Here is a 56,520-nt window from a genome sequence, read left to right as displayed (position 1 = left end):
GCGGTGGCGGTCTGCAGGTTCATCACGTCGACCTCATAGTCCTTGACGTGCTGTTCCAGCGCCGCGGCCAGCTTCGGACCCTCGGTGTGGGAGACCGAGATGAAGTTCTCGATCGCCATGGTGTCGAGCACCTGACCGCCGAACCGCTCGGCCGCCACGCCGGTGCGGATGCCCTTGCGGGCGGCGTAGATGGCGGCAGCGGCACCGGCGGGGCCGCCGCCGATCACCAGCACCTCGAACGGGGCCTTGGTCTTGATCTTCTCGGCGGCGCGGGCGACGGCGCCGGTGTCCAGCTTGGCGACGATCTGCGCCACGTCCATCCGGCCCTGGGCGAAGGGCTCGCCGTTCAGGAAGACGGTGGGGACGGCCATCACCTGACGCTGCTCGACCTCCTGCTGGAACAGCGCGCCGTCGATGGCGACATGCTTGATCCGCGGGTTCAGCGCGCTCATCAGGTTCAGGGCCTGGACCACGTCCGGGCAGTTCTGGCAGGTCAGCGAGAAATAGGTCTCGAAGCGGAAATCGCCGTCGAGATTGCGGATCTGCTCCAGCAGCTCCTCCGACTCCTTCGACGGGTGGCCGCCGACTTGGAGCAGGGCCAGCACCAGCGAGTTGAACTCGTGCCCCATCGGCAGGCCGGCGAAGGTGACGCCGATGTCGCTGCCGTCGCGCTTGATGGCGAAGGAGGGCCGGCGGGCGTCGGCGCCGCTGCGGTCCAGCGTGATCTTGCCGGACAGCGAGGCGATGTCCTCCAGCAGGCCCAGCATCTCCTGCGACTTCGCCCCGTCGTCCAGCGACGCCACCAGCGTGATCGGGTGGGTGATGCGCTCCAGATAGGCCTTCAACTGCGTCTTCAGATTGGCGTCCAGCATGGCTTTCGTTCCCAACGTCTCGTGTCCGGGGCGGATCGCCTGCGTCGAGTCGCGGCGGTCCGGGCGGAGGAAATTGTGGCCCGAGCAGGAAGAGCCGGTCGGGCGGGCGGTCTGGTTTTGAAACAGCGGAGGGTTTGAAACGTCATCGTCCTCCCCGCGCAGGCGGGGATCCAGGCTTGCAAAAGGCTGCGACAAAAAGCGCCTGGGTGCCCGCCTTCGCGGGGATGGGGAAACCGATGACGGAACCCGAACCGGGGGGCTTTTGAAAGCCGGCCCGTAAAAACCTGTCTTGCGGCCGGCCCCCTTGTTTCATGGGGGCCGATCAAGGGTACTCGTTTTCAAAACCCACGGGAGCGGGGGTGGGGACCGGCCGGAGCCGGCCCCCGATCCGTGGTTTCCCTTTAAGGGGAAACCTTAGATCTTGCCGACGAGGTCGAGCGACGGGGCGAGGGTCTTCTCGCCTTCCTGCCACTTGGCCGGGCAGACCTCGCCCGGGTGGGCGGCGACGTACTGCACGGCCTTGATCTTGCGCAGCAGTTCCTTAGCGTCGCGGCCGACGCCGCCGGCGGTGATCTCAACGATCTGGATCTTGCCGTCCGGGTCGACGACGAAGGTGCCGCGGTCGGCCAAGCCGACTTCCTCGATCAGAACCTCGAAGTTGCGGCTGATCGCCAGCGTCGGGTCGCCGATCATGGTGTAGTTGATCTTGCCGATGGCCGGCGAGGTGTCGTGCCAGGCCTTGTGGCAGAAGTGGGTGTCGGTCGAGACGCTGTAGACCTCGACGCCCAGCTTCTGGAATTCGGCGTAGTTGTCGGCCAGGTCTTCGAGCTCCGTCGGGCAGACGAAGGTGAAGTCGGCCGGGTAGAAGAACACGACCGACCACTTGCCCTTCAGGTCGGCGTCGGTCACGTCGATGAACTTGCCGTTCTTGTACGCGGTCGCCTTGAAGGGCTTAATTTCGCTGTTGATCAAGGACATTTGTGTTCTCCGATGAATGCGATGATTTGGTTGTCGCCTCAATCCCTGGCCGCTGGCCCCGGCCGGTGGCCGTGCCATGCCCGACTTAGTGCGGCGCACCGGGTCGAACAAGGGGGCCTGCCGTGTGGCCAGGGTGCGGGGCGATGTTCCCGTGTCCCGTTGACCCGTGGAGGAATACGGGAAATCTGTGATTAAGAGAAGTAGAAAATACCAATTGAATTGATCGATAAATCCGATTACATAACCGGGCATGAAACCGCTCCCCACCCTGCGCCAGCTCCGCTACCTCGTCGCCGTCGTCGACCGCTGCCATTTCGGACAGGCGGCCGAGGCCTGCCTCGTCAGCCAGTCGACGCTGAGCGCCGGCTTGCAGGAGCTGGAGGATCTGCTGGGCGCCACGCTGGTGGAGCGCACGCGCCGCTCCGTGCTGCCGACGCCGCTCGGCCGCGAGATCGCCGAGCGGGCGCGCCAGCTTCTGAAGGGGGCGGAGGAACTGGTGGACATCACCCGGTCCGCCGCCGACCCGATGTCGGGCGCCCTGCATCTGGGGGTGATCCCGACCATCGGTCCCTTCCTGATCCCCCGCGTGATGCCGGCCCTGCGCGAGAGCTTCCCGCGGCTGCGGCTCTATCTGCGCGAGGACCAGACGGCGCGGCTGCTGGAGCAGCTGAACGCCGGCAAGCTGGACGCGGCGCTGCTGGCCTTGCCCTATCCGATGGGCGATCTGGAGACGGAGGACATCGCCGAGGACCGCTTCTCCTTCGTCTGCCCCACCGGCCACCGGCTGAGCGGCGACGATCCGGCGCAGCCGGTGACGGTCCCGTCGGAAGACCTGCTTCTGCTGGAGGACGGGCATTGCCTGCGCGACCACGCCATGGCGGCCTGCGCGCTGGACGCCACGCCGCACAACACCGCCTTCCAGGGCACCAGCCTGCACACGCTGGTGCAGATGGTGGCGAACGGGCTGGGGGTGACGCTGCTGCCCCAGATGGCGGTCGATTCCGGCATCCTGCGCGGGCTGGATCTGGCGGTGCGCCCGCTGGCCGGCGACCGGCCGGGTCGGCGGATCGCGCTGGCCTGGCGCCGCACCTCGGGACGGAAGGAAACCTTCCAGCGGCTGGCCGAAGCGCTCAGGGCGGAGATGACGGCGAAGGACGGCTGACGGAGCGGTGGCGAAAGATTCGCTTGGTCCCGCGGGTGCGAGGTGGTTTAAACGGGACGGTTTTTCGCCCGTTCACTCCGCTTTCGGGACACCCAGCGTCATGTCCACCGCCACCACCGCTTCCGCACCCCTGTTCGACCGCGTCGCCATCGTCGGCATCGGTCTGATCGGCTCCTCGCTGGCGCGGGCGCTGGCGGAGTATGGGATCGCACGGCAGGTGGTCTGCACCGACCGCAGCGATGCGGCGTGCGCCAAAGCGCTGGAACTGGGCATCGTGGCGGAGGCCTCCACCGATCCGGCCGCCGCGCTGGCCGGCGCCGATCTGGTGGTGCTGTCGACCCCGGTCGGCAGCTATGCCGCGGTGGCCGAGGCCATCGGGCCGCTTTTGAAGCGCGGGACCATCGTCACCGACGTCGGCTCGGTCAAGCAGGCGACCCTGCGCGACGTCGGGCCGCATCTGCCCGACGGCGTCCATCTGATCCCCGGCCATCCGGTGGCGGGCACCGAGCATTCGGGGCCGGAGGCCGGTTTCGCCACGCTGTTCCAGGGCCGCTGGTGCATCCTGACCCCGCCGTCCGGCACCGACCGCCACGCGTTGGAGCAGGTGACGGAGCTGTGGCGCCGCGTCGGCTCCACCGTCGAGATCATGGAGGCCAGCCATCACGACCGCGTGCTGGCCATCACCTCGCACCTGCCGCACCTGATCGCCTACACCATCGTCGGCACCGCGTCGGACCTGGAAGAGGACACCAAGTCCGAGGTCATCAAATTCTCGGCCGGCGGCTTCCGCGACTTCACCCGCATCGCCGCCAGCGATCCCGTCATGTGGCGCGACGTGTTCCTGAACAACCGCGAGGCGGTGCTGGAAATCCTCCAGCGCTTCACCGAGGATCTGACGGCCTTGCAGCGCGCCATCCGCTGGGGCGAGGGGGAGCAGTTGCAGGACCACTTCACCAAGACCCGCGCCGTGCGCCGGGGAATCATCGACGCCAAGCAGGCGTAAGGGGAAAGGGGCTTCTTACGACGCCCGCAACGCCCCCAGGAAGCCGTCGACCTCCTGGCGCATCCGCCCGGCGTCGTCCTGCACCGTGTCCACCGAGCGCACCATCACGCCGCTGGCCCGTTCGGCGGACGCGGCGGCGGAGGTGACGGCGGCGATGTTGTCGGAGACGGTGCGGGTGCCGTCGGCGGCGTCCTGGATGTTGGTGGCGATCTCGCCCACCGCGGCGGTCTGCTGTTCGACCGCGGCGGCGACCTCGCTGGAGATCTCGTTCAGGCGGGCGATGGTGCGGGTCACGGCACCGATGGTGTCGACGGCGGTGCCCGACGCGCTCTGGATTTCGGCGATGCGCGCCTGGATCTCGGCGGTCGCCTTGGCCGTCTGGCCGGCGAGCTGCTTCACCTCGCTCGCCACGACGGCGAAGCCTTTCCCGGCCTCGCCGGCGCGGGCGGCCTCGATGGTGGCGTTCAGCGCCAGCAGGTTGGTCTGGCCGGCGATGCCGGAAATCATGTCCACCACCTTGCCGATCTCCTCCGCCGCCTCGGCGAGGCTGCCCATCACCGTGGTGCTGCGTTCGGCGTCGCGGGTGGCGTCGGCGGCGATGCCGGCGGAATCGGCGACCAGCCGGGCGATGCCGGCGAAGCTGGCCGACAGTTCGGCGGTGGCGGCGGCGACGCTGTCGACATTGGCCGAGGCGCGGCCGGCGGCCGACGACACCGCGTCGGAATGGCGCGCCGTCTCGGCGGCGCCCTCGGCCATCGCGGAGGATGCGGCGGCCATCTCGGCGGTGGAAGCCGACAGCGCTTCGACCAGCCGCTTCACCGTCGCCTCGAAGCCGTCGGCCAGCTTGCGCAGCTCGCGCCGGCGCTCCTCGGCGGCGGCGGTCTTCAGCCGCTCCTGCTCCTGCTGGAGGCGTTCGGTGTCGAGCATGGTGTCGCGGAAGACGCGGGCGGCGGTCGCCATGCGGCCGATCTCGTCGCGGCGGCCTTCTTGGAAGGTGGCGGTGAAGTCGCGGGCGGCCAGCCGCTCCAGCGAACCGGCGACATCGAGGATCGGGCGGGAAATGCCACGCACCAGCACGGCGCCGAAGCCCAGCGCCAGCAGGGTGCAGAGAGTGACGCCGCCCAGCACCATGCCGTGGGCGCTGCTGTAGACTGCCGCCCCCTGGTCGGCGACGGCGCCGGCATCGGCCATCGTGCTGTCCACCAGCGCGTCGAGCGCCTCCTGCACGCGGGCGAAGGCGACGGCGCTGGGACGCTTGAAGACGCTGACGGCGGACTGGGCGTTGCCGTCGCGGGCCTGGGCGCGCACACGGTCGGCCGCGGCGGCATAGGCGGTCCAGGCCTCGTCGAAGGCGGCCAGTCTTGCGGCGCCGTCGCCGCCGGTGAAGCGGGTACCGGCGGCTTGACGGCGCGCCGCAACCTCGGTCACCGCGTCGGTCCAGCCTTTTTCCGCCTGATTCACCTGCATCTCGTTGGTGGCGAGGGCATAGGCGGCTTCGGCGATGCGGTGACTCTGGGCGGCGGAGGTCAATTGACCGGCCAACTGGGTCGCCGGCAGCGAACGGCTGCGCATGGTTTCGGCAGCATTGTTTAGGATTTCAAGCCGGCTGAGCGTGAAAATCCCGAAGGCGCCGGCCATCACCACAGTGCCCAGCACCGCGACGATGATCTTGGCACGAATGGTCAACTGTCCGAATGCTCGAATTTTAGCCATTTTGCCCGCACCCCCGCCAAACCCTCGGCAAGAACCCTGTCCATCCGAAGGTATTATTCGACCCTCAATCTTACTAATCCGAATGTTTAAAATTATCAACGCGGAAGGTGAGTGAATTCGTCGGAAATCCAGGGTGCCGGGCAATGGTCACAGGGCGTGACTTGAATGGGGAGTAAAGGGAGCCCGAAAACGAAACGGCCGCCGCACCCGGGTGGTGCGGCGGCCGTTTCGGGACCGTCTGAGGATGGAGATCAGGCGGCCTTGCGAACGGAACCCAGCTCGGTGAACAGCTTCACCACGGCTTCGACGAACTCGTTCAGCTGGTCCTGGCCCAGCGCCGAGACCGTGATGTCGTCGACGACCAGAGCTTCGTCGCTGATCTTGCCGCCGGCGGCGGTCAGGTCGGCACGGTAGGCTTCCGGGGCGGCCAGCAGGCGCCCGCGCAGCTTGCCGGGGATCGCCAGCAGCTGGATGCCCTGGTCGATGGCGGCGATCGGCTTGCCGGCATCCAGGAAGTGGCCGACGATGCGGCGGGTGTGGGCCGACTGCTGCAGCTTCGCCACGCTGCGCTCACCGCCCGGCAGCAGCAGCATGTCGAAGTCGGCGCCGAGCGCCTCGCTCAGATGCTTGTCCACCGGGAAGTAATGGCCCCAGGACTTGCCGTGCCAGCCGTTGACCAGACCCGTCTCGGTCGAGATGGTACGCAGCGTGGCGCCGGTCTTGATAAGAGCGCGTTGCGGCTCGGTCATCTCCGCTTCTTCGAAGCCGTTGGAGACGAGGATGGCGATGGACTTTCCTGCGAGCGATTGATCCATACTGTCTTGTCCTTTCATCGTTTCACCAATAGAACGCCGGAGCATCTCCGATGGCATGTCGACCAGGGGAGAACCCGCCGGGGGCCGGCCGAAGCAGGGGAGGCGGTCGGGAAACGGTCATCGCCGCGCATGGGGATGCGCGGCGGCCAGTTCCGCCCGCCGGGACCCCGAGGTCGGGTGCCGGCGTGTGGGACCTTTACGTCCCGGATCGGTTTGTTTTCAGCATAGGGACTTAATTGGTCCCGATGAGGTCTCAAGTCAACAAGGGATTCCGCGGCGCACCCAAGGATGCCGCGCCCCGGATTTCGCCGGAGTCGGTGGATGCCACCGCATTTTCCAGCCCACTTCAAGACTTTCGGGCCAACCCGCCCGTACCACCGGTTGATGCGGTGCAGGGCTGCCATACCATGGGGACGTGGCTTCGCCGAAGGATTATATCGGTTGAACCGGATGCCTGCGGCGATGAAGCAAAAAAAAGCGGCCGGGGGGAAGGCCCCCGGCCGTCGGCAAGTCAAAGCATCAGCCGTTCGAAAAGATCCAGCTCGCACACTGGATCACGGACCACTCCCAATGATCGGAACCTGCGATCAATGGAACTGGTCAGCCTCGGTGGAGTCCTTGTACGCGGTGGTCGAGGAGGTGCCGCCGGAGATCGCCGTGGCGACCGCGTCGAAGTAGCCGGTGCCGACTTCGCGCTGGTGCTTGGTGGCGGTGTAACCGTCCTTCTCGGCCGCGAACTCGGCCTGCTGCAGTTCGGAGTAGGCGGCCATGCCGCGCTCGGCATAGCCCTTGGCCAGGGTGAAGGCCGAGTAGTTCAGGCTGTGGAAGCCGGCCAGCGTGACGAACTGGAACTTGTAGCCCATGGCGCCCAGCTCGCGCTGGTACTTGGCGATGGTGGCGTCGTCCAGGTTGGCCTTCCAGTTGAAGGAGGGCGAGCAGTTGTAGGCCAGCATCTTGCCGGGGAACTGCTTGTGCACGGCCTCGGCGAAGCGGCGGGCTTCGTCCAGGTTCGGCTTGGAGGTCTCCCACCACATCAGGTCCGAGTACGGCGCGTAGGACAGGCCGCGGGCGATGCAGTGATCGACGCCCATGCCCTTCTTCAGGCGGAAGAAGCCCTCGGTGGTGCGGCCGCTGTCGAAGTCGATGAAGGGATGGTCACGCTCGTCGATGTCCGAGGTGATGAGCTGCGCCGACTCGGCGTCGGTGCGGGCGATCACCAGGGTCGAGGTGCCGCAGACGTCGGCGGCCAGACGGGCGGCGTTCAGCGTGCGGATGTGCTGCTGCGTCGGGATCAGAACCTTGCCGCCGAGGTGGCCGCACTTCTTCTCCGACGCCAGCTGGTCTTCCCAGTGCACGCCGGCGGCACCGGCCTTGATCATCGCCTTCATCAGTTCGAAGGCGTTCAGCGGGCCGCCGAAGCCGGCCTCGGCGTCGGCGATGATCGGCGCGAACCAGTAGGTGTCGCCCTTGCCCTCGGAGGTCTGGATCTCGTCGGCACGCTTGAAGGTGTTGTTGATGCGCTCGACGACCGCCGGGACCGAGTTCACCGGATACAGGCTCTGGTCCGGGTACATCTGGCCGGCCGTGTTGGCGTCACCGGCGACCTGCCAGCCCGACAGGTAGATGGCCTTCAGGCCGGCCTTGACCGCCTGCATCGCCTGGTTGCCGGTCAGGGCGCCCAGGGTGTTGATGTAGGGCTCGGTGTTCAGCAGCTCCCACAGGCGGCGCGCACCCAGCTCGGCCAGCGTGTACTCGATCTTGACCGAGCCGCTCAGACGCTTGACATCGTCCATGGTGTAGTCGCGGCGGATGCCCTCGTAACGGGCGGCGTGGATGGCGGTCTTGGTCTTTTCATCGAGCGACATGGGTCAGGTTCCTTTTGTCCGGTGCGCCCGGTCGATCGGGGCGGAACTGGGGTCTCGGGGCGGGCCTTTTGTCGGTCCCTGCGGCCCTTGTGCAGCGGCGTTTCCTCCCGCCGGTTTCGTCTGCACTTTTGCCGTCTTCGGGGCCGCTTGCGCTTTACAGCGCGGCCGTGAACCAAGACTTAAACCCCGCCCGAGTGCGTTGCAATAAGCCCTTGTTTGTAAAAAGGTCCGTTTGTAAACTGCTGTCTTCACAATCCTGTAAATCCGTAAATCTTGTAAAGCCGGAGAGCTGTCGTGGCGACCATGGAAAAGAAGGCGATGCTGGGGCCGAAGGTCCGCCGCCTGCGCCGCGACCAGGGACTGACCCAGGCGCAGATGGCCGACCAGCTCGGCATCTCCCCCAGCTATCTGAACCTGATCGAGCACAACCAGCGCCCGGTGACGGTGCCGCTGCTGCTGAAGCTGGGCCAGCAGTTCGGCGTCGATCTCCAGGCCTTCGCCGAGGACGAGGAAAGCCGGCTGGTGGCCGGCCTGCGCGAGGTGTTCTCCGACCAGCTGTTCGACGGCTCCGACATCAAGAACCAGGATTTTCGCGAACTGGCGGCGGTGGCGCCGACGCTGGGGCAGGCGGTGGTGGCGCTCTACCGCGGCTTCCGCGGCGCGCGCGACGATCTCCAGGCCCTGGCGGAGCGGGTGGCCGACCGCGAGAAGCTGCATCTGGTGCAGGCCACCGGCTTCCCGCAGGACGAGGTGCGCGACCTGTTCCAGACCCACTCCAACCATTTCCCGGAACTGGAGGCGGCGGCGGAAAGCCTGTGGCAGGACGGCAAGCTGGAGCGCGGCGACCTCTATCGCGGGCTGGTCGACTGGCTGAACACCCAGCACAGCGTGCGGGTCCGCCTGCTGCCGTCGGAGGTGATGGGCTATGCCGTGCGCCGCTTCGACCGCCACAGCCGGCGCATCCTGCTGTCGGAGATGCTGGCGCCGTCGGGCCGCACCTTCCAGCTGGCCTGCCAGATCGCGCTGCTGCGCCACCGCGACCTGCTGAACGGCATCGTCGATGCCGCCAACCTGTCGGACGACGAGGCGCGGCGGCTGACCCGGATCGGGCTGGCGAACTATTTCGCCGCGGCGGTGCTGATGCCCTATGCCCGCTTCCACGAGGCGGCGACCCAGCTGCGCTACGACATCGAGATCTTGCGGCGGCGCTTCGACGCGTCGTTCGAGCAGGTCTGCCACCGGCTGACCACGCTGCACCGGTCGGGGGCCAAGGGCGTGCCCTTCTTCTTCATGCGGGTGGATAGCGCCGGCAACGTGTCGAAGCGCTTTTCGGGGGCCGGATTCCATTTCGCCCGCTTCGGCGGCGGCTGCCCGCGCTGGATCGTCTACGAGGCCTTCCGCACGCCGGGCAAGATCCACAGCCAGATGGCGGAGATGCCGGACGGCACCGGCTATTTCTCCATCGCCCGCACGGTGGTGAAGGCCGGCGGCGGCCACCGCAGCCCGCCGCAGCAATTCGCCGTGGCGCTGGGCTGCGACGTCCAGCATGCGGCTCAGGTCACCTATGCGGACGGGTTCGACCTGTCCAACACCGATGCGGCGACGCCGATCGGGGTGAATTGCCGGCTCTGCCCGCGGCTGGACTGCTCGCAACGGGCGTTTCCGCCGCTGAATCATCGGCTTATCGTCGATGAGAATCTGCGCGGCCTGTCGCCCTACCTGTTCGCGCCGCCCAGCGCTGAATAAGGATTCGATTGACCGGGATCAATGTTGTACGGCGAAATTCGTGTTGTTTGCCGGAAAGCCCGTCATTTGACTGGTATAAATCCGTGGCCTTCGACCGGGTTTGTTGATAGGTTTCGGCCGTTGCGTCGCGGCAGCTCCGCTCGTGTCATCGCGCCGGCCACCTGAACGCAGCGTCCCGGACTTTGGTATTGAACATTGCCAACAGAGCTTGGCGCCGACAGGTTTTGGAACGCCCAAATGAGCAATCTGATCAAAGAGCGCGTGCTGACCGTTCACCACTGGACCGACACGCTGTTCAGCTTCACCACCACGCGCGATCCGTCCTTCCGCTTCCTGCCGGGGCAGTTCACCATGATCGGGCTGGAGGTCGAAGGCCGGCCCCTGCTGCGTGCCTACAGCCTCGTCAGCGCGCATTACGAGGAGACGCTGGAGTTCTTCAGCATCAAGGTGCAGGACGGCCCGCTGACCTCGCGGCTCCAGCATCTGAAGGAAGGCGACACGCTGCTGGTGAACCGCAAGGCGACCGGCACGCTGATCACCGACAACCTGCTTCCCGGACGGAACCTGTATCTGCTGAGCACCGGCACCGGCCTGGCGCCGTTCCTCAGCATCATCAAGGACCCGGAGATGTACGAGAAGTTCGACCGGGTGATCCTGACCCACGGCACCCGCACCGTGGCGGAGCTGGCCTATGACGACCTGATCCACCACAGCCTGCCGGAGAACGAGTTCTTCGGCGAGCAGGTGAAGGAAAAGCTGCTCTATTACCCGACCGTGACGCGCGAGCCCTTCCGCAACCAGGGCCGCCTGACCACGCTGATGGAAACCGGCAAGATTTACGAAGACCTCGGCCTGCCGGAACTGGATGCCGAGAAGGACCGCGTCATGATCTGCGGCAGCCCGGCCATGCTGGCCGAGACCACCGCGATGATGGAGAAGCGCGGCTTCGTCATGGGCACCAACGGCGAGCCGGGTGGCTTCGTCATCGAAAAGGCGTTCGTGGAGCGCTGAGGGTGTTGGCTTTCGGGCCGCGCCAGAGTTTCATGCGTTATACCGGAGTCCATCGGGTGTTTACGGAAGTGCCTGATGGACTCCAGGCTTCCGGTTTTCCGTATGATCGGCTCACGCGGTCCTGCTTGAGCCGATCACACCCCAGCGTCCGTTTGCTCCTCTCAGGTCGATTGGGTTTGAGGCCTGGAAGGCTTGGTTGCAGCCCGGACGTGTCGTTGTGGTGGTGCGATGACAGACGCGGCCGATCAGATCATCGAGATTTACCGAAAACATGGCCTTGCGTGGGAGTCCGGTCGCGGCCGTAGCCTTTTTGAGAAGGGCTGGCTAGATCGTTTCCAAGAGCTTCTGCCGCGTAGGGGCGCTGTACTGGATCTGGGCTGTGGGAGCGCCGACCCCGTGGCGCGCTATTTCATTGAGCGCGGGTTCGCGGTGACGGGGATCGATACATCTCCGCCTCTTCTCGCACTTGCCGGGGAACGGTTTCCCGAGCATCGCTGGCTCCTGTCGGACATGCGCGGACTGTCCTTGCCCCGGCGTTTTGACGGCATCCTGGCCTGGAACAGCTTCTTTCATCTGCGCTGGGATGACCAACGGCGGATGTTCGAGGTCTTTCAACGTCATGCGGCGCCGGCCGCTGCTCTCATGTTCACCAGCGGCCCCGCGCATGGAGAGGCGATCGGTGCTTTCCAGGGTGAACCCCTGTTCCATGCCAGCCTGGACAGGGACGAATACCGTGCGCTGCTGGATGCGCACGGGTTCGACGTCGTGGCGCATGTACGAGAGGATCCTGACTGCAACGGCCACACGGTTTGGCTGGCGCGTGCCCGAGCGGGCTGATGAGGCCGGTTACGGCTTCGTGCGTCTCATATCGAACCCACGAAGGCCATGGACCTCCATAAAGTGGCGCCGCGGCGGAATAAACGTCCCCGCCCGCCGGTTTACCAATCCGTGACGAAGGCACGTCACTCAATCCTTGACCGACTGGGCGCGCCTCCTTTGGGGGGCGCGCCCATTTTCTGTCCACATCCGTGAATAAAATCGCCGTCCGGCCTGTTGGTGCGACGGTCGCCGTTCAAACCGTCAAGCCTTTGGTGTAGACATCCCGCCCATGCGCCTGATCCTCATCCTCGCCGCGCTGCTCGTCGCCGGCCTCGCCAATCTCGCCGTCTGGTCCCTGCCGAACCTGCCGGTGCCGCTCGACCCGCCGCCCGGCGGCAAGCTGCGCAGCGTGTCCTTCGCACCCTTCCGCGACGGGCAGAGCCCGCTGACCGGCGTGCTGCCCTCCACCGCGCAGATCGAGGAGGACATTGTCGCGCTGGCGCCGCAGGTGGCCGGCATCCGCACCTACACCTCGCTGGAAGGCTTGCAGGTGGTGCCGGAACTGGCGCGCAAGCATGGCATGCAGGTCACCATGGGGGCGTGGCTGTCCTCGCGGACCGACAAGAACGAGGCGGAGATCGCCTCGCTGATCGATCTCGCCAACCGCTATCCCGACATCATCACCCGCGTCATCGTCGGCAACGAGGTGCTGCTGCGCCGCGAGCTGACACCGGAGCAGGTCGCCGGCTACATCGACCGCGTCAAGGCGGCGGTGAAGCAGCCGGTGTCCTATGCCGACGTCTGGGAATGGTGGCTGAAATACCCGCAGATCGCCGACCATGTCGATTACCTGACCATCCATCTGCTGCCCTATTGGGAGGACGTGCCGGCCGGCGTCGAGGCGGCGACCGAGCGCATCCGCCAGAGCTACCGCACCATCGCCCACCGCTTCCCCGGCAAACCGATCCTGGTCGGCGAGACCGGCTGGCCGACGCAGGGCCGCTCGCGCGGGGCCGCCGTGCCGGGGCTGGTCAACAAGGCGAAGTTCGTCAATGCCTTCGTCCGCATGGCCGAGCAGGAGGGCTTCGACTACAACGTGATCGAAGCCTTCGATCAGGAATGGAAGGCCAAGCTGGAGGGTACGGTCGGCGGCCATTGGGGCCTGTACAACGCCGACCGCACGCCGAAATTCTCGCTGGCCGGGCCGGTCGTCGGCAATGTCGCATGGCCCTGGCTGTTCGCGGCGTCGAGCGGGCTGGCGCTGGTGCTGCTGGGCGGGTTGTCGCTGCTGCGCCGCCATGTGCCGGGCACCGGCTGGGCGGTGCTGATCCTGCTGGCCCAGGCGCTGTCCACCCTCTATGTCCGCGCCGCCTTTCTGGCCGAGCATGGCAAGCATTACTGGCAGGACACCACGCTGGCCGTGGCGATGCTGGCGCTGACCGCGGCGCTGGCGCTGGCGGTGTTGCTGACCGCCCACCGCACGCTGGCGAGCGGCGGTCTGGCGAGCGAGCCGCTGGTCGGCCTGCGCCACGCCCGCCCGGCCCTGACCCGCACCGAGCGGGTGGGGCGGTGGAGCGCCGTGGCGCTGGGCGTCGCGGCGCTGGTCTGGTCGCTGCTGATCGTCTTCGACGGCCGCTACCGCGACTTCCCCAACCCCTATCTGCTGATCCCGGCGGTGGCGCTGCCGGCGCTGGGCCTGATCCGCGCCGCCCGACGGCCGGTGGGGACGGAGACGCGCGGCGCGCTGGGCATCGCCAGCCTGTTCCGTCCGGCAATTCCCTTTGCCGATGGCGAACCGCGCGGCCTGTGCGGCGCCGTCCGCCGCCTGCCGGTCGAGTCGGTGCTGGGCTTCGGGCTGCTGCTGGCGGCGCTGCTGACCGTGGTGGCCGAGGGCTTCGTGCCGCTCGAATCGCTGATCTACGGCCAGCTGCCCTTCATGGAGGCGCTGCACGAGGTCGAGTGGACCCGGCCGAACTGGGAGGCGCTGGGTTGGGCAGCCTTGCAGGTCCTGCTGGCGCTGCCCTTCCTGGCCGGGGTGTGGAGCGCCCGGCGTCCGCTGCGGCGGATTTAAAGCAGGTCAGGTCCGGATCAGCCCGTCCTGTTTCGTCGGCTCCGGAGCAGGGACGGGGGCCGGGCCGGGGGCGGGAGCGGCGGGCGGCGTCAGCTGCCAGTTGTCCAGGGCCCGTTTCAGCGCGTCGAGCCCGGCGCCGGCCGAGTTCTTCGCCTCGTCCGCCGCGCGGGTGATGGCGGCGCAGAGGTCGGCGCGGCGCTTGGGATCGTTGCGGCTTTCCTCCAGCGCGCGGCCGACGTCGTCGGTCGTGCCGCCGCCCTTGGTGTCAGGCGGCACCGCCTTCGGGTCGATCCCCAGCAGCGGCAGCAGATATTCACGCCCCTTTTCGCGCGCCACCGCCGCGGCCTTGTCGCCGAAACGCTCCGCCGCCGCGACTCCGGTGTCCCAGGTGCTGAGCGCAGCCGAGACGGTCGGGCTGCACCGGCCGGCCGGGTCTGCGGGCGGAACCGTCTGGGCATGCAGCGGGGCGGCGCTCAGCAGCAGCACGGCGAGCGCCGGCATGGCAAGGCGGAAGGCGGGGGGTGGGCACGTCATCGGCGGAACCCTGCGGTCGGGGAAGGGGCTTCGGGGGAGATTTGGGAAGGCGTCCGGCGGCTTTCCATGGGGTCTGCCCAAGGGCGGCCAGCCCAACTGGTCTGCCGGATTGGTTGGAGGGGTGAAAAGCGGCGATATGCCGCGACCTGTGGCGATTTTGCTACCAAATGACTGTTTCATGACCTTTACATGACATGCCGCCGCTGCACCGCACCGCGAAGCGTGCTAAGAGCAGCGCCAAACCATTCCAGTCTACGCGAGTCACCGTCCCATGCTGCTGCGCGCATTCCGTTCGCTGATGCCGAAGGAGGAACGCTTCGTCGACCAGTTCGTCGAGCAGGCCCGCCATATCGTGGCAGCATCCATTGCGCTGGAAGCGGTGATGGATTCCGGACCGGACGACCGCGTGCAGAAGGTCGCCGCGCTGAAGCGGGTGGAGAAGGACGCCGACCGCGTCGCCAAGGATGCCGGGCGCGACCTGCACCGCGCCTTCATCACCCCCTTCGACCGCTCGGACATCCTGTCGCTGATCAACGCGCTGGACGACGCCATCGACCTGATGGACGAGGTGCCGCGCCATGCCGGCCTCTATGGCATCGAGGCGTTCGACGAGCCGATGCGCCGCTTCGTCGCCCTGATCCGCCAGCAGGCCGACGTGCTGGTCGAACTGATGCCGCTCCTGGGCTCCATCGCCCGCAACGCCGAGCGGATCGACCATCTCTGCGGCCGGCTGTCCGACATCGAGGACGAGGCCGACGACATCCTGCGCAGCGCGCTCCAGTCGCTGATCGCGGAGAAGCCGGACATGATCGCCTTCCTCGGCCGGCGCGAGCTGTACGAGATGCTGGAGGCGGTGACCGACCGGTGCGACGACGTCGGCGACCTGGTCGCGGGCATCACGCTCGATCAGGTCTGAGGCGGTCCCGGTCATGGAGGCCCTGCAACTCGGCCTGCCGGCGATCGCCGTCATCGTTCTGGTGGCGCTCGCCTTCGACTTCATCAACGGCCTGCACGACGCGGCGAACTCCATCGCCACCGTGGTGTCGACCCGCGTGCTGTCGCCCAAGCTGGCCGTCCTGTGGGCGGCCTTCTTCAACTTCATCGCCTTCCTGTTCTTCGGCCTGCATGTCGCCACCACCATCGGCACCGGGCTGGTCGATCCGCTGGTGATGGACCCGGCGGTGATCCTGGCGGCGCTGATCGGCGCCATCGGCTGGAACCTGATCACTTGGTATCTCGGGCTGCCGTCCTCCTCCTCGCACGCGCTGGTCGGCGGCATCGCCGGGGCGGGCATCGCCAAGGCCGGTTTCGGCGCCATCATCGGCAGCGGCTTCACCAAGACGGCGGTCGCCATCGTGCTGTCGCCCGGCATCGGCCTGCTGCTGGCGCTGTTCCTGATGCTGGTGCTGTCCTGGGCGCTGCGCCGGGCCGCCCCCTTCGCGGTCGACCGCCAGTTCCGGCACTGGCAGCTCGTCTCGGCGGCGCTGTACAGCCTGGGCCATGGCGGCAACGACGCGCAGAAGACGATGGGCATCATCGCCGTCCTGCTGTTCAGCCAGGGCATGCTGGGCGATACCTTCCACGTTCCCTTCTGGGTCATCATCGCCTGCCAGCTGGCGATGGGGCTGGGCACCATGATGGGCGGCTGGCGCATCGTCCGTACCATGGGGTCGCGCATCACCGACCTGAAGCCCTACCAGGGCTTCTGCGCCGAGACGGCGGGCGCCATCACGCTGTTCGGCGCGACGTGGCTGGGCATCCCGGTTTCGACCACCCACACCATCACCGGCGCCATCGTCGGCGTCGGTTCCGCCCGCCGGACCTCGGCGGTGCGCTGGGGGCTAGCGGGCCGAATCGTCTGGGCCTGGGTGCTGACGATTCCCGCCTCCGGCATCGTCGCCTGGCTGTCCTACCTGCTGGTGGCGAGCGTCCTGCACCCGTAAGGGCCTCGATCCGGGGGGAGAACACCCTGTGAACGAGGGGGCGGATGGCGGTACGAACGGATAAGCCCTTCGTGACGCAGCCCGCCCTTGACCCGCAAGGGCGGGAACGGCAGGATCGGTCCGGTGGAGACAGGATACCGGTCATGCCGCATATCGAACGCACCGACCAAGGTGAGCAGTATGTGCTTCCCGGCACCGAACGCCGGACGGTCCCAGGCTTGCCCTATGCGGCGGAAGCCGACGGCCAGCTGACCCTGCATTTCTACGCCCCACCCGAGAAGACAGAACGCCGCCCCCGCCCGACCTCGGCGCGCGCGCTCTCCTCCACGCCCCTGCCCATGGCGCCTCTGGCGGCCAATCAGGCGGAGCCGGTCGTGGCCGACGCCACGCCGCAAAGCCTGTTCGGCCGGCGCCTCGCCCATTTCCCAAGGGTGTTCGAGCAGCCCTGACCGGCTTTCCCTAACGGGCCTTCAGGCGGCGCCGGTGCGGCTGCGCCCGGCGGCCAGCGTGCGGGCGACCTGACGCAGCAGCAGGTCGCGCTCATAGGGCTTGCCGATGTGCCCGTTCATGCCGGCGTCGCGGCAGTCGCGCCGCTCCTCGTCGGACGAACCGGCGGTCAGCGCCAGGATCGGCAGGTCGCCGCGCGGCGGCGGCATGGCGCGGATGATCCGGCTCGCCTCCAGCCCGTCCATCTCCGGCATCTGCACGTCCATCAGCACGAGGTCGTAGTCGCCGGCCTTCACTGCCTCCACCGCCGCGGCGCCATCGGCCACAAGATCGATGCGGTAGCCGCTGTCCTTGAACAGCGCCGCCAGCAGTTCGCGGTTGATCGACAGATCCTCGGCGATCAGCAGGCGCGGCGGTCCGGCGGGACGGGGAAGGGGAGCGGGGGGCGGGGGAGCGATTGCCTGGGCCGCCATCGCCTGGGCCTGGGGGGCCGCTCCCACCCGCCGGCCGGCGATGCGGGCAAGCTGCCGGCGCAGGTCGTCGATGGAGAAGGGCTTGGCGATCATCGCCACGTTGGGGCCGAAGCCGGCAGGCGTGCCGACGGCATGGGCGGCGAAGCCGGAGGCCAGCAGAACCGGCAGGCCCGGGCGCATGCGGGCGGTGTGCCGCGCCAGCTCCGTTCCGTCCATGCCCGGCGGCATGACGATGTCGCTGAGCAGCAGATCGAGCTTTTCCGGCCCGTCCAGCACCACCAGCGCCTCGTTGGCGTTGGTCGCCGCGATCACCCGATGGCCCCAGCCGCGCAGCAGACCGGCCACCATGTCGCGCACGGTCGGGTCGTCGTCCACCAGCAGGATCGACAGCGGTCCGGAGGGCGGCGGGGAGAGAGTCGGTAAGGGGGGCTGGGCCAGGGGCTGTGCGGGAGCGGTGACGGATGGGCTGCCGGCTGGGCTGGCGGCGGCCGGCTGGGCCGGCGGTCTCGCCGGCATGCCCGGAGCCTCCGCCGGCAACAGGCGGTTCGCCGGCAGCCGCACCGTCACCGTGGTGCCGACGCCCAGCGTGCTGCGCAGCGCCAGCGTGCCGCCATGCAGTTCGACCAGCCGTTTGGTCAGCGGCAGGCCCAGCCCGGCGCCCTCGACCCCGCGGTGGTCGGCGCTCTCGACACGGGCGAAGGGCTCCAGCACGCGATCCAGATCCTCGGCCGGGATGCCCAGCCCGGTGTCGGTGATGCGGATCACCGGCGTGCCGTCTTCCAGCAGGGCGGACAGCGTCACCGATCCGCCCGAGGGCGTGTATTTCACCCCGTTGGCGATCAGGTTCAGCAGGATCTGGCGGATGCGGCGGTCGTCTCCGCGTAAGGCGCCCACTGCCGGCGCCACCACCGCCGACAGCAGCACGCCGGCGCGCTCGGCCCGCGGGGTCAGCATGCGGACCGCGAAATCCGCCGCGGCCTCCAGGTCGCAGTGCCCCTCCTCGATGGTCAGCGCCCCGGCTTCCGCCCGCGCATGGTCGAGGATCTCGTTGATCAGCTCCAGCACATGCTGGCCGCTGTCGCGGACATTGGCGGCATATTGCCGGTAGGACGGGGTGCCGACCGGCCCCTCCGCCTCGCGGGCGATCAGGTCGGCGAAGCCGATGACGGCGTTCAGCGGCGTGCGCAGCTCGTGGCTCAGCCCGGCCAGGAATTCGCCCTTGGCCCGGTTGGCGGCCTCGGCGGCCTGCCGCGCGCTCTCCGCCATGTCGCGGGCATGGTTCAGCGCGGTGGCGAGCCGGGCGCTCTCGTCGCGTTCGGCGCTGGTCCGCTCCACCGCGTTCCGCGCCTCGGCCAGGGCCACCTGCGCCTTGCGCTCGCGGTCGAGATAGCGCATCCCCCAGGCCAGCATCCCGAGGACCGCCAGCAGGCCGACGAGGGTCTCCACCGCCGTGTGCAGGGTGCGGGTGCGCCACACGGCCATCGCCTCTTCCCGGTCGATGCCGGCCAGCACCACCAGACCATAGTCGCGGACGGTCCGGTAGGCGACGATGCGCAGCACCCCGTCCAGCGGCGACGTCGACAGCAACTGCCCCTCCGGCGCCTCGCGCAGCCGGGACTGGAACAGCGGCGTGGCGGCGGCCGTGCGGCCGGCCGAGGCTTCGGGTTCCGGGCGGCGGGCGACCACCTCGCCGTTCGGCCGGTAGACGGCGATCAGCGGATCGAATTCGAAGCCTGAAATGCTGGAGAAGTCGGTCAGGTGGTTGACCCGGATCGACACGGATGCCACCCCGATAAAGCGCCCCTCGTCATCATGCAGCGGGCGGGAAACCGGAAAGACGAGCGGATAGGACCCGGTCCGGACCGGCTGCGCCGCGCCGATGTGCAGGCGCATCCCGCCGCGCAGGGCCTCCAGACCGCTCTGGTCGGCGAAATCGGCGATGCGGTTGGGAAAGCTGGCCGACTCGAGCACGGCCCGGCCGTCGGCGTCGTAAATCCAGATGGCGTCGGCGCCCTCGACCTGGGCGGCATATTCGCGCAGACGGGCCCAATGCTTCAGGTCGCGCAGCTTCTGCAGGCCGCGGGCCTCCGCCACCATGGCCGCCGTCTGGTCGAGTGCGACGTCGGCCGTGCGCACCGTGCGGCGGACATGGTCGTCGACCAGACGGGCCATGTCCCGCACCAGGGCGAAGCGGCGCTGCTGGGTGTCCTGGTAATCGTAATAGACCCTGTGGGCCGCGTTGCCCGCCAATGCAGCCAGCACGACCACCACCACCAGCGCGCCCCGTAGGAAGCGTCCCACAAATCCCCCTTTTGTGTGCCGATGCGCGATGCGGCCCGCCCGAAACTTCACATCCAAACTATCACGAATCCGATGGGACGGCTGTGCTATTCGACGCCGCGTACCCCTGGGGTTTGCCCCGATGGCCGGACAGTTTCAGGGGGCTTGCGGGGCCGGAAACCTCCGCCGCAGTCTTTGAAAAATAGCACCGCCCCCCATCTTGCGCGGCTTGCCCCATAGGCCCAGATGGGCAGGCGTCTGAACCATTGGGGAGGTCGAAAGATGGGTCTGTTCGATATGTTCAAGGGCAACGCGCCGCTGGAGATGAACCCGCGCCGTGCGCTGGTGGTGTCGCTGGTCTACTGCATGGGATCGGACGGCGAGATCGATCCGGAGGAGGTCGGCCATCTGGTCTCCGTGCTCGGCCGCCGCGCCTCGCGGGAGGAACTGGACGGCTGCCTCAAATATGCGCGCAGCACCCCGCCGGACAGCTTCCTGGCCGAGGTCGTGCCGAAGCTGAACCAGCAGCAGCGGCTGTGCATCCTGCTGAACATGATCGACAGCGCCATGGCCGACGGCGAGGCGGAGCAGGGCGAGCGCGACCTGATCATCCGCTTCCAGCAGGCCTTTGGCTTCGACGACGCGACCCTGCGCCCCTATTTCGAGGCGCTGACGGCGAAGAACGCCCGGTTCGTGCTGGACGCGTGACGAGGATCGCCCCCTCCTTGGCTTTTACGGGAAGGGGGCGACGTCATTTACAGCCAGCCCTTTACGGCCAGTCCCTCACAGCCAGTCGGGCACCCGCTCGGCCGCCAGCATCTCCTCCACCGTGGGGCGGGGGCGGATGACGGAGAAGCGGTCGCCGTTGACCAGAACCTCCGGCACCAGCGGCCGGGTGTTGTAGGTCGAGGCCATCACCGCGCCATAGGCGCCGGCCGACAGGAAGGCGACGAGGTCGTCGTCGGCCAGCGGCGGCAGCGGGCGCTGCACGGCGAATGTGTCGCCGCTCTCGCACACCGGGCCGACCACGTCGTAGGGCTCGGCAGCGGCGTCTGCGGCCGGCTCCGCCACCGGGACGATGCCATGGTAGGCGTCGTACAGCGACGGGCGGATCAGGTCGTTCATCGCCGCGTCGACGATGGCGAAGCGGCGGTGCAGCCCCTGCTTCACATAGATGACGCGGCTGACCAGGATGCCGGCATTGCCGACCAGCGAGCGGCCGGGCTCCAGCGTGATCCGGCAGCCGAGATTGCCGGTGATCGAGCGCACCATCGCGGCATAGTCGGCCAGATCGGGCGGCGCCTCGTTCTTGTAGGTGATGCCGAGCCCGCCGCCGAGATCCAGGCGCTGGATGTCGTGGCCGTCCTCGCGCAGCTGGTGCAGCAGCGCCGCAACCCGCTCGTAGGCCGCCCGGAAGGGGGCGAGGTCGGTCAGCTGCGAGCCGATATGGACGGCGATGGCGACTGGCTTGATGCCCGGCAGGGCCGCGGCGCGGCGGTAGATCTCGCGCGCGTGGTCGTAGTCGATGCCGAACTTGTTCTCTTTCTTGCCGGTGGCGATCTTGGCGTGGGTCTTGGCGTCGACGTCCGGGTTGACGCGGAAGGCGATGTCTGCCTCCACGCCCATGGACGAGGCGATCTGGCTCAGCGCCTCCAGCTCCGGCACCGATTCCACGTTGATCTGGTGGATGCCGGCCTCAAGGGCGGCGCGCAGGTCGTCGCGGGTCTTGCCGACGCCGGAGAAGACGATGCGCTCGGGCGGGATGCCGCCGGCCAGCGCCCGTTTCATCTCGCCCACCGACACCACGTCGCCGCCGGCCCCCAGCTTCGCCAGCGTGCGGATGACGGCGAGGTTGGAGTTGGCCTTCAGCGCGTAGCACACGCCGGCATCCTGGCCGGCGAAGGCGCCGGCATAGGCGTTGTAGTGCGACTCCAGCGCCGCGGTGGAATAGAGGTAGAAGGGGGTGCCCACCTCCCGCGCCACATCCTCCAGCGACACGGATTCGGCGTGCAGAACGCCGTTGCGGTAGGCGAAGACGCTCATCGGAGATCCGTTGGGAGACGCGGTGCGGGCGGTCATGGGAACTGGACTCCGGAACCGGCCGGCTTACCGGGCTTCGGGTCCAGCGAAGGGTTGGGATAGGTGCGGGGGAAGGGATCGACCTGCCCTTCGGGAACCGGGCTGTCGACGGCCTTCGGCTTCTTGCCGCAGCCGGCCAGCGCCAGGGCGCCGGCCAGGGCGAGGACGGTCAGGGTGACGGAGCGGGGAAGAGGGCTGATCACAGGAAACGCTCCCGGGCGGCCTTCACCGCCTCCTGCACGCGGACGGGGGCCGGGCCGCCGAAGCTGGTGCGGCTGTTCAGCGACGCCTCGATGCTCAGCGCCGGATAGACGGCTTCGGTGATGCGCGGCTCGATGGCCTGGAACTCGGCCAGCGTCAGGTCGGTCAGGCCGACGCGCCGGTCCTCCGCCGCCTTCACGGCGCGGCCGGTGACGTGGTGCGCCTCGCGGAACGGCATGTCCAGTTCCCGCACCAGCCAGTCGGCGAGGTCGGTGGCGTTCAGGAAGCCGCGGTCGGCCGCCTCGCGCATCGCCGGGACGTTGGGCTGCATGTCGCGCACCATGCCTTCCATGGCGGCGATGCAGAGCGCCAGCGTGTCATCGGCCTCGAACACCGGCTCCTTGTCTTCCTGCATGTCCTTGGAATAGGCCAGCGGCAGGCCCTTCATGGCGATCAGCAGGCTGTTCAGGCTGCCGATCACCCGGCCGGCCTTGGCGCGCACCAGCTCCGCCGCGTCGGGGTTCTTCTTCTGCGGCATGATGGACGAGCCGGTGGTGAAGGCGTCCGACAGCTTGATGAAGCGGAACTGGGCCGAGCACCAGATCACGATCTCTTCGGCGAAGCGCGACAGGTGCATGCCGCAGATCGACGCCGCCGACAGATATTCCAGCGCGAAGTCGCGGTCGGACACCGCATCCAGCGAGTTGGCGGTCGGCCGGTTGAAGCCCAGCGCCTCCGCCGTCATGAAGCGGTCGATGGGGTAGGGCGTGCCGGCCAGCGCCGCCGAGCCCAGCGGGCATTCGTTCAGCCGGCAGCGGGCGTCGCGGAAGCGGCTGCGGTCGCGCCCGAACATCTCGACATAGGCCAGCAGGTGATGGGCGAAGCTGATCGGCTGCGCCGCCTGCAAATGGGTGAAGCCGGGCATCACCGTGCCGGTGTGCTGCTCCGCCAGGTCGATCAGCGCGGTCTGGAGCGCGGTCAGGCCGGCGATGGTCCGGTCGATGGCGTCGCGCACCCACAGCTTGAAATCGGTCGCCACCTGGTCGTTGCGCGAGCGGCCGGTGTGCAGGCGCTTGGCCGGTTCGCCGATCAGTTCGGCCAGCCGGGCCTCCACATTCATGTGGATGTCCTCCAGCTCCACCTTGAAGGTGAAGCTGCCGGCGTCAATCTCTGCCTTTACGCGGTCGAGCCCGCCGATGATGGCGTCGGCGTCGGCCTGGGTTATGATGCCCTGCTTGGCCAGCATCGCGGCATGGGCCTTCGACCCGGCGATGTCCTGGTCGGCGAGCCGCTTGTCGAAGCCGATGGAGGCGTTGATCTTCTCCATGATGGCGGCGGGACCGCGGGCGAATCGCCCACCCCACATCTGGCTGGCGGCGGGTGCGGCAGAGCCCGTGGGGGCACCGGTCGGGGCGGCGGAAGTCGGCGTGGTCTGATCGGCGCTCATGGGGACGGATACCGGGGCATTCGGGTGAAGGGGAGCGAGGAAGCGTGAGTATGCGGACTTTGACGGCGGTCGCAACGGTTTGTGTGTGCATGGCCGGGGCCGGCCTGTGGTGGAGCGCCGGCGCGGCGCCCAACCCCGGTGCCGGCACGCCGGAGGTGGTGCGGCTGGGCGCGCCCGATGCCGGGCTGACGGCCACGCCCGTCGCCTCCACCGGTGCCGACAAGCTGGAGAAGTTCAAGGGGGCGGAGCCCAAGCCGATGCCGCCCTTGTCCTTCGTCGATGCCGAGGGGCGGCGGGTCGATCTGGCCGATTTCAAGGACCGGGTGATCCTGCTGAACCTGTGGGCGACCTGGTGCGGGCCGTGCGTGAAGGAGATGCCGTCGCTCGACCGGCTCCAGGCCCAGCTGGGCGGCGACGCCTTCCAGGTGGTGGCGCTGTCGCTGGACCGCGGCGGGCGGACGGCGGTGGAGCCCTTCTATAAGAAGACCGGGGTGGAGCATCTGACGGTGTTCCTCGATCCGGCGTCGGAGTCGATGAAGGCGCTGTCCTTGCGCGGCCTGCCCACCACCATCCTGGTCGATCCGGAAGGGCGCGAGCTTGGCCGCGTCGAGGGGGCGGTGGAGTGGGATTCGCCGGAGGTCGTTACCTTCCTGCGCCAGTTCCTTGGTCATGGCGGCGGACCGGCCCGTGACCGCGGCGGGGTGATGAAGACAGGCGGCTGACGGCTTTTCGGCGATAGGGTATTCTGACGCTTCACTGTTCCGCCTGTTCTGAGCCGCACAATGACGCAGTCCGCCTCTTCCGGTCCCAAGCGCTACGGCATCGGTCCCGGCATCGTGATGATGCGGCAGGGCGAGCGCGGCGACCGGGCATGGCTGATCGAATCCGGAGAGCTGGAGGTGCTGCTGACCGCCGCGGACGGCAGCATCCGGCGGCTGGGGGTGGTCGGCAAGGGGGCGGTGGTCGGCGAGATGGCGCTGATCGACGATGGCGAGCGCAGCGCCACCGTGCGGGCGCTGACCGAGGTGACGTGCGTCGAGGTGACGCGGGACGCCTTCCGCAGCCTGCTGAAGCGCAGCCCGCCGCTGGCGTCGTACCTGTTGCAGAGCCTGATCGCCGCCATCCGCCGCGATTATGGCCTGTCGCCGACCGAGCGGGTCGGCAACGCGGTGGATTTCCGCTCCACAAACTCGTTCCAGAAGGTGGTCGACCGCCGGATGATCCGCGAGGGGCATGTCTTCTTCAGCCCCAACGACCCGGTGAACGCCGCCTACCTGATCCAGTCCGGCCGCGTGGCTTTCCGCCCCGGCCGCGGCACGCTGGGCGAGGAGATCGCCAGCTTCGGGCCGGGCAGCCTGTTCGGCGAGATCTATCTCCTGACCGGCCGGCCGCCCGACGTCACCGCCGTGGCGGTGAGCGGCGGCATCTGCGAGGTGATCGACAAGCGCAGCTTCGAGGAGGCGGTGGCGGCGATGCCGCCGATCCTGAAGTCGCTGGCGCGGATCTACATCGCGCAGCTGACGAAGAAAGCGCAATAGCGGCAATTCCGTCGAGCGTCGCTTTACAGGGGCTGCGGCGCCGGTGAGGAGGGTGGCGGCCGTCGCTGCGGAGAATCGGGATCAGGAAGCCCAGACCGGCGGCGCACCGATCACCGTGCGGATGGCGGCGCTCACCACCCGGAATTTCGCGGAGGGTTGCGCCAGGGCGCGCAGCAGGTGGATGCCGGTTTCCGCCGCATTCCAGGATTCGGCCCCGGATTCGCTGTCGAGGGACAGGCGCAGGAGGGCGCCGGCGCGAACGTCGGCCCCCACGACCCAATCCGGCAGAAAGGCAATGCCGATTCCGGAGAGGACCGCGCCCCGCATCGCCTCGAAGTCGTCGCAGCGGAAGACCACGCCGTTGGCATCCTGCCGATACCCCGCCGGATGGCCGAGCACGTCCGCCCAGCCGAGCAGATCGGCGCCATGTAGCTTGTCGATCAGCCGGTGAGCGGCGAGCGAGGCGCGGTCGGTCGGCGCCCCATTGCGCGACAGGTAATCCGGCGAAGCGACGAGGAGCCTTTTCTGTCCGGCGAGACGGGTGGCGATGAGCGTGCTGTCCGCCAGCTCTCCGATGCGGATCACCGCGTCGAGACGCTCGAGGACCGGGTCGGCCAGGCGTTCGGTCAGATCGAGTTCGACGGTCAGCCGGGGATGGTCCCGCATCACCGCCTCCACCGCCGGGATCACGTAGCGCTTGCCGAAGGTGGGAAAGCAGGCCAGGCGGAAGACGCCGGTCACCGCGCCGTCGAAGGCGGCGATTTCCGCGTGGGTGTCGGCCAGATCGTCCAGAAGCCGCTGCGCTCGTTCGAAGAGCCGCTCGCCGGCATCGGTCATTGCCAGGGCGCGGGTCGAGCGGACGAAGAGCGGGACGCCGACGCTGTGTTCCAGCGCGTCGATCTGGCGGGCGATGGCGGAGGGGGTGAAGCCGCGCCGCCGCGCTGCGTTGGAGAAGCTGCCGCCCCGGACCACGTCGACGAAGACCGTCAAATGCTCTGCGAAGCGTGGATCGATCATCTTTGCGTTCCCGGCAAAAAGGTTTCGAGATCCGCCTGCATTCTCGCACCTGCGGAGGCTGGGTAAGGTCCATTCCACGAGCCGGGCGCTGGAGCCCGACCGGAGCGAAATGGAGAGTACAATGAAAGTTCTGGATCGCATCCTGTCCCAATCCGCCTATTCGGCCGAGATCGACGTGCCGCTGGATCAGGTGGACATCGAGGAATGGCTGTTTTCCCTGCCGGAGGCCGAATATCAGCGCTGCTGCGCGCCCGACCATATCGCCGCCGGCATCACCACGACCGACGACGGCCGCCGGATGTCGATCAATGTCGAGATGATCGGGACCGGCCTCGTGGTCCAGCATTACGTGGCCGAAGAAGCCGGCCCGGCCTATGTGCGGATGAACTCCATCTCGGACGTCTTCACGGCGAATGGCCGCACGCAGGTCAATGTCGTGTGGGAATTGATGGCCGAAGCCATCGACAATGGCCGGACGCGCTACACGAACCGGGTGACCGCGCATCCCACGGACGCCTTCATGGAATTTCTGGAGGCGCATCAGCTGTCCTACGAAGCCGCTGCCGCCGCCCGTCAAGCCGCCGGCGGCGACCATAACCGGCGCGAGACTCCCCTTTTCGCCGCCAGCATCGCGCGGCGCGCCGAAGCGCGGGCGCTGGAGGGAGTGAAGTGAAGGCCGCGGTTTTCCAGGACTTCGGCCGGGCGGATGTTCTCCGCCTCGCCGAAGTGCCGGCCCCGGAGATCCGGCCGACGGATCTTCTGGTGCGGGTGCGTGCCGCCGGTGTGAACCGGGCCGATCTTCTACAGCGGCAGGGGGTCTATGGAACGGAGAGTTACGGCGACAGCCCGCTTCTCGGGCTGGAACTGGCCGGCGAGGTCTTGGAGGTCGGCGAAGCGGTGACCGAGTTCCGTCGCGGCGACCGGGTGATGGCGATCACCGGCGGCGGTGCCTATGCGGAGGTCGCGCGCGTCGATCAGGCGCTGGCTGTCCGCATGCCCGATCATCTCGGCTTCATCGAGGCGGCGGCGGTGATGGAATCCTTCGTCACCGCCTATGAGGTCGTCGGACATCTGGCGGGTCTCGGCACCGGCCAGACCATGCTCGTGCACGCGGCAGCGGGTGGCGTCGGTTCCGCCATGGTGCAGGTCGCCCGCGCCTTGGGGGGCCGTGTGCTGGCGACCGCCGGCGCCGGTCGCCTCGGCGATGTCCTCTCGCTGGGTGCCGAGGCGGTGGTCGACTACCGGTCGGGGGATTTCGCGGCGGAGGCCCGGCGCTTCACGGCAGGCCAGGGTCTCGACGCGGTGGTCGATTTCATCGGCGGCAGCACGCTCGCCGCCAACCTGCGCAGCCTGCGGCCGGGCGGGATCCTGGTGCAGGTCGGGCTGATGGGAGGCGGAGGCGATGCGTCCATTCCTCTTGGCCTGCTTCTTCACAACCATCTGCGGCTGGTGGGAACGGTGATGAAGTCGCGGCGGCCGGATGAGAAGCGCGCGATGGTTCAGCGCTTTGCCGACCGCATGCTGCCGCTCGTCGCCTCCGGCACCCTGCGCGCCGTGGTTTCGCAGGTCTTTCCCCTGGCGCACGTCGTGCAGGCGCACGAGGCGATGGAGCGCGGCGGCGGTTTCGGGAAGATCGTGCTTACAGTGCCTTAGCAGGCCGTCAGAGGTGCACCTCTTCCAGTATTGGCATCTGCCGGTCGATACCGGTCGCCATCGGTCAGGCCGGATCGATGACGATCACCCGGAAGTCGTTGACGTTGGTCCGCGTCGGGCCGGTGACGACCAGATCGCCGAGCGCCTTGAAGAAGCTGTAGCCGTCGTTGTTGGCGAGGAAGGCCTTGGCATCCAGCCCCATCGCCTCGGCCCGTTTCAGCGTGTCGGGGCGCAGGACGGCGCCGGCATTGTCCTCCGTCCCGTCGATGCCGTCGGTGTCGAAGGCCGCCGCCCGGATGCCGGGATGGCCGTCGAGCGCCACCGCCAGCGCCAGCAGGAATTCGACGTTGCGGCCGCCGCGGCCCTGGCCGCGCACCGTCACGGTGGTTTCGCCGCCGGACAGGATCACGGCGGGGACCGGGGCCGGCTGGCCGTGGCGGGCAACCTGCCGGGCGATGCCGGCATGGACCTTGGCGACCTCGCGCGATTCGCCCTCGATGGCGTCGCCCAGGATGACCGGGGTGTAGCCACGGTCGCGGGCGAGCGCCGCCGCTGCTTCCAGCGCGTCCTGCGGGGTGGCGATGATGGTGGTCTCGGCGCCGGCCAGACGCGGGTCGCCGGGCTTCGGCGTCTCGTCCTCGGCGGCCTCCAGGAAGGCGGCGACGGCGGGCGGCGGGGTGATGCCGTATTTCGCCAGGATGGCGCGGGCATCGGCGAAGCTGGTCGGGTCGGGCACGGTCGGGCCGCTGGCGATCACCGACGGATCGTCGCCCGGCACGTCGGAAACCAGCAGCGACACGACGCGGGCCGGGTGGGCCATGGCGGCGAGCCGGCCGCCCTTCACCGCCGACAGGTGCTTGCGCACGCAGTTCATCTCGCCGATGTCGGCGCCGCTCTTCAGCAGCGCCTTGGCGACGGCGCGCTTGTCCTCCAGCGTGATGCCGGGGGCCGGCAGCGCCAGCAGGGCGGAGCCGCCGCCGGAGATCAGGCAGAGCACGAGGTCGTCGGCGGTCAGCCCCTGCACCATGTCGACGATGCGCCGCGCCGCTTCCTGCCCGGCGGCGTCGGGCACCGGGTGGCTGGCCTGCACCACCTCGATCCGCTCGGTCGGCAGGTCATGGTCGTAGCGGGTGACGACCAGCCCGGTCAGCGGCCCCGGCCAGTGGTTCTCCACCGTCTTCGCCATCGCCGCCGCCGCCTTGCCGGCACCGATGACCACCGTGCGGCCCTTCGGCGGCTTCGGCAAAGCCGCCGGCAGCCGGGTTTCGGCGGTCACCGCGGTGAGCGCCGCCTGGAACAGGTCGTGGAGCAGGGCGTCGGCATTGGGGGCGGTGGAGGTCATGGTCGCTCGGGCGTCTTGGAGGGCGGGGCGCTTAGAATGCACGCGAATGGTTGGCAGGCCAATGGTTTGGGTGGGGCGCCATCGGCAGCATCGTCGGCCGGCGGCGCCCCCAACCCCTTACTTCGACCCGACTTCGTGCCCGGCCAGCAGTTCCAGCGCGCGGAGCATGCCGGAATGATCCCAGGCGGCTCCGCCCTGCGCGGCGCAGGCGTTGAACAGCTGCTGGCAGCTGGCGGTGTGCGGCAGCGACAGGTTCAGCGCCTTGGCGCCGTTCAGCGCCAGGTTCAGATCCTTCTGGTGCAGTTCGATGCGGAAGCCGGGGGTGAAGTTGCGGTTGATCATCCGCTCGCCATGGACCTCCAGGATGCGCGAGGAGGCGAAGCCGCCCATCAGCGCCTGACGGACCTTGGCCGGATCGGCCCCGGCCTTGGAGGCAAACAGCAGGGCCTCGGCCACCGCCTCGATGGTCAGCGCGACGATGATCTGGTTGGCGACCTTGGTGGTCTGGCCGTCGCCGTTGCCGCCGACCAGCGTGATGTTCTTGCCCATCTTCTCGAACAGTGGCTTGACCGTGTCGAAGGCCTCCTGCGGGCCGCCGACCATGATGGTCAGCGAGGCGGCCTTGGCCCCGACCTCGCCGCCCGACACCGGAGCGTCGAGGTAGGAGCAGCCGAGATCGTTGATGCGCTTGGCATATTCCTTGGTCTCGATGGGGGAGATCGAGGACATGTCGACCACGATCTTGCCCGCCGACAGGCCGGCGGCCACACCGGTCTCGCTGAACAGGGCGGCGCCGACATGGGGGGTGTCCGGCACCATGGTGATGATGACCTCGGCCGCCGCCGCGACCTCCGCGCCGCTCGGGCAGGGGATGGCGCCCTTATCGGTCAGCTCGGCCGGGACCGGCTTGATGTCGTGGACGTAGAGCGTGTGACCGGCGTCCAGCAGATGCCCCGCCATCGGGGTGCCCATGATGCCGAGACCGATGAAACCGACCTTCATAGCGGTAGTCCTTCTCTTTGATTGGATGGGGGCGTCTCAGGCGTGCGCCGGTTCGGTCTTGTAGGGGGCGAACCAGCCGAGCCCCTCGTCCGTCGTCGTCTTCGGCTTGTATTCGCAGCCGACCCAGCCGCTGTAGCCGATGGCGTCCAGATGCTTGAACAGGAAGGGATAATTGATCTCGCCGGTGCCCGGTTCGAAGCGGCCGGGGTTGTCGGCCAGCTGGACATGGGCAATGCGGGCGAGATTGGCCTCGATGGTGCGTGCCAGATCGCCTTCCATGATCTGCATGTGGTAGATGTCGTACTGCACGAAGAGATTGTCGGAGCCGATCTTGGCGATCAGGTCCAGCGCCTGCCTGGTGCGGGTCAGGTAGAAGCCGGGGATGTCGCGGGTGTTGATCGGCTCGACCAGCAGCCGGATGCCGGCACCGGCCAGCGCGTCGGCGGCATAGGCGAGGTTGGCGGTCAGCGTGCTCTCCGCCGTGGCGGCATCGGCCCCCCCGGTGCTCCCTTGCGGCAGGATGCCGACGAGGCAGTTGACCTGTTTGCAGCCCAGCGTGCCGGCATAGTCGATGGCGCGGGCGACGCCGTCGCGGAATTCCTGCACCCGGTCGGGCAGGATGGCGATGCCGCGCTCGCCGCCGCTCCAGTTGCCGGCCGGCAGATTGTGCAGAACCTGGGTCAGCCCATGCTGGCGCAGCTTCTCGGCCAGCGCGTCGGCGGCGAAATCATAGGGAAACAGGTATTCGACCCCACGGAAGCCGGCATCGGCCGCCGCGGCGAATCGGTCGAGGAAGGGATGCTCGTTGTAGAGCATCGTCAGGTTGGCGGCGAACTGCACCATGACCGAACTCCCGGTTACGCAAATCGGCCGCCGAGGATGGAGGGGCGGCCCTTGGGTTGGGAGCTTGACCGCCGCGCAGGCCCTTGAGCCAGTTCGCCGAACGGCTTTTTCACACAGCGGAAAGCGGGGTGCGCGAATGATCGGGGCTCGATTGGCCCTCCAGGGGCGCTGGCGGATGCTGCGGAACCTGATTGACGCATACGTCACCCTGAATTAGGATTCGCGCCACCAATCATCAGCCTGCCCAGCGCCGCCAGAAGCGCGGGTTCGATAACCGGAGGACGCGTCCCGTGACCATGCCCGGCTCCCAGCCCTACCCGCATCTGCTGGCCCCGCTCGACCTCGGCTTTACGGTGCTGAAGAACCGGGTGCTGATGGGATCGATGCACACCGGGCTTGAGGACCGGCGCCGCCATTTCCCGCGGCTGGCCGCCTATTTCGCCGAGCGGGCGCGCGGCGGGGTCGGGCTGATGGTGACCGGCGGCTTCTCGCCGAACGTGGAGGGCTGGCTGTCGCCCTTCGGCTCCACCCTGGCGCGGCATGGGGCGGCACGGGCGCACCGGGTCATCACCGACGCGGTCCATGCTGAAGACGGCAAGATCGCGCTGCAGATCCTGCATGCCGGGCGCTATGCCTACAGCCCGCTGTCGGTGGCGCCGTCGCGCATCAAGTCGCCGATCACCCCCTTCACCCCGCGTGCCCTGACCGCCAGGGGGGTGGAGCGCCAGATCCGCGCCTATGTCCGCTGTGCCGAGCTGGCGCGCGAGGCCGGTTATGACGGGGTGGAAGTGATGGGGTCGGAAGGCTACCTGATCAACCAGTTCCTGGTGACCCACACCAATCAGCGCACCGACAAATGGGGCGGCGCTTACGAGAACCGCATGCGCTTCCCGGTCGAGATCGTGTCGCGCATGCGCGAGGCGGTCGGGCGCGACTTCATCATCATCTACCGCCTGTCGATGCTGGACCTGATCCCCGACGGCAGCACGTGGGAAGAGGTGGTGCAGCTCGCCCAAGCCATCGAGCGGGCGGGGGCCACCATCATCAACACCGGCATCGGCTGGCACGAGGCGCGGGTGCCGACCATCGCCACCAGCGTGCCGCGCGCCAATTTCGCCTGGGTGACGGGGAAGCTGAAAGAGGCGGTGTCGATCCCGCTCTGCACCACCAACCGCATCAACACGCCCGAGGTCGGCGACGCGGTGATCGGCGATGGGCTGGCCGACATGGTGTCGATGGCGCGCCCCTTCCTGGCCGACCCGGATTTCGTCGCCAAGGCGGGGGCGGGGAAGGCGGAAGCGATCAACACCTGCATCGCCTGCAACCAGGCCTGCCTGGACCATATCTTCTCCGGCAAGACGGCGAGCTGTCTGGTCAACCCGCGCGCCTGCCACGAGACGGAGCTGGTGATCGCGCCCGCCGCCAAGCGCAAGCGCGTTGCCGTGGTCGGCGCCGGGCCGGCCGGGCTGGCCTGCGCCACCACGGCGGCGGAGCGCGGGCACGAGGTGCACCTGTTCGACGCGGCCGACGAAATCGGCGGCCAGTTCAACATGGCCAAGCTGGTCCCCGGCAAGGAGGAGTTCCACGAGACGCTGCGCTATTTCCGTCACCGGCTGGCGGAGACCGGGGTGGCGCTGCATCTGGGGCGGCGGGTGGGGGCCGACGAGCTGACCGGGGCCGGCTTCGACGCCGTTGTGCTGGCGACTGGGGTGGTGCCGCGCGACCCGAAGATCCCGGGCCAGGACCATCCCAAGGTGTTGACCTACATCGACGTGCTGCGCGGTGCCAAGCCGGTCGGCCGGCGCGTCGCCGTGGTGGGCGCCGGTGGTATCGGCTTCGACGTCAGCGAATTTCTGGTCCAGGAAGCGCCGTCGCCCAGCCTGGAGCCGGCGCTGTGGCGGGCCGAATGGGGGGTCGCCGACCCGGCCGAGGCGCGCGGCGGCGTCGCCGGCATCCGCCCGCACCTGACGCCGCCAGCCCGCGAGGTCGTGCTGCTCCAGCGCAAGGCGAGCAAGCCCGGCGCCGGGCTGGGCAAGACCACCGGCTGGATCCACCGGGCGCAGCTGAAGATGAAGAACATCCAGGCGCTGTCCGGCGTGAATTACGAGCGCATCGACGACGAGGGGCTGACCGTCAGCTTCGGCGAGAAGCGCGAGCGGGTGCAGACGCTGGCGGTGGACAGCATCGTCCTGTGCACAGGGCAGGAGCCGCTGCGCGAGCTGCACGCCCCGCTGGAAGCCGCCGGCATCGCCGTCCACCTGATCGGCGGCGCCGACGTCGCGGCCGAACTGGACGCCAAGCGCGCCATCGCCCAGGGCACCAAGCTGGCGGCGGAGCTGTAGGGGGCGGCTGGAACCTATTCGACCGTAATCCCCGCGAAAGCGGGATTTGCCGCCGCTCTCTCATGCATCAGCAGCCAGCGCTTGCGCTCCACCCCGCCGCCATAGCCGGTCAGCGTTCCATCCGATCCGATCACCCGGTGGCAGGGCACCACGATGCCGACCGGGTTGGCGCCGTTGGCATGTCCCGCCGCCCGCACCGCCGCGGGACGCCCGGCCAGCGCCGCCAATTCGCGGTAGCTGACGGTGCCGCCGCAGGGAATCCCGCGCAGCGCCGCCCACACCGCGCGCTGGAACGGCGTCCCGCCGGTGCGGACCGGCAGCCGGTCGATGACGGCAAGCTCGCCCGCGAAATAGGCATCCATCGCCTGCGTCAGCCCGCCCGGATCGCCGGCCGGCCGCAGCTCGTAGCCGCCTGGATGGTGCAGGCGCAGCAGCCGGTGCAGCCGGTCCTCATGATCGGTCCAGTCGATGGCGCGCAGGGCGCCGTCCCCGTCCGCCACCACGATCAACTCGCCGATGGGCGTCGCGGTGCGGTCGATCAGCAGGCTTGAGAAAGCGGGCATGGCGGCACCTCCTATCCCGGTTGCATAGGTGCGCTGCCGAAATTGAAGGCAGCGCACCTGCGATGCAACCCTTTGATACGGCGTAATTTCCTGATTCCTACTTCGCGAATTCCCATGCGTTTCTTGCGTATCGCCGCCAAAAGAGGCGCCAAAAGGCTGAGTTGCGTGCAATCCGCATGGCTGGCATGATGAAGCCATGCCTGTCCATACCGTCAATTTCTGACCGAACAGTCAGCTTTTCCGCCGCCCGTCTCCGTTGGCAGTGCTGGTTGGTTCTCTTGGCACGCGGGTTGCTGATGCTTCGGTAGACACGCCGCTCTGCGACCGAAGGGAAGCCATCCGCCATGACCCTGATCGCTACGCTTGCCACAACCGAAGACCAGCTGGCTTCGCCCTACGCCGACCTGACCCCGGCGATGACGCCGGTGCAGGCGCTGGCCGAGTCGAACCGCTGCCTGTTCTGCTACGACGCGCCCTGCATCAAGGCCTGCCCGACCGGGATCGACATCCCGGCCTTCATCCGCTCCATCGCCACCGGCAACCTGAAGGGTGCCGCGACGACGATCCTGTCGGAGAACATCATGGGCGGCACCTGCGGCCGTGTCTGCCCGACTGAGACGCTGTGCGAACAGTCCTGTGTCCGCAACCGGGCGGAGGACCGCCCCGTCGCCATCGGCCGGCTGCAACGTCATGCCACCGACCGTCTGATCGACGGTGAACCGGCCCACCCCTTCGCCCGCGCCGCCGCCACCGGCAAGCGCGTCGCCGTGGTCGGTGCCGGCCCGGCCGGCCTGTCCTGCGCACACCGCCTCGCCACGCTCGGCCATGAGGTGACGGTGTTCGAGGCGAAGGCCAAGTCCGGCGGCCTCAACGAATATGGCCTCGCCCCCTACAAGATGGCCGACGATTTCGCCCAGCGCGAGGTCGCCTTCATCCTCGGCGTCGGCGGCATCACGGTGGAGCATGGCCGCCGGCTGGGCGCCGACCTGTCGCTCGATAGCCTGCGCGCCGACTATGACGCGGTGTTCCTTGGCGTCGGTCTCGGCTCCAACAACCGTCTCGGCATCCCCGGCGAGGAGCGTGCGGGTGTCGAGGATGCCACCGCCTTCATCGAACGGGTGCGTCAGGCCCTTCCTGGCCAGCCGCCGGCAGTAGGGCGCAGCGTCGTGGTGATCGGCGGCGGCAACACCGCGGTGGACGCCGCCATCCAGGCCAAGCGCCTGGGCGCGGAGGACGTCACCCTGGTCTACCGCCGCGGCCGGGCCCAGATGGGCGCCACCGCCTGGGAGCAGGAGTTGGCGCAGACCGAGGGCGTGGTCCTCAAGACCTTCGCCGCTCCCAAGGAGATCGGCGAGACCAGCATCACCTTCGAGCGTACCTGCCTGAGCGACGGCAAGCTGTGCGGCACCGGCGAGACCTTCACCCTCCAGGCCGACATGGTGCTGAAGGCGGTCGGGCAGAAACTGTCGGCCGACGCCCTGTCCGGCCTTGAGGTCACCGGCGGCAAGATCGCCATCGACGGCGCCTACCGCACGACGCTTGCCAAGGTCTGGGCCGGCGGCGACTGCGTCGCCACGGGCGAGGATCTGACGGTCCAGTCCGTGCAGGACGGCAAGCTCGCCGCCCTCGCCATCCACAGCCACCTGACCGCCTGAGGAAAGGGAGCCACATCATGGCCGATCTTCGCAGCACCATCGCCGGCATCCGCTCCCCCAACCCCTTCTGGCTGGCGTCGGCCCCGCCGACCGACAAGGCCTACAACGTCGTCCGCGCCTTCAAGGCGGGCTGGGGCGGTGTCGTCTGGAAGACGCTGGGCGAGGACCCGCCGGTGGTCAACGTCTCCAGCCGCTACGGCGCGCATCTCGACACCGACCGCCGGATGATCGGCTTCAACAACATCGAGCTGATCTCCGACCGGCCGCTCGACGTGAACCTGCAGGAGATCATCGAGGTCAAGCGCGACTGGCCCGACCGCGCCATGGTCGTCTCGCTGATGGCCCGCATCGAGGAGGAGGCCTGGGCCAACCTCGCCCGCCGCATCGCCGAGACGGGAGCCGCCGACGGGCTGGAACTCAACCTCGGCTGCCCGCACGGCATGTGCGAGCGCGGCATGGGCTCCGCCATCGGGCAGGTGCCGGAGATGGTCGAGCAGGTCACCCGCTGGGTGAAGAACGCCGTCAATTTGCCGGTGATCGTCAAGCTGACCCCCAACATCACCAACATCCTGTGGTCGGCCGAAGCGGCCAAGCGCGGCGGCGCCGACGCGGTGTCGCTGATCAACACGGTGAACTCCATCGTCGCGGTCGATCTCGACGCCATGGCGCCGACCCCGGTGGTCGACGGCAAGGGCAGCCATGGCGGCTATTGCGGCCCGGCGGTGAAGCCCATCGCGCTGAACATGGTGGCGGAAATCGCCCGCAACCCCGACACGCGCGGCCTGCCGGTCAGCGGCATCGGCGGCATCACGACATGGCGCGATGCGGCGGAGTTCCTGGCGCTGGGCGCCACCAACGTCCAGGTCTGCACCGCGGCGATGACCTACGGCTTCAAGATCGTCGAGGACATGATCGGCGGCCTGTCCAACTGGATGGACGAGAAGGGATACTGGACGCTGGACGAGCTGAGCGGCCGGGCGGTGCGCAACGTCGTCAACTGGAACGACCTGAACATGAACTTCTCGACCAAGGCGGTGATCGACCCCGCCTTGTGCATCGATTGCGGCCGCTGCCACATCGTCTGCGAGGACACCTCGCACCAGGCGATCCGCATCGACCAGGGGGATGGCCGCCGCGTCTTCACCGTGGTCAACGAGGAGTGCGTCGGCTGCAACCTGTGCAGCCACATCTGCCCGGTGCCGGACTGCATCACCATGGTGCCGGAGCAGACCGACCTGCCCTACGTCACCTGGCCCAACGACGCCCGCAACCCGATGCGCGTCCCCGAAGCCGCCGCCGAATAAAACGCCGCCGAACAAGAACGACGTTCAGGAGAGAGCAACATGTCCACCCCGCAGAATGTCGCCGTGAACGGCTCGCGCCTGTGGCAGAGCCTGATGGACATGGCGCAGATCGGCGCCACGCCCAAGGGCGGCGTGTGCCGGCTGGCGCTGACCGACCTCGACAAACAGGGCCGCGACTTGTTCGTGCGCTGGTGCGAGGAGGCTGGCTGCACGGTCTCCGTCGACAGGATGGGCAACATCTTCGCCCGCCGTCCCGGCCGCGACGACAGCCTGCCGCCCGTCATCATGGGCAGCCATCTCGACAGCCAGCCGACCGGCGGCAAATATGACGGCGTCTATGGCGTGCTGGCCGGGCTGGAGGTGGTGCGCAGCCTGAACGACATGAACTACGTCACCGAGGCCCCGGTGGAGGTCGCAGTCTGGACCAACGAGGAGGGCTCGCGCTTCGCCCCCGCCATGGTGTCGTCCGGCGTCTTCGCCGGGGTGTTCGATCTGGACTACGGCCTGTCGCGCGCCGACCTCGACGGCAAGACGATGGGCGAGGAACTGGCCCGCATCGGCTATGCCGGCGACCGGGAGGTCGGGGGCCGTAAGGTCGGCGCTTATTTCGAGGCCCACATCGAGCAGGGTCCGATCCTGGAGATCGAAGGCAAGACCATCGGCGTCGTCACCGACTGCCAGGGCCAGCGCTGGTACGAGATCACCTTCACCGGCCAGGAGGCCCATGCCGGCCCGACCCCGATGGTCCGCCGCAAGGACGCCCTGCTGGGGGCCGCCCGCGTGGTGGATGCGGTGAACCGCATCGGCATAAAGTACGGCCCGCTGGCCTGCGCCACTGTCGGGCTGATGCAGATCCACCCCAACAGCCGCAACGTCATCCCTGGCCGCGTCTTCTTCACCGTCGATTTCCGCCATCCCGACGACGGCATCCTCGCCGCGATGGACGGCGAGCTGCGCGCCGAAGTCGAGCGCATCGCCGGCGAGATCGGGCTGGAGACCGAGTTCCAGCAGATCTGGTACTACGCCCCGATCAAGTTCGACGAAAGCTGCGTCGCCGCCGTCCGCAAGGGGGTGGAGCGCACCGGCCACAGCTTCCGCGACATCGTCTCGGGCGCCGGCCATGACGCCTGCTACCTGTCCAAGGTCGCACCGACGGCGATGGTCTTCATTCCCTGCATCGACGGCATCAGCCACAACGAGGTCGAGGAGACGACCCCGGAATGGTCGACCGCCGGCTGCGAGGTGCTGCTGCACGCCGTGCTGGACCGCGCCAACGCCATGGCGGAGCAGGTGAAAGCGTCCGCGGAGTGATACGCTCCCGGTGAGAGGGCCCCAGCAACAGCGATGGCGAAAGCGATGGCGCGAACGGCTGCCGAAACCACGGACACCACTCAGCCCCAGGGGCGCATCCGGCGTGAGAACGTCGAGCGCATCCTGAAGGCGGCCGAGCGCGTCTTCGCCGAGGCCGGCTTCGCCGGCGCCACCATGGCCGACATCGCTGAGCGGGCCGGCCTGCCCAAGGCCAACCTGCATTACTATTTCGGCACCAAGGACGACCTCTACCGCGCGGTGCTCGACAACATCCTGCGGATGTGGCTGGCGCCGATCGCGTCCTTCACCCCCGACGCCGATCCGGCGGAAACGCTGACCGCCTACGTGACCGCCAAGATGGAGGTCTCGCGCACCCGGCCCCATGCGTCGAAGGTCTTCGCCAACGAGATCCTGCATGGCGGCACCCAGGTCGAACGCTTCCTGGCGGAGGATCTGAAAGCGCTGGTCGATGCCAAGGCCGCGGTGATCGACGGCTGGGTCGCCGCCGGCCGCATGGCTCCGGTGGACGCCCGACAGTTCCTGTTCATGATCTGGGCGGTGACCCAGCATTACGCCGACTTCGACATCCAGATCCGCAAGGTGCTGGGTCGCCGGACCCTGACCCGCCAGGACTTCGCCGCCATGACGGCGGAGGTGCTGCGGCTGGTCCTGCGCGCCGCCGGACTGCCGGAGCCTGAAACGCCCGAAACGCCAACCCCTGAAACGCCAACCTCCGAAACACCCGATCACTCCGCCCAACCGATCCTCTGAGGGAGCGCCCGAGCATGTCCACCATCCTGATCCGCGGCGGCACCGTCGTCACCGCCGAGCAAACCCGCCGTGCCGACGTCCTCTGCCAGGACGGCCTCATCACCGCGGTGGGCGACACGCTCGACGTGCCGGCGGGGGCCGAAACGGTGGATGCCGGCGGCTGCTACGTCATGCCCGGCGGCATCGATCCGCATACCCACATGGAACTGCCCTTCATGGGCACGGTGACGACGGAGGATTTCTTCAGCGGCACCGCCGCCGGCTTCGCCGGGGGGACGACGACGATCATCGACTTCGTCATCCCCAACCCGAAGCAGAGCCTGATGGAGGCCTACCACACCTGGCGCGGCTGGGCTGAGAAGGCGGCCGGCGACTACAGCTTCCACGTCGCCGTGACCTGGTGGGACGAGAGCGTGCATAAGGACATGGGCACGCTGGTCGCCGACCATGGCGTGAACAGCTTCAAGCACTTCATGGCCTACAAGAACGCTATCATGGCCGACGACGAGACGCTGGTGAACAGCTTCCAGCGCTGCCTGGAACTGGGCGCGATCCCCACCGTCCATGCCGAGAACGGCGAGCTGGTCTTCCAGCTCCAGAAGAAGCTGCTGGCCCAGGGACTGACCGGTCCGGAGGCGCACCCGCTCTCCCGCCCGCCGGAGGTCGAGGGCGAGGCCGCCAACCGCGCCATCCAGGTCGCCAAGGTGTTCGGCGTGCCGGTCTACATCGTCCATGTCTCGGCCAAGGAGGCGCTGGCCGCCATCGAGCGCGGCCAGAATGACGGCCAGCGCGTGTTCGGCGAGGTGCTGGCCGGCCATCTGCTGATCGACGACGGGGTCTACCGCAACCCCGATTGGGACTTCGCCGCCGGCCACGTCATGAGCCCGCCTTTCCGCCCGAAGGAGCATCAGGACGCGCTGTGGCGCGGTCTCCAGGCCGGGCACCTGCACACCACCGCCACCGACCATTGCTGCTTCTGCGCGGAGCAGAAGGCGATGGGCCGCAACGACTTCACCAAGATCCCGAACGGCACGGCCGGCATCGAGGACCGCATGACCGCGCTGTGGACGCACGGCGTCAACACCGGCCGGCTGACGATGAACGAGTTCGTCGCGGTGACCTCCGCCAACGCCGCCAAGATCTTCAACCTCTACCCGCGCAAGGGCTCGGTCAGCGTCGGCGCCGACGCCGATCTGGTGGTTTGGGACCCGAAGGCGACCAAGACCATCTCGGCCAAGACCCAGATGCAGAAGGTCGGTCTGAACATCTTCGAGGGCATGACCGTCACCGGCACCCCGGCCTACACGCTGAGCCAGGGCCGCATCGTCCACGCGCTGGGCGAGAGCCGCGCGGTGCGCGGTGCCGGCCGCTACATCAACCGCCCCGCCTTCCCGCCGGTCTACGAAGCGGTGGCGAAGCGCAACGCCCTGAATGTCCCGGTCGCGGTGGAGCGGTAAAGCGATAGTGCCCAAAATCCCCTCTCCCCTCGGGGAGAGGGTTAGGGTGAGGGGGAGGCACGGCATGGATTCTCGTTAAAATCCCATCACGCATCCCCCTCACCCCAACCCCTCTCCCGCAAGGGGAGAGGGGCTTTACGTCATGCCCCGATTACCCCACCGAGCTGGCGAACAGGAAGTTCTCCGCGGTCAGGCTGTTGCGGTCGACGCCCATCAGCTTGATCGAGTTGAAGGCGCCGAGGTCGATGGACAGGTCGGCGCCGTCCTGCGTCGAGTGGGTCAGCACGCTGTTCAGGCTGGTGAAGCCAGCGATGCTGCGGATGTCGACCACGTCGCCGCCGCTGCCGGCCTGGAAGTCGCCGATGACGTCCCAGCCGTCGCTGGCATGCTGGACGAAGGTATCGCGCCCGGCGCCGCCGATCATGTAGTCGTTGCCGGCATTGCCGGTGATGGTGTCGTTGCCGCTGCCGCCGGCCAGATACTCGCCGGCCGAGGTGCCGGTGATGGTCTGGCCCGGCGTGCCGCCGGTGGACCCGCCGGTGCCACCGCCAGTGCTGCCGCCGGTCGCGGTGAAGGAGAAGTTGGCGGCGGTCAGGCTGCTGCGGGTGACGTTGGCCAGGATGGCGCTGTTGTTGTTGTCGAAGTTGACGACGGTGTTGGCGCCGTCCTGCACGGTGACGGCCATCACCGACGCGAAGTCCTTGAAGCCGCCCCAGCCGGCGACGTTCAGCACGTCGCCGCCGCTGCCGGCCTGGAAGTCGCCGACATAATCCCAGCCGTCGCCCGGCTTGAAGACGAAGGTGTCGCTGCCGGCGCCGCCGATCATGTAGTCGTCGCCGGCGTTGCTGATGATGGTGTCGTTGCCGCTGCCGCCGGCCAGATAGTCGCGGCCGTCGGTGCCGGTCAGGGTCTGGCCGCCCGTCCCGCCGCCGGTATTGCCACCGCCGGTGTTGCCACCCCCCGTATCGCCGCCGCCGGTCGAACCACCGCCCTGGCCCAGCGTGATGGTGTTGCCGGACAGGCTGATGCTGGACGCGGCGAAGCTGCCGGCGATGCGCAAAGTCAGGTCCGACCCGGCGGTGCCGTCGAGCCCGACATGGACCAGCGTGACGCCGTTCACAGTCTCAGCCTGGACCTTGCCGGCAGTCAGCGTGCTGCCGTTGCCGCTGCCGACCGTCCCCGACAGCGCGGCGCCGACGATGGCGAAGGCGTCGCCGGTGACGGCGCCGGTGATGCTGCCGAAGCCGTTGCCCTGGGCCGCGGTCATCGTCACGGTGTGGCGCTGGCTGCCGGTCAGGGCGAGGGTCTCGACGCTGGTCAGCGTCATGCCGCTGATGTCGATCTTCGGCGTGGCGACGTCGTTGTAATATTCGAGATTGTAGCCGTTGTAGCTGGTCAGGTTGTCGGACCGCAGCTCCAGCGTGTCGGTGCCGGCGCCGCCGTCGAAGCTGACCGTCCCGGCATCGTACTGGCTGACCACGATGTAGCGGTCGTTGCCGGCATCGCCATAGATCAGATCGTTCTGGGTCTGGGCGTAGCTGCCGGAACTGACGATGCCGGCGAGGATGGTGTCGTCGCCGTCGCCGCCATAGACGGTGTCGCGCTCCCAGTCGCCCTTCAGCAAATCGTTGCCGGCATCGCCGTAGATCAGGTCGGCACCGCCGCCGCCGGCCACCGTGTCGTTGCCGAGTTCGCCGTGCAGCTGGTCGTTGTCGGCGCGGCCGTACATCAGGTCGTTGCCGCCGCCGCCGAAGACGCTGTCGTTGCCGTCGCCGGCCTCCAGCGTGTCATTGCCGGCGCCGCCATGCTCGACGTCGTTGCCGCCATGGCCCCAGAACCAGACGGCGGTGTCGCCGGCGGTCAGGCTGTCGGCATATTCGGAACCGATCCAGCGCTGGATGTTGACGAAGGTGTCGCCCGCCGCTTCGCCGGTGTTGTTGGCACCGTTGGTCAGGTCCAGCGTCAGGCCGCTGGTGGCGTTCTCGTAGGTGACGATGTTGAAGCCGCTGCCGCCGACATAGTGATCGGCGCCCAGCCCGCCATTCATGGTGTCGCCAGCCGACTGGCCTGTGTTGCCGCCGCCGACCAGCGTGTCGTTGCCGATGCCGCCGATCAGGCTGTCGTTGCCGGTGCCGCCGACGATGCTGTCGTTGCCGGCCAGCCCGTTGATGGTGTTGCCGCCATTGTCGCCGATCAGCGTGTCGTTGCCGCTGGTGGCGGTGCCGCTGTAGCCGAGCCGGTGCGGCCAGGCCTCGGCGCCTGCGAACGGGCGGGCCGCCAGGATCGGGCCGGTCACCACGTCGAGATCCCAGGTCGCGCCCTGGTCCGCATGACCGACCGGGTGGCTGGCGGCGGCGACGCGCGCACCGGTGACGGCGGCCAGACGCTCCACGAAGCGGCGGCCGTTGCGTCCGGCGCCGACGTCGCAGGCATGGATCAGGATCTCGCAGCCGGTCGCATCGGGCCAGCGGCGGTCGAACAGGGCACTGGTGTCGAGCGGCGTCGCCCCCAGCTTCACTACACCGGGCGCGCCATGGGCGATCAGGTGGACCGCCGCCGGGCCAGCCTCGCGGGCGGCCTCCAGGGCGTCGGCCAGCAGGCCCAGGGCGTCCTCGTCCGCGGCGACCCGGACCACCGTCACGTCCGGCGCGTGCCGGCCGATCAGCGCATCGATGTCGGCCAGATCGGCGTCGGCAAGAATGATCCCGTGCATGAAAAACCCCTTTCTGGGGAATTGTTGGAAGTCGTTTGCGCTTTCTGTGATGTACGGGATCATGTCCACCGAACAACATCCAATAAGCCCATCATTCCTTGGGAAGCATCCACTCCGGCCGGGCGATCTGTTTTCTCCGTCATAGCGAAAGCGGTGCGGTCTCTTTCGATTTCGACGCCATCCGGCCGGTCGGGCCTGTTGCGGCGGCTTGCCACTCTTTTTCCAGATTGGGGGACATCGCTTGGTAGCTACCACCAATTCGGGGGAAAAGGCCGGATCGGTTGGGCGGAAAGCGCACAAAAAAACAGGGCCATCGGGAAGATCCCGATGGCCCAGTCCAGGAGAGAAGTCGTTCAGGGGTGCGGGAGCGCCGCCTGTTTCCCGGTCCGCCTCAGTGCATCAGCATGCGCGGCAGCCACAGCGAGAAGGCCGGGACATAGGTGACCAGCAGAAGCGCCACGAACAGTGCCCCGTAGAAGGGCGTGATGGAGCGCATCACCTCGCCCACCGACACGCCGCCGATGGCGCAGCCGATGAACTGGGTGGTGCCGACCGGCGGGGTGTTCAGGCCGAGCGCGCAGTTGATCAGCATGACGATGCCGAACTGCACCGGGTCCATGCCGTACTGCATGGCGATCGGCAGGAAGATCGGCGTGCAGATCAGGATGGTGCTGGCCATGTCCATGAAGGTGCCCAGCAGGAACAGGATGATGTTGATCAGCAGGAAGATCATCAGCGGGTTGGTCGACACGCCGGCCAGCAGCTCGCCGGTCATGTCCGCCACCTCATAGAGACCCATGAGGTACTGGAACATGGTCGACACGCCGATCAGCAGCAGCACCACGCCGGTGGTCTTCACCGTCTTGGCGGCGGCGGCCAGGAACTTCTCCCAGCTCAGCGTGCGGTAGACGAAGGTGGTCAGCAGCAGCGCGTAGATCACGGCCACCGAGGCCGACTCGGTCGCGGTGAATACGCCGGTGGTGATGCCGGCCAGGATGATGACGACGATCAGCAGGCCGGGGGCCGCGGCGGCGAAGGAATGCGCCAGGATGTCCCAGCCGGGGAAGGTCCCCTTGGGATAGCCGCGCTTCACCGCGACGTAATAGGCGGCACCCAGGTTGCAGACCATCAGCAGCAGCGCCGGCATCAGGCCCGCGGCGATCAGCGCGCCGATAGACGCCTTTCCGCCGGCGGCCAGCGCATAGATGATCATGTTGTGGCTGGTCGGCATCAGCGCGCCGACGAGTGCGGCGTGGGTGGTGACGTTGACCGCGTAATCGGCGTGGTAGCCTTCCCGCTTCATCATCGGGATCATCACGGCGCCCATGGCCGACACGTCGGCGACCGGCGATCCGGCGACGCCGCCGAACAGCGTGCAGGCCACGACGTTGGACATGCCGAGCCCGCCGCGGATGTGGCCGACCATGCTCTTGGCCGCGGTGACGATCTTGTCGGCGACGCCGCCATGCAGCATCAGCTCGCCGGAGAAGACGAAGAAGGGAATGGCGAGGAACGAGAAGACGTTCATCCCCGACATCATCTGCTGGAAGACCACCGCGACCGGCAGGCCTTCATAGAGGATGGTGCAGAGCGCCGACAGGCCGATGGCGAAGGCGACCGGAATACCGAGGATGAGGAAGCCGAAAAAGGTGATTGAAAGGATGGTCAGTTCCATGACGGCTTGACCTCCTCGCCGCGCACGATGGCGACGATATGCTCGATGGAGAAGAGAACGATCAGCACGCCCGACAGCACCAGCGGCACGTAGCGCACGGCTTCGGAGATATGAAGGTTCGGGATGGTGTAGGAGGCGACCGAGCTGCCCAGGATCCAGCCATTGTAGGCCATGCAGGCGCCGAAGATGCCGACCAGGGCGTAGATCAGCACGTCCATCTTGCGGCGCGCGCTGTCCGACAGCATCACCAGCAGCGACTCCAGCCCGATATGGCCGGCATCGCGGACGCCGACGGCGGCGCCGATCAGCGTGACGTAGAGCACCAGCACGATGGCCAGGCTTTCCGCCCAGGTCGGCGAGCTGTTCAGCACATAGCGGCCGAACACCTGATAAAAGACGACGCACACGATCATCATCAGGCCGATGATGGCGGCATACATGCCGGTTTTGGCCAGCGCCGCGTTCATGCGGGTCAACCAGCCGGCCGCATGCGGCGGGCTGACGTCCATTGCTTGCAGCTCGATATCCATGCTGCGGCTCCCCACTCCTGAGACCCCGGCGGTGCGCGGTCCGTCCCGGACGGGACGAAGCCGCGCGCCGCCTTGTTCTTGGCGTTACAGAAAGGTCGTTACTTGGTTTCCTGGACGCGCTGGACGAGGCTCTGCAGCTTCGGCGTGTTCGCGAACTGGGTGTAGACCGGCTTCATGGCGTCGATGAATTCCTGCTTGTTCGGAACCTCGACGATCTGGGCGCCGGCCTGGGTCACGATCTCCTTGGACTTCAGCTCGCGCTCGTCCCACAGCTTGCGCATGTAGGGCACGGAGTCCTTGGCGGCCTTGCGGACCGTGGCCTGATCGTCCTTCGACAGGCGGTCCCAGGCGACCTTGGAGAAGACCAGCACTTCCGGGGCCATCGCGTGTTCGGTCAGGGTGAAGTACTTGGCCGCCTCGAAGTGGCGGGAGGATTCGTAGGACGGGTAGTTGTTCTCGGCGGCATCGACGATGCCGGTCTTCAGCGCGGTATAGACCTCGCCGAAGGGCATCGGCGTGGCGTTGGCGCCCAGCGCCTGGATCATGGCGACGAACAGGTCGGACTGCTGGACGCGGATCTTGGCGCCCTTCATGTCGGCCAGCGTCTTGTAGGGCTTGGCGGCCGAATACATGCTGCGCGAGCCGCTGTCGTAGAAAGCCAAGCCGATCATGCCCTGGCTTTCCATCGCCGCCAGGATTTCGTCGCCGATCGGGCCGTCCAGGACGCGGCGCATGTGGCCGGTGTCGCGGAAGATGAAGGGCAGCGCGGTGACCATCGTCTCCGGCACCACGTTGTTCAGCGGCGCCACGTTGATGCGCATCATCTCCAGCGCACCGATCTTCAGCTGCTCGATGGTGTCCTTTTCGGTGCCGAGCGCGCCGTTCGGGAACACCTTGATGCCGAGCTTGCCGTTGCTGCGCTCAGCCACCAGCTTGCCGACATAGCGGACCGCCTCGACGGTCGGATAGTCGGTCGGGTGGATGTCGGCGGACCGGAAGTCGCGCGCGTCGGCCGGCGCAGCCAGCATCGGGGCGGCCAGGATGCCGCAGACGGCACAGGCGGCCAGCAGCGCGGTGCGGACCGAGGTCAGCGAAAACTTCATAGGTTCTCCTCCTGATGGTGGGGACGAAGCCTGATGCGGCCCGTCCTTTCTTGTTCTGGCGTTGCCCGTTGGCCTGGAGGGCGAACGGGCCGCCTGCACACTCGACTGCACGTACCGTGGACGGGTGACAGACGAAGCGTGGAAGGTGGAACTTGCGGCGGCCGGCTTTCGCAGCGCTGCGACAGCGCGGCGCGACCGGGCATCATGCATGGCCGACACCGGCCCCGCCCCCATCTTCCTTCAGCCCCCCGGCTAACCTTGCGCCGCCCCCTGTTCACTGTACTTAGGATATTAGTATATCAATCTGCGCGCAACCCTGAAAGTTCAAAGCGGCAACAACCGTTCGGACTTTATCGCGATCAGGATTGCGGGGAGAGGAACAAAGTGACTGCCGGCGCGGGTTTCAGCCAGACCACGGATCGCCGCAGGGGGGCAGGTGCGACATTCGGCCCCAGCGTCCGCCGCAGCCAGCCCCCCAGTCACCCGGATGCGGCGCCGGACGCCTTCGGTCCCTTAAAACTGGGCCGGTCAGGCGTGACCATTCACCAGGGGCCACACCTCCAGGGCGCCGCGATAGATCATGTGCAGGGCGACATAGAGGATGATGGCGAGGCCGACATAGGCCAGCCAGCGGTGCTTGTGCAGGATGCGGGCGATGAAGCTGGCGGCGAGGCCCATCAGGGCGATCGACAGGGTCAGGCCGATGACCAGCACCCCCAGATGCTCGCGCGCCGCCCCGGCGACGGCCAGCACATTGTCGAGCGACATCGACACGTCGGCGACGACGATCTGCCAGACCGCCTGACCCAGAGTCTTGCGCGGGCCGGATGCCGCGGCGTCATCGTTCTCCAGCGACTCGACCGCCTCGTCCTCGTCCTGGGACTGGCGCAGCTCGCGCCACATCTTCCAGCACACCCACAGCAGCAGCACGCCGCCGGCCAGCAGCAGCCCGATGATCTGGAGAAGCTGGGTGGTGACGGCGGCGAAGGCGATGCGCAGCACGGTGGCGGCCAGGATGCCGATCAGGATCGCCTTGCCGCGCTGGTCCTTCGGCAGGCCGGCGGCGGCCAGACCGATGACGATGGCGTTGTCGCCGGCCAGCACCAGATCGATCATGATGACCTGGAGCAGCGCGAACAGCGCGTCGGTGGTGAAGAGTTCCGTCATTTGGGCACGAGTCCTCGCATCACGATCAGTGTGGGAGGAGAGGCCGCACGGGGTCTTCCGATGACCGGCCGGGCCGCGCCGATGGCGTCGGACGGGAAGAGCCGGTCAAGGGCAAAAGGCGCGGGCCGCTCCTGATGTTCCCAGTCCGACATCGCAACCGGTGAAGGTTGCCAGAGGGGCCCGGCCTGGTTCTGGCGCTTTACGCCAAAGCTGTGGATTGCGCAAGGCCGCGCTTGCGGCCGGTGGAGTTCCGGTGGGGCTGCCGATCAGGGCGTGCCGACCTCCACGCTTGCGCCGCTTCCCGACGCTTCAAGCATGGCCTCGATCAGCCGGTGGACCTTCAGTGCCTCGCGCCCGTCCACCCGCGGCCGGCGTCCTTCGTCCAGCGCGTCGAGGAAGTCGGACAGCACCGCGCGGTGATGCTGGTGGGAGAAGGCCATCGGATCGGCACCGCCGCCCAGCGTGGCGCCGTCCGCCCCGGCGGTTATGCGCTCGCCATTGACCAGCTGCACCTCCAGCCGGTCGCCGGCCAGAACGGCGGAGCCCCCGGTCCCGGCGATCTCGATCCGCTCCGGATATCCCGGATAGACGGCGGTGGTGGCATTCACGGTCGCCAGCATGCCGTTGCCGTAGCGCAGGGCCGTGGCGACCACATCCTCCGTGTCCATGCCGACAGCCGGGTCCGATCTGCGCAGGACGCTGGTGGCGGCGAATCCGGCGACCCGGTCCGGCAGGCCGACGAGGCCGACGAAGGCGTCCAGCGTGTGGATCGCCTGGGTCAGCAACACGCCGCCGCCGTCGCGCGCCTTCATGCCGCGGCCGGGCTGAGCGTAATAGGCATTGTCGCGCCACCAGCGCACCGACACCGCAGCGGTCAGCGGCCGACCCAGCGCGCCGTTGCGCATCAGCGCCGCCAGCCGCTCGACCGAGGCGCGGAAGCGGTGCTGCAACACTACGCCCAGCGTCAGCCCTGCATCCTCCATCGCGGAGACCACCGCCCGCGCGCCCTCCGGCGTCGCGTCCAGCGGCTTTTCCAGCAGCACATGCTTGCCGGCGGCGGCGCAGCGTGCCACCAGACCGGCATGGCTGTCGGGCGGGGTCAGCAGCAGGACGGCCGACAGCGCCGGGTCCTCCAGCAGGGTTTCCAGCCGGTCGACCACCGGCAGGCCGTGGCGGGCGGCGAAGGCGGCGCGGCGGTCGGCCGACGGGCTGAAGCAGCCCGCCACCTCCACCCGGTCGGCCAGATCGATCAGGCTCTGCGCGTGCGGCGCCGACGCCATGCCGAGGCCGACGACACCGATGCGGCGACGGGAACCGGTCATCGAAGCGCTCCGTCCAAAATGGTCATCTCGGCAGCGATGTCGGCGGTCAGGCTGCCGGAGAAATAGAGCGGGGCGGCGTTGCGCACGTCGTCCACCGTGATCTGCAGATTGTCCAGATGGCGCACCAGGCTCTGTTCGGCCCGGTCGGGGTCGTGGCCGGCGATGGCCTCGACGATGGCCTCATGCTCGGCGATGACCGTGCGCATGCGGCCGGGGACCGGCAGGGTCAGGCGGCGGCAGCGGTCGAGCTGGACCTTGGCCTGCTGGATGATGCCCCAGAAGCCGGGATATCCCGCCATCTCGGTGATCTGGGCATGGAATGCCTCGTCGGCCTGATGGAAGCCGTCGGCGTCGCCCACCGCATCGACCTCGCGCTGGTGCTCCAGGCAGGCGCGCAAGGCGGCGATCTGGCTGCGGCTGGCGCGTTCGGCGGCGAAGCGCACGGTCGCCCGCTCCAGCACCTTGCGGATCACGCCGGCTTCCGGCAGGGCGCCCAGCGGGATGCGGGCGACGAAGGTGCCGGATTGCGGGAAGATCTCGATCAGCCCCTCGTCCGCCAGCCGCAGCACCGCTTCGCGCACCGGCGTGCGGCTGACGCCATAGGCCTCGGCGATCTGCTTTTCGGCGATGGGCTCGCCCGGCTTGCGTTTCAGCGACACGATCTCCGCACGCAGGTCGCGGTGGATGGCATCGGCGGCGGTCGGACCGCGCCGCATGTCCCGGCGTGCCGGCGGGCGGACCAGGAGCGGGGCGGCCTTGGCCGGCATGACCGGCGTGGTCGATGGCGATGTCGCCGCGATGGAACCGGTTTTGGCCGGCGGGTTGCCCGATGGCATGGCGTCCAGCCTCCTCAGAAGCACATGCCTAAGAATACTAATATATCAGCTAGCGCGGCAAGCAATTTCGCTCATCCCCCGTTCGGATCCGGGTGTGACAAAGGCGCCCCCATTCCCGTCATGGCTGTAGGACGGTGGGGAGCGGAGCATGAGCGCCGAAAGGAACGTCCCGGCCGTCATCTCCCGCGAAGGCGGGGAATGACGGCCGGGAAGGGACGGGTCTGGCTTCGACGGCAATCGAAGCCGTCGGTCAGGCGCCGAAGCCGCCGTCGATGGTCTGGAACGAGCCGGTGATCATCCCGGCATGCGGGCCGGCGACATAGGCGGTCAGTTCGGCGACCTCGTCGGCGTCGATGTGGCGCTTGATGGCCATGAAGCTGTGCATGGCGGGCGCCATCGGACCGTCGGCCGGGTTCATGTCGCTGTGAGTCGGACCCGGCTGGATGGCGTTCACGGTGATGCCGCGGTCGCCGAAATCGCGGGCGAGGCCGCGCACCATGCCCTGGACCGCCGATTTGGTCAGGGCGTAGGCGGCCCCGCCGGCAAACGGCATGCGGTCGCCGTTGACCGACCCGATGACGATGATGCGCCCGCCGTCGTTCATGCGCCGGGCCGCTTCGACCGCCGCGTGGTAGGGCGCCCGGACGTTGATGTCGATCATGCGGTCAACGGCGTCGGGGTCGAAGGTCAGCGGATCGCCGAGGATCGCCGTGCCGGCATTGACGACCAGCACGTCCAGCGCGCCGCGGTCGGCCACCGTGGCGATCAGGGCGTCGCGGTCGGCGCTGTCGGTGCGGATGGCTTCTGCGCCGGTTTCGGCGGCAAGTGCCTCGGCGGCGTCCTTCGACCCGGCATAGGTGAAGGCGACCGTGCCGCCGGCCTTGGCGAAGCGGCGGACGATGGCCTTGCCGATGCCGCGGCTGCCGCCGAGGACCAGGATCTTGCGGCCGGTGAACTCACCCATGATGTGCTCCTTGATGAAATGTAGTGAGCGCTATATAAATCCAGGCAAGGGATTTGCGCAAGGAGAAAATATAGTGGTCGCTATAGAAACTTCCGGGGCCCGTGGGCGGCGGCGGTCCTTCGATGTGGACGAGGCGGTCGAAACCGCGATGAAGCTGTTCCACGCGCGCGGCTACGACGCGGTGGGCGTCGCCGAACTGGGAACCGAATTGGGGATCAAGCCGCCGAGCTTCTATGCCGCCTTCGGCAGCAAGGCCGGGCTGTTCGAGCGGGCGCTCCGGCGCTATGCGGCGGGGGAGGCGAACATCTTCGCCCGCGCGCAGGCCGACGGCGGCGGCGTGGTCGAGGTGATCGAGCGCACGCTGCTTCTGGCGGCGCGGCTCTATCCGGAGCGCGATGGGGTGGCTGGCTGTCTGGTGCTCGACGGCGCGCGCAACAGCGCCGATCCGGAAGCGCGCGCGCTGACCGCGGCGTTGCGGACGGCCAGCGTGTCGGCGCTCCGCGACTTCATCGCCGGGGAGGCGCCGGACCGCGCCGGTGCGCTCGCCGAATTCGTGATGATCGCGATGATGGGGATGTCGGCGGCGGCGCGCGACGGCGTAGACGAGGCGGCGCTCACCGCCTTCGCGGAGATGGCGGGTCGCACCTTCCGCCGCGAACTGACGGCGGAAGGGTGATGTGTCGGCCTGACCCCGGCCGTCAGGCCGGCATGGCGTCGCGCGGGATGATGGCGCCGCGGTGCTGGATGACGGCGGCGGCCAGCTTGTGGGCGGCGCGGGCGGCATCGGCCGGACCCTCGCCGCGCAGGCGGGCAGCGAGATAACCGGCGCTGAAGCTGTCGCCGGCCGCCGTGGTGTCGACCACCGTGGCGACCTTCTGCGCCGGCACCTCGACCGCCTCGCCATTCTCGATCACCACGCAGCCGGGCTGTTCCAGCTTCAGGACGATCTCGGCGACGCCGGCCTTGCGGACGCGGGCCAGCACGGCGTCGGCATCGGCGTCGCCATAGAGGTCGCGCAGGTCGGTGACGCCGGGCAACGCGATGTCGGTCAGCGCAAGCATGCGGTCGAAAGCGGCCCGTGCGGTGTCGAGGTCCGGCCACAGGCGCGGGCGCCAGTTGGTGTCGAAGGCGACCTTGCCGCCCTGCGCCCGCACCCGCTCCAGCACCTCGAACAGGCGCTCGCGGCCCTCTTCGCCCAGGATGGCGATGCTGATGCCGGACAGGTAGACGATGCCGTAGCCCTCCAGCGCCTTGGACAGTTCCGGCGTCTGGGGCAGGGCGAACAGCTCGCGCGCCGGGGCGCGGTCGCGCCAGTAGAGGAAGCGGCGCTCACCGCTGGAGTCCGTCTCGATCAGGTAGAGGCCGGGCAGGCGGTTCGGCACCCGCAGGACATGCCCGGTGCCGACGCCCTCGGCCGCCCAGGCCGTCACCATGTCCTCGCTGATGCTGTCGTCGCCGAGCGCGGTGACATAGTCGACGGGCGTGCCCAGACGCGCCAGATAGACCGCGGTGTTCAGCGTGTCGCCGCCGAACCCCATGGTCAGCGACCCGTCCGGCCGCCGGAACATCTCGATCATGCATTCGCCGAGGGCGGCGACGCGGTTGGGCGTGTCGGTCATGCTTCTTCTCCGCAAGCCGGGGAACGCCCCGGCAAATCCCATTTCAGGCAATTGAACGGCGTTCCCGCGCCCGCATCCGCTCGCGGTGCGCGGTGTAGAGTCCGCTGGCGATGATCACGCCGGTGCCGACGAAGGTCCAATGGTCGGGCACCGCGCCAAAGACGAGGAATCCCAGAGCCGTGGACCAGATCAGCTGGACGTAGGTGAAGGGCGCCAGCACCGAGGCCTCGCCCTGGCGGTAGGCCAGGATCAGCAGCCATTGCGCCAGGGTGTAGACCAGCCCGATGAAGGCCCCCAGCAGCATCTCCCACGGGGTCGGCCACGCCGCATGCAGCGGCAGCAGCGCCGTCAGGGCGATCAGGCCGGTGAGCGCGCTCCACACCATGGTGGTCAGCGGGTTCTCCTGCACCGTCATCTTGCGCGTCGCCACCAGCCCCAGCGCCCAGCTGAAGGCGGTCAGGATCGGCAGCAGCGAGGCCGGCTGGAAACCCTCCGCCCCCGGCCGGATGACGATGATGACGCCGGCCAGCCCGACCAGCAGCGCCGCCCAGCGGCGGACGCCGACCTTCTCGGCCAGTAGCAGGATCGACAGCACGGTGACGAAGACGGGAGAGACGAAGCTGATCGCCGCAGCTTCGGCCAGCGGCAGATGCTGCATCGCCATGATGAAGAACAGCGCCGAGCCCAGCATGCCCAGGCCGCGCACCACCTGAAGCCCCGGCCGTGTCGTCTTTAGCACGCTCAGCGAACCGCCGCGCAGCGCCAGCGGCATCACCAATGCTGTGAAGACGACATAGCGCATCCAGGCGATTTCGGCCGGCGGCAGGGTCCGGCCGAGATATTTCGCCGTGGCGTCGGAGCAGGACAGGCAGGCCACACCCAGCACCACCAGCATGATCGCCCGCATCGGCTCCGTGCCCTTAGACCCGGATCCGGCCTGCGGATTGACCGTCGGCTGGATCGGGGTCTGCGGCGCGTTCACCGGTTCGGGACCGGTTTCGGCATTGGTGCGGGAGATGGAACTGTCGGGCATGGCGCCGGCTCTTCAACGGTCATGGTTAAGGGGGCGGACCCCTTACATAACCGCTCCCATCTGCCAAGGAGCAAATTCGTCGGCGCCGACGCCGAGTTCCTCGCTCTTGGTCTTGCGGCCAGATGCGGTGTCGAGCACCAGCTGGAAGATCGCGCGGCCGACCTCCTCGATGGTGGCGTCGCCGGTGGCGATGGCGCCGCAATCGATGTCCATGTCGTCCGGCATCCGGCGGAACAAGGTGCTGTTGGTCGCCAGCTTCAGGCTGGGCGTCGGCTTGCAGCCGAAGACCGAGCCGCGGCCGGTGGTGAAGCACAGCACGTTGGCGCCGCCCGCCACTTGGCCGGTCGCCGAGACGGGATCGTAGCCGGGCGTGTCCATGAAGACGAAGCCCTTGTCGACGATCGGCTCGGCATAGCGGTAGACGGCGGTCATCGGGGTGGTGCCGCCCTTGGCGACCGCGCCCAGCGACTTCTCCAGGATGGTGGTCAGGCCGCCCTTCTTGTTGCCGGGCGACGGGTTGTTGTTCATCTCGCCGCCGGTGCGGCTGGTGTACTCCTCCCACCAGCCGATGCGCTCGACCAGCGCCTCGCCCACCTCGCGGCGGACGGCACGGCGGGTCAGGAGATGCTCGGCGCCATAGACCTCCGGCGTCTCGCTCAGCACGGCGGTGCCGCCGTTGCGGACCAGCAGGTCGACGGCATAGCCCAGCGCCGGGTTGGCGGTGATGCCCGAATAGCCGTCGGAGCCGCCGCATTGCAGCGCCAGCGTCAGGTGGCTGGCCGGCAGGGTCTGGCGGGTGACGTCGTTGATCTCCGGCAGCAGCGCCTCGATCCGGCGGATGCCTTCGCGGGCTGCCGCGGCGGTGCCGCCCATGTCCTGGATGCCGATGGGGATGACGCGGGCGCCTTCCTCAAGGCCGGTGGCCTCCATCAGCTTGTCGATCTGGTTCACCTCGCAGCCGAGGCCCAGCAGGATCACCGCGGCGAAGTTCGGGTGGCGGGCATAGCCGGCGATGGTCCGGCGCAGCGTGTCCATCACCTCGCCGCTGCCGGCCATGCCGCAGCCGTAGCCGTGGGTCAGCGCGACGACGCCGTCGATGTTCGGATAAGCGGCCAGGGCGGGCCCACGGAAATGGTCGGCGATCATCCGCGCCGCGGTGGCGGAGCAGTTCACCGAGGTCAGCACCCCGATGTAGTTGCGGGTGGCGACGCGGCCATCCGGGCGAACGATGCCCTGGAAGGTGGCGCGTTCGGCCTCCGGGATCGGCTCGACCGGGTGGACGTCGGCGCCGAAGGCGTAGTCGCGCTCGAAATCGCTGCCCATGCCCATGTTGTGGACGTGGACATGGTCGCCCGGCTGGATCGCCGCGGTGGCGAAGCCGATGACCTGATTGTACTTGCGCACCGGTTCGCCCGGCGCGATGGAGCGCACCGCGACCTTGTGCCCGGCCGGCACCGGTCCGGTGGTCGCGACTTCGGTTGCCGGCAGAAGGATGCCGGGTTCCAGGTCGGCGCCGGCGACGACGACGTTGTCGGCGGGGTGCAGGCGGATGGTCAGCGATGCCATGGGAAGATGTCCTTGAGGAGACTTGCTGGCCCCTCTCCCGTTGAGGGAGAGGGGCTTTGCAGGTCGTAGCGTTCAGCCAATCACAGCTTGTAGGCGTTCTTGGCGAGGCGGTAGGCGAGGTCGACGGCCAGGTCCGCGGCCTCGTCCTCTTCCATCCGGTGCTCGGAGACCAGACGGGCGAGGAAGCTGCAATCGACGCGGCGCGACACGTCGTGACGGGCCGGGATCGAGCAGAAGGCGCGGGTGTCGTCGTTGAACCCGACCGTGTTGTAGAAGCCGGCCGTCTCCGTGATCATCTCGCGGTAGCGGCGCATGCCCTCGGGGCTGTCGTGGAACCACCAAGCCGGGCCGACGCGCAGCGCCGGGTAATGGCCGGCCAGCGGCGCCAGCTCGCGGGAATAGCTGTCCTCATCCAGCGTGAACAGGATGATGGTCAGGTCGCGCTCGTTGCCGAAGCGGTCGAGCAGCGGCTTCAGCGCCCGCACATACTCGGTGCCGCTCGGGATGTCCGCACCCTTGTCGCGGCCGAAGCGCTGGAACACCGCGTCGTTGTGGTTGCGGAAGCTGCCGGGGTGGATCTGCATGACCAGACCGTCCTCCAGGCTCATCCGCGCCATTTCGGTCAGCATCTGGGCGCGGAACAGCTCGGATTCCTCGGCCGTCGCACCGCCGCGCCGCACGATGTCGAACAGCTTCTCCGCTTCCGCACGGGGCAGGTCGGCGGTCGCCGCCGTCGGGTGGCCGTGGTCGGTCGAGGTGGCGCCATAGCTCTTGAAATAGAGGCGGCGGTCGGCCAAGGCGGCGAGGTAGCCGTCCCAGGTCGCGGTGTCCTTGCCGGTGATGCGGGCCAGCTCGGCGAGGTTGTCGCGGAAGCCCTCGAACTCCGGATCGACGACCGGGTCGGGACGGAAGGCGGTGATGACCCGGCCCTTCCAGCCGCTCTCGCGGATCGCCTTGTGGTGCACCAGCGGGTCGAGCGGCGATTCGGTGGTCGCCAGCACTTCGAGGTTGAAGCGCTCGAACAGGGCGCGCGGACGGTATTCCGGCTTGCGCAGGCACTCTTCGATCTGGTCGTAGATGCGGTCGGCGCTGGCGGCGCTCAGGCGCTCGGTGACGCCGAACACCGTCTCGAAGGCATGGGTCAGCCACATCGAGGTCGGGGTGCCGCGGAACAGGTGCCAGTTGCTGGCCAGCAGGCGCCAGATGGCGCGCGAATCGGTCGAGGTCTCCCCGCCGTCCTTGCGCGGAACGCCCAGCTGCTCCAGCGGAATTCCCTGGCTGTAGAGCATGCGGAATGCATAATGGTCGGGCTTGACGAACAGGCTCGCCGGATCGGGGAACGCCTCATTCTGCGCGAACCAGGACGGATCGGTGTGGCCGTGCGGGCTGACGATCGGCAGGGCGGCGACTTCGCCGTACAGGCGGCGCGCGATGGCACGTTGCGTCGGGTCGCTCGGGAAAAGACGGTCGGGGTGAAGCATCGGAAGCCTCTACGCTGCAAGAGAAGGGCAAAAGCAGGGTGGGGAAAAGGCGGGGTCCGTGCGGGGGACCGTCCCTACCGGCTGGCTGTATAATATTAATATATCAGATCTGATTGCAAGCCCAATCGTTCCGCTGATGGGGCATCGGGGCCTGTGAAGGCTGCGCCCAGTCGCCGCACCCGATCCTGAAGGGAAACTGGCGATGGGTTTGACGTTGACGAAGAGGGGCGGGTAGATTGCTGGGGATGAGGAAC

General features: G+C 68.2%; 48 protein-coding genes (1 of these 48 only partly in view). 21 read left to right on the top strand and 27 right to left on the bottom strand.

Going from position 1 to position 56,520, the window contains the following annotated elements; genetic code table 11:
• Together ahpF and ahpC are read right to left on the bottom strand one after the other, a co-directional pair.
• Positions 1–872 carry the 5' portion of an alkyl hydroperoxide reductase subunit F gene (ahpF, locus tag ABNQ38_RS38355; protein WP_377811663.1) on the bottom strand. It extends 724 nt beyond the left edge of the window, so only the first 872 of its 1,596 coding nucleotides appear in the window; it begins with the start codon at positions 870–872; its stop codon lies off the left edge, out of view.
• A gap of 414 nt (positions 873–1,286) precedes the next feature.
• A complete protein-coding gene (gene ahpC / locus ABNQ38_RS38350; protein ID WP_149231141.1) occupies positions 1,287–1,850 on the bottom strand; it encodes an alkyl hydroperoxide reductase subunit C in 564 nt (187 codons plus the stop codon).
• Positions 1,851–2,100: 250 nt separating this feature from the next.
• On the opposite strand from ahpC, the gene ABNQ38_RS38345 reads away from it, so the two are divergent.
• Both ABNQ38_RS38345 and ABNQ38_RS38340 read left to right on the top strand, forming a co-directional pair.
• Positions 2,101–3,012, top strand: a complete 912-nt coding sequence (locus tag ABNQ38_RS38345) for a hydrogen peroxide-inducible genes activator (protein WP_377811662.1) — start codon at positions 2,101–2,103, stop codon at positions 3,010–3,012.
• A gap of 100 nt (positions 3,013–3,112) precedes the next feature.
• Positions 3,113–4,015, top strand: coding sequence for a prephenate/arogenate dehydrogenase family protein (locus ABNQ38_RS38340; RefSeq protein WP_377811661.1), 903 nt, complete (start codon positions 3,113–3,115; stop codon positions 4,013–4,015).
• 15 nt (positions 4,016–4,030) lie between these two features.
• Here ABNQ38_RS38340 and ABNQ38_RS38335 read toward each other — a convergent pair whose 3' ends face one another.
• The 3 genes from ABNQ38_RS38335 to aceA form a co-directional block, all read right to left on the bottom strand.
• Positions 4,031–5,701, bottom strand: coding sequence for a methyl-accepting chemotaxis protein (locus ABNQ38_RS38335; RefSeq protein WP_377811660.1), 1,671 nt, complete (start codon positions 5,699–5,701; stop codon positions 4,031–4,033).
• Positions 5,702–5,979: 278 nt separating this feature from the next.
• Positions 5,980–6,543, bottom strand: a complete 564-nt coding sequence (locus ABNQ38_RS38330) for a DJ-1/PfpI family protein (RefSeq protein ID WP_109048549.1) — start codon at positions 6,541–6,543, stop codon at positions 5,980–5,982.
• A gap of 587 nt (positions 6,544–7,130) precedes the next feature.
• A complete protein-coding gene (gene aceA / locus ABNQ38_RS38325; RefSeq protein WP_042697577.1) occupies positions 7,131–8,408 on the bottom strand; it encodes an isocitrate lyase in 1,278 nt (425 codons plus the stop codon).
• A 303-nt stretch (positions 8,409–8,711) separates the two neighbouring features.
• On the opposite strand from aceA, the gene ABNQ38_RS38320 reads away from it, so the two are divergent.
• From ABNQ38_RS38320 to ABNQ38_RS38305, 4 genes are all read left to right on the top strand, one after another.
• Positions 8,712–10,154 (top strand): short-chain fatty acyl-CoA regulator family protein, encoded by a 1,443-nt coding sequence (locus ABNQ38_RS38320; RefSeq protein WP_377811957.1) that lies wholly within the window; start codon positions 8,712–8,714, stop codon positions 10,152–10,154.
• A gap of 237 nt (positions 10,155–10,391) precedes the next feature.
• Positions 10,392–11,165, top strand: a complete 774-nt coding sequence (locus ABNQ38_RS38315) for a ferredoxin--NADP reductase (protein ID WP_098735899.1) — start codon at positions 10,392–10,394, stop codon at positions 11,163–11,165.
• Positions 11,166–11,393: 228 nt separating this feature from the next.
• A complete protein-coding gene (locus tag ABNQ38_RS38310) occupies positions 11,394–12,002 on the top strand; it encodes a class I SAM-dependent DNA methyltransferase (protein WP_377811659.1) in 609 nt (202 codons plus the stop codon).
• Positions 12,003–12,273: 271 nt separating this feature from the next.
• Positions 12,274–14,055, top strand: a complete 1,782-nt coding sequence (locus ABNQ38_RS38305) for a glycosyl hydrolase family 17 protein (RefSeq protein WP_377811658.1) — start codon at positions 12,274–12,276, stop codon at positions 14,053–14,055.
• Positions 14,056–14,061: 6 nt separating this feature from the next.
• Here ABNQ38_RS38305 and ABNQ38_RS38300 read toward each other — a convergent pair whose 3' ends face one another.
• Positions 14,062–14,589 carry a hypothetical protein gene (locus ABNQ38_RS38300; protein WP_377811657.1) on the bottom strand — a complete coding sequence of 176 codons (528 nt, stop codon included), beginning with the start codon at positions 14,587–14,589 and terminating at the stop codon, positions 14,062–14,064.
• Between the two features lie 271 nt (positions 14,590–14,860).
• On the opposite strand from ABNQ38_RS38300, the gene ABNQ38_RS38295 reads away from it, so the two are divergent.
• From ABNQ38_RS38295 to ABNQ38_RS38285, 3 genes are all read left to right on the top strand, one after another.
• A complete protein-coding gene (locus tag ABNQ38_RS38295; protein ID WP_377811656.1) occupies positions 14,861–15,505 on the top strand; it encodes a DUF47 domain-containing protein in 645 nt (214 codons plus the stop codon).
• A gap of 13 nt (positions 15,506–15,518) precedes the next feature.
• Entirely contained in the window at positions 15,519–16,532 is a 1,014-nt protein-coding gene (locus ABNQ38_RS38290) for an inorganic phosphate transporter (protein WP_098735903.1), read from the top strand.
• Between the two features lie 143 nt (positions 16,533–16,675).
• Positions 16,676–16,981 (top strand): hypothetical protein, encoded by a 306-nt coding sequence (locus ABNQ38_RS38285; RefSeq protein ID WP_377811655.1) that lies wholly within the window; start codon positions 16,676–16,678, stop codon positions 16,979–16,981.
• A 21-nt stretch (positions 16,982–17,002) separates the two neighbouring features.
• On the opposite strand, the gene ABNQ38_RS38280 is transcribed toward ABNQ38_RS38285, so the two are convergent.
• Positions 17,003–19,753: a response regulator gene (locus ABNQ38_RS38280; RefSeq protein ID WP_377811654.1), complete on the bottom strand. Its 2,751-nt coding sequence runs from the start codon at positions 19,751–19,753 to the stop codon at positions 17,003–17,005.
• A gap of 261 nt (positions 19,754–20,014) precedes the next feature.
• Here ABNQ38_RS38280 and ABNQ38_RS38275 point away from each other — a divergent pair, with 261 nt between their 5' ends.
• Entirely contained in the window at positions 20,015–20,440 is a 426-nt protein-coding gene (locus ABNQ38_RS38275) for a TerB family tellurite resistance protein (protein ID WP_377811653.1), read from the top strand.
• A gap of 75 nt (positions 20,441–20,515) precedes the next feature.
• On the opposite strand, the gene lysA is transcribed toward ABNQ38_RS38275, so the two are convergent.
• From lysA to argH, 3 genes are read right to left on the bottom strand one after another with little or no spacing between them, the layout of a single operon-like run.
• Complete coding sequence (gene lysA, locus ABNQ38_RS38270) at positions 20,516–21,775, bottom strand: diaminopimelate decarboxylase (protein ID WP_377811956.1); 1,260 nt, start codon at positions 21,773–21,775, stop codon at positions 20,516–20,518.
• A 32-nt stretch (positions 21,776–21,807) separates the two neighbouring features.
• A complete protein-coding gene (locus ABNQ38_RS38265) occupies positions 21,808–22,014 on the bottom strand; it encodes a hypothetical protein (RefSeq protein WP_377811652.1) in 207 nt (68 codons plus the stop codon).
• Positions 22,011–23,459, bottom strand: a complete 1,449-nt coding sequence (gene argH / locus ABNQ38_RS38260) for an argininosuccinate lyase (RefSeq protein ID WP_377811651.1) — start codon at positions 23,457–23,459, stop codon at positions 22,011–22,013. Before argH ends, ABNQ38_RS38265 begins: the two co-directional genes overlap by 4 nt.
• Before the next feature lie 89 nt (positions 23,460–23,548).
• Between argH and ABNQ38_RS38255 the strand changes: the two genes are divergently transcribed.
• Both ABNQ38_RS38255 and ABNQ38_RS38250 read left to right on the top strand, forming a co-directional pair.
• Complete coding sequence (locus tag ABNQ38_RS38255; RefSeq protein WP_377811650.1) at positions 23,549–24,181, top strand: TlpA family protein disulfide reductase; 633 nt, start codon at positions 23,549–23,551, stop codon at positions 24,179–24,181.
• A 60-nt stretch (positions 24,182–24,241) separates the two neighbouring features.
• Positions 24,242–24,997, top strand: coding sequence for a cyclic nucleotide-binding domain-containing protein (locus tag ABNQ38_RS38250; protein ID WP_377811649.1), 756 nt, complete (start codon positions 24,242–24,244; stop codon positions 24,995–24,997).
• 81 nt (positions 24,998–25,078) lie between these two features.
• Here the strand turns inward: ABNQ38_RS38250 and ABNQ38_RS38245 are convergent, their stop codons facing one another.
• On the bottom strand, positions 25,079–26,014 hold the full coding sequence (locus ABNQ38_RS38245) for a LysR family transcriptional regulator (RefSeq protein WP_377811648.1): 936 nt from the start codon (positions 26,012–26,014) through the stop codon (positions 25,079–25,081).
• 121 nt (positions 26,015–26,135) lie between these two features.
• Here ABNQ38_RS38245 and ABNQ38_RS38240 point away from each other — a divergent pair, with 121 nt between their 5' ends.
• Together ABNQ38_RS38240 and ABNQ38_RS38235 are read left to right on the top strand one after the other, a co-directional pair.
• Positions 26,136–26,687 (top strand): hypothetical protein, encoded by a 552-nt coding sequence (locus ABNQ38_RS38240; protein ID WP_377811647.1) that lies wholly within the window; start codon positions 26,136–26,138, stop codon positions 26,685–26,687.
• A complete protein-coding gene (locus tag ABNQ38_RS38235) occupies positions 26,684–27,667 on the top strand; it encodes an NAD(P)H-quinone oxidoreductase (RefSeq protein ID WP_377811646.1) in 984 nt (327 codons plus the stop codon). Before ABNQ38_RS38240 ends, ABNQ38_RS38235 begins: the two co-directional genes overlap by 4 nt.
• Positions 27,668–27,731: 64 nt before the next feature.
• Here the strand turns inward: ABNQ38_RS38235 and ABNQ38_RS38230 are convergent, their stop codons facing one another.
• The 3 genes from ABNQ38_RS38230 to hyi form a co-directional block, all read right to left on the bottom strand.
• Positions 27,732–29,009: a glycerate kinase gene (locus ABNQ38_RS38230; protein WP_377811645.1), complete on the bottom strand. Its 1,278-nt coding sequence runs from the start codon at positions 29,007–29,009 to the stop codon at positions 27,732–27,734.
• 117 nt (positions 29,010–29,126) lie between these two features.
• Positions 29,127–30,011 (bottom strand): 2-hydroxy-3-oxopropionate reductase, encoded by an 885-nt coding sequence (gene glxR, locus ABNQ38_RS38225; RefSeq protein WP_377811644.1) that lies wholly within the window; start codon positions 30,009–30,011, stop codon positions 29,127–29,129.
• Between the two features lie 36 nt (positions 30,012–30,047).
• Positions 30,048–30,854: a hydroxypyruvate isomerase gene (gene hyi, locus ABNQ38_RS38220; protein ID WP_377811643.1), complete on the bottom strand. Its 807-nt coding sequence runs from the start codon at positions 30,852–30,854 to the stop codon at positions 30,048–30,050.
• A gap of 296 nt (positions 30,855–31,150) precedes the next feature.
• Between hyi and ABNQ38_RS38215 the strand changes: the two genes are divergently transcribed.
• Complete coding sequence (locus ABNQ38_RS38215) at positions 31,151–33,196, top strand: FAD-dependent oxidoreductase (protein ID WP_377811955.1); 2,046 nt, start codon at positions 31,151–31,153, stop codon at positions 33,194–33,196.
• 14 nt (positions 33,197–33,210) lie between these two features.
• Here the strand turns inward: ABNQ38_RS38215 and ogt are convergent, their stop codons facing one another.
• A complete protein-coding gene (gene ogt, locus ABNQ38_RS38210; RefSeq protein WP_377811642.1) occupies positions 33,211–33,759 on the bottom strand; it encodes a methylated-DNA--[protein]-cysteine S-methyltransferase in 549 nt (182 codons plus the stop codon).
• A gap of 344 nt (positions 33,760–34,103) precedes the next feature.
• On the opposite strand from ogt, the gene ABNQ38_RS38205 reads away from it, so the two are divergent.
• From ABNQ38_RS38205 to hydA, 5 genes are read left to right on the top strand one after another with little or no spacing between them, the layout of a single operon-like run.
• Positions 34,104–35,414, top strand: a complete 1,311-nt coding sequence (locus ABNQ38_RS38205) for an NAD(P)-dependent oxidoreductase (RefSeq protein WP_377811641.1) — start codon at positions 34,104–34,106, stop codon at positions 35,412–35,414.
• A 17-nt stretch (positions 35,415–35,431) separates the two neighbouring features.
• Positions 35,432–36,718 carry an NAD-dependent dihydropyrimidine dehydrogenase subunit PreA gene (gene preA / locus ABNQ38_RS38200; RefSeq protein WP_377811640.1) on the top strand — a complete coding sequence of 429 codons (1,287 nt, stop codon included), beginning with the start codon at positions 35,432–35,434 and terminating at the stop codon, positions 36,716–36,718.
• Positions 36,719–36,757: 39 nt separating this feature from the next.
• Positions 36,758–38,029 carry a Zn-dependent hydrolase gene (locus ABNQ38_RS38195; RefSeq protein WP_377811639.1) on the top strand — a complete coding sequence of 424 codons (1,272 nt, stop codon included), beginning with the start codon at positions 36,758–36,760 and terminating at the stop codon, positions 38,027–38,029.
• Positions 38,030–38,074: 45 nt separating this feature from the next.
• A complete protein-coding gene (locus tag ABNQ38_RS38190; protein WP_377811638.1) occupies positions 38,075–38,800 on the top strand; it encodes a TetR/AcrR family transcriptional regulator in 726 nt (241 codons plus the stop codon).
• 14 nt (positions 38,801–38,814) lie between these two features.
• Positions 38,815–40,257, top strand: coding sequence for a dihydropyrimidinase (hydA, locus tag ABNQ38_RS38185; protein ID WP_377811637.1), 1,443 nt, complete (start codon positions 38,815–38,817; stop codon positions 40,255–40,257).
• 151 nt (positions 40,258–40,408) lie between these two features.
• Here hydA and ABNQ38_RS38180 read toward each other — a convergent pair whose 3' ends face one another.
• The 8 genes from ABNQ38_RS38180 to bdcA form a co-directional block, all read right to left on the bottom strand.
• A complete protein-coding gene (locus ABNQ38_RS38180; protein WP_377811636.1) occupies positions 40,409–42,970 on the bottom strand; it encodes a DUF4347 domain-containing protein in 2,562 nt (853 codons plus the stop codon).
• 391 nt (positions 42,971–43,361) lie between these two features.
• The gene (locus tag ABNQ38_RS38175) at positions 43,362–44,645 is read right to left on the bottom strand and encodes a TRAP transporter large permease (RefSeq protein WP_109096368.1); all 1,284 of its coding nucleotides are present in this window, start codon (positions 44,643–44,645) and stop codon (positions 43,362–43,364) included.
• On the bottom strand, positions 44,636–45,175 hold the full coding sequence (locus tag ABNQ38_RS38170) for a TRAP transporter small permease (protein ID WP_377811635.1): 540 nt from the start codon (positions 45,173–45,175) through the stop codon (positions 44,636–44,638). The genes ABNQ38_RS38175 and ABNQ38_RS38170 overlap by 10 nt, the downstream gene beginning before the upstream one ends.
• A 98-nt stretch (positions 45,176–45,273) precedes the next feature.
• Positions 45,274–46,278 carry a TRAP transporter substrate-binding protein gene (locus ABNQ38_RS38165; RefSeq protein WP_377811634.1) on the bottom strand — a complete coding sequence of 335 codons (1,005 nt, stop codon included), beginning with the start codon at positions 46,276–46,278 and terminating at the stop codon, positions 45,274–45,276.
• Positions 46,279–46,806: 528 nt separating this feature from the next.
• The gene (locus ABNQ38_RS38160) at positions 46,807–47,445 is read right to left on the bottom strand and encodes a TerC family protein (RefSeq protein ID WP_377811633.1); all 639 of its coding nucleotides are present in this window, start codon (positions 47,443–47,445) and stop codon (positions 46,807–46,809) included.
• 266 nt (positions 47,446–47,711) lie between these two features.
• Entirely contained in the window at positions 47,712–48,767 is a 1,056-nt protein-coding gene (locus ABNQ38_RS38155; RefSeq protein WP_377811632.1) for a Gfo/Idh/MocA family protein, read from the bottom strand.
• The gene (locus tag ABNQ38_RS38150; RefSeq protein WP_377811631.1) at positions 48,764–49,603 is read right to left on the bottom strand and encodes a GntR family transcriptional regulator; all 840 of its coding nucleotides are present in this window, start codon (positions 49,601–49,603) and stop codon (positions 48,764–48,766) included. Before ABNQ38_RS38150 ends, ABNQ38_RS38155 begins: the two co-directional genes overlap by 4 nt.
• Positions 49,604–49,853: 250 nt before the next feature.
• Positions 49,854–50,567 carry an SDR family oxidoreductase gene (bdcA, locus tag ABNQ38_RS38145; protein ID WP_377811630.1) on the bottom strand — a complete coding sequence of 238 codons (714 nt, stop codon included), beginning with the start codon at positions 50,565–50,567 and terminating at the stop codon, positions 49,854–49,856.
• A 73-nt stretch (positions 50,568–50,640) separates the two neighbouring features.
• Between bdcA and ABNQ38_RS38140 the strand changes: the two genes are divergently transcribed.
• Positions 50,641–51,243: a TetR/AcrR family transcriptional regulator gene (locus tag ABNQ38_RS38140; RefSeq protein WP_377811629.1), complete on the top strand. Its 603-nt coding sequence runs from the start codon at positions 50,641–50,643 to the stop codon at positions 51,241–51,243.
• Positions 51,244–51,265: 22 nt separating this feature from the next.
• On the opposite strand, the gene ABNQ38_RS38135 is transcribed toward ABNQ38_RS38140, so the two are convergent.
• From ABNQ38_RS38135 to uxaC, 4 genes are all read right to left on the bottom strand, one after another.
• Complete coding sequence (locus tag ABNQ38_RS38135) at positions 51,266–52,186, bottom strand: sugar kinase (RefSeq protein WP_377811628.1); 921 nt, start codon at positions 52,184–52,186, stop codon at positions 51,266–51,268.
• 43 nt (positions 52,187–52,229) lie between these two features.
• Positions 52,230–53,219, bottom strand: a complete 990-nt coding sequence (locus ABNQ38_RS38130; RefSeq protein WP_377811627.1) for a DMT family transporter — start codon at positions 53,217–53,219, stop codon at positions 52,230–52,232.
• Positions 53,220–53,261: 42 nt separating this feature from the next.
• Entirely contained in the window at positions 53,262–54,785 is a 1,524-nt protein-coding gene (locus ABNQ38_RS38125; protein ID WP_377811626.1) for a UxaA family hydrolase, read from the bottom strand.
• Positions 54,786–54,865: 80 nt separating this feature from the next.
• On the bottom strand, positions 54,866–56,266 hold the full coding sequence (gene uxaC / locus ABNQ38_RS38120; protein ID WP_377811625.1) for a glucuronate isomerase: 1,401 nt from the start codon (positions 56,264–56,266) through the stop codon (positions 54,866–54,868).
• Positions 56,267–56,520: the final 254 nt, after the last annotated feature.

It is taken from the genome of Azospirillum sp. A29 (genome assembly GCF_042604625.1).
Lineage (GTDB): Bacteria > Pseudomonadota > Alphaproteobacteria > Azospirillales > Azospirillaceae > Azospirillum > Azospirillum palustre.
The sequence above is the reverse complement of the archived record's forward strand: the minus strand, read 5'-3'. Positions and strand labels throughout refer to the sequence as shown.

What these genes read in the sequence shown, in the direction of transcription:
- ABNQ38_RS38175 (WP_109096368.1), bottom strand. Translation starts at nt 44,645, where the DNA reads ATGGAACTGACCATCCTTTCAATCACCTTTTTCGGCTTCCTCATCCTC.
- aceA (WP_042697577.1), bottom strand. Translation starts at nt 8,408, where the DNA reads ATGTCGCTCGATGAAAAGACCAAGACCGCCATCCACGCCGCCCGTTAC.
- ABNQ38_RS38340 (WP_377811661.1), top strand. Translation starts at nt 3,113, where the DNA reads ATGTCCACCGCCACCACCGCTTCCGCACCCCTGTTCGACCGCGTCGCC.
- ABNQ38_RS38195 (WP_377811639.1), top strand. Translation starts at nt 36,758, where the DNA reads ATGTCCACCCCGCAGAATGTCGCCGTGAACGGCTCGCGCCTGTGGCAG.
- uxaC (WP_377811625.1), bottom strand. Translation starts at nt 56,266, where the DNA reads ATGCTTCACCCCGACCGTCTTTTCCCGAGCGACCCGACGCAACGTGCC.
- bdcA (WP_377811630.1), bottom strand. Translation starts at nt 50,567, where the DNA reads ATGGGTGAGTTCACCGGCCGCAAGATCCTGGTCCTCGGCGGCAGCCGC.
- ogt (WP_377811642.1), bottom strand. Translation starts at nt 33,759, where the DNA reads ATGCCCGCTTTCTCAAGCCTGCTGATCGACCGCACCGCGACGCCCATC.
- ahpC (WP_149231141.1), bottom strand. Translation starts at nt 1,850, where the DNA reads ATGTCCTTGATCAACAGCGAAATTAAGCCCTTCAAGGCGACCGCGTAC.
- ABNQ38_RS38215 (WP_377811955.1), top strand. Translation starts at nt 31,151, where the DNA reads ATGCCCGGCTCCCAGCCCTACCCGCATCTGCTGGCCCCGCTCGACCTC.
- ABNQ38_RS38135 (WP_377811628.1), bottom strand. Translation starts at nt 52,186, where the DNA reads ATGACCGACACGCCCAACCGCGTCGCCGCCCTCGGCGAATGCATGATC.
- ABNQ38_RS38250 (WP_377811649.1), top strand. Translation starts at nt 24,242, where the DNA reads ATGACGCAGTCCGCCTCTTCCGGTCCCAAGCGCTACGGCATCGGTCCC.
- ABNQ38_RS38290 (WP_098735903.1), top strand. Translation starts at nt 15,519, where the DNA reads ATGGAGGCCCTGCAACTCGGCCTGCCGGCGATCGCCGTCATCGTTCTG.
- ABNQ38_RS38230 (WP_377811645.1), bottom strand. Translation starts at nt 29,009, where the DNA reads ATGACCTCCACCGCCCCCAATGCCGACGCCCTGCTCCACGACCTGTTC.
- glxR (WP_377811644.1), bottom strand. Translation starts at nt 30,011, where the DNA reads ATGAAGGTCGGTTTCATCGGTCTCGGCATCATGGGCACCCCGATGGCG.
- ABNQ38_RS38255 (WP_377811650.1), top strand. Translation starts at nt 23,549, where the DNA reads ATGGCCGGGGCCGGCCTGTGGTGGAGCGCCGGCGCGGCGCCCAACCCC.
- ABNQ38_RS38300 (WP_377811657.1), bottom strand. Translation starts at nt 14,589, where the DNA reads ATGACGTGCCCACCCCCCGCCTTCCGCCTTGCCATGCCGGCGCTCGCC.
- preA (WP_377811640.1), top strand. Translation starts at nt 35,432, where the DNA reads ATGGCCGATCTTCGCAGCACCATCGCCGGCATCCGCTCCCCCAACCCC.
- lysA (WP_377811956.1), bottom strand. Translation starts at nt 21,775, where the DNA reads ATGAGCGTCTTCGCCTACCGCAACGGCGTTCTGCACGCCGAATCCGTG.
- ABNQ38_RS38345 (WP_377811662.1), top strand. Translation starts at nt 2,101, where the DNA reads ATGAAACCGCTCCCCACCCTGCGCCAGCTCCGCTACCTCGTCGCCGTC.
- ABNQ38_RS38160 (WP_377811633.1), bottom strand. Translation starts at nt 47,445, where the DNA reads ATGACGGAACTCTTCACCACCGACGCGCTGTTCGCGCTGCTCCAGGTC.
- hyi (WP_377811643.1), bottom strand. Translation starts at nt 30,854, where the DNA reads ATGGTGCAGTTCGCCGCCAACCTGACGATGCTCTACAACGAGCATCCC.
- ABNQ38_RS38165 (WP_377811634.1), bottom strand. Translation starts at nt 46,278, where the DNA reads ATGAAGTTTTCGCTGACCTCGGTCCGCACCGCGCTGCTGGCCGCCTGT.
- ABNQ38_RS38240 (WP_377811647.1), top strand. Translation starts at nt 26,136, where the DNA reads ATGAAAGTTCTGGATCGCATCCTGTCCCAATCCGCCTATTCGGCCGAG.
- ABNQ38_RS38205 (WP_377811641.1), top strand. Translation starts at nt 34,104, where the DNA reads ATGACCCTGATCGCTACGCTTGCCACAACCGAAGACCAGCTGGCTTCG.
- ABNQ38_RS38315 (WP_098735899.1), top strand. Translation starts at nt 10,392, where the DNA reads ATGAGCAATCTGATCAAAGAGCGCGTGCTGACCGTTCACCACTGGACC.
- ABNQ38_RS38275 (WP_377811653.1), top strand. Translation starts at nt 20,015, where the DNA reads ATGGGTCTGTTCGATATGTTCAAGGGCAACGCGCCGCTGGAGATGAAC.
- ABNQ38_RS38330 (WP_109048549.1), bottom strand. Translation starts at nt 6,543, where the DNA reads ATGGATCAATCGCTCGCAGGAAAGTCCATCGCCATCCTCGTCTCCAAC.
- ABNQ38_RS38180 (WP_377811636.1), bottom strand. Translation starts at nt 42,970, where the DNA reads ATGCACGGGATCATTCTTGCCGACGCCGATCTGGCCGACATCGATGCG.
- ABNQ38_RS38305 (WP_377811658.1), top strand. Translation starts at nt 12,274, where the DNA reads ATGCGCCTGATCCTCATCCTCGCCGCGCTGCTCGTCGCCGGCCTCGCC.
- ABNQ38_RS38155 (WP_377811632.1), bottom strand. Translation starts at nt 48,767, where the DNA reads ATGACCGGTTCCCGTCGCCGCATCGGTGTCGTCGGCCTCGGCATGGCG.
- ABNQ38_RS38295 (WP_377811656.1), top strand. Translation starts at nt 14,861, where the DNA reads ATGCTGCTGCGCGCATTCCGTTCGCTGATGCCGAAGGAGGAACGCTTC.
- ABNQ38_RS38130 (WP_377811627.1), bottom strand. Translation starts at nt 53,219, where the DNA reads ATGCCCGACAGTTCCATCTCCCGCACCAATGCCGAAACCGGTCCCGAA.
- ABNQ38_RS38190 (WP_377811638.1), top strand. Translation starts at nt 38,075, where the DNA reads ATGGCGCGAACGGCTGCCGAAACCACGGACACCACTCAGCCCCAGGGG.
- ABNQ38_RS38320 (WP_377811957.1), top strand. Translation starts at nt 8,712, where the DNA reads ATGGAAAAGAAGGCGATGCTGGGGCCGAAGGTCCGCCGCCTGCGCCGC.
- ABNQ38_RS38245 (WP_377811648.1), bottom strand. Translation starts at nt 26,014, where the DNA reads ATGATCGATCCACGCTTCGCAGAGCATTTGACGGTCTTCGTCGACGTG.
- argH (WP_377811651.1), bottom strand. Translation starts at nt 23,459, where the DNA reads ATGAGCGCCGATCAGACCACGCCGACTTCCGCCGCCCCGACCGGTGCC.
- ABNQ38_RS38285 (WP_377811655.1), top strand. Translation starts at nt 16,676, where the DNA reads ATGCCGCATATCGAACGCACCGACCAAGGTGAGCAGTATGTGCTTCCC.
- ABNQ38_RS38125 (WP_377811626.1), bottom strand. Translation starts at nt 54,785, where the DNA reads ATGGCATCGCTGACCATCCGCCTGCACCCCGCCGACAACGTCGTCGTC.
- ABNQ38_RS38170 (WP_377811635.1), bottom strand. Translation starts at nt 45,175, where the DNA reads ATGGATATCGAGCTGCAAGCAATGGACGTCAGCCCGCCGCATGCGGCC.
- ABNQ38_RS38310 (WP_377811659.1), top strand. Translation starts at nt 11,394, where the DNA reads ATGACAGACGCGGCCGATCAGATCATCGAGATTTACCGAAAACATGGC.
- hydA (WP_377811637.1), top strand. Translation starts at nt 38,815, where the DNA reads ATGTCCACCATCCTGATCCGCGGCGGCACCGTCGTCACCGCCGAGCAA.
- ABNQ38_RS38150 (WP_377811631.1), bottom strand. Translation starts at nt 49,603, where the DNA reads ATGCCATCGGGCAACCCGCCGGCCAAAACCGGTTCCATCGCGGCGACA.